Source organism: Micromonospora carbonacea (assembly GCF_014205165.1).
Classification (GTDB): domain Bacteria; phylum Actinomycetota; class Actinomycetes; order Mycobacteriales; family Micromonosporaceae; genus Micromonospora; species Micromonospora carbonacea.
Genome location: NZ_JACHMZ010000001.1, coordinates 2,821,791 through 2,879,461, shown reverse-complemented (window position 1 = coordinate 2,879,461; position 57,671 = coordinate 2,821,791). Strand labels below are relative to the sequence as shown.

52 protein-coding genes (1 of these 52 only partly in view) are annotated in these 57,671 nt (G+C 73.7%); 20 read left to right on the top strand and 32 right to left on the bottom strand.

The features are described 5' to 3' along the window. Positions 1-230: 230 nt before the first annotated feature. The 4 genes from HDA31_RS12490 to HDA31_RS12475 all read left to right on the top strand — a co-directional run bounded on the left by HDA31_RS12490 (position 231) and on the right by HDA31_RS12475 (position 6,955). Positions 231-1,238: a LacI family DNA-binding transcriptional regulator gene (locus tag HDA31_RS12490; RefSeq protein ID WP_074477185.1), complete on the top strand. Its 1,008-nt coding sequence runs from the start codon at positions 231-233 to the stop codon at positions 1,236-1,238. A gap of 349 nt (positions 1,239-1,587) precedes the next feature. Further along, entirely contained in the window at positions 1,588-3,921 is a 2,334-nt protein-coding gene (locus HDA31_RS12485) for a beta-L-arabinofuranosidase domain-containing protein (RefSeq protein ID WP_178065186.1), read from the top strand. Between the two features lie 286 nt (positions 3,922-4,207). Then, complete coding sequence (locus tag HDA31_RS12480) at positions 4,208-5,911, top strand: pectinesterase family protein (RefSeq protein ID WP_178065185.1); 1,704 nt, start codon at positions 4,208-4,210, stop codon at positions 5,909-5,911. Positions 5,912-5,977: 66 nt separating this feature from the next. Then, positions 5,978-6,955, top strand: coding sequence for a DUF2804 domain-containing protein (locus HDA31_RS12475; protein ID WP_178065184.1), 978 nt, complete (start codon positions 5,978-5,980; stop codon positions 6,953-6,955). A gap of 45 nt (positions 6,956-7,000) precedes the next feature. Here the strand turns inward: HDA31_RS12475 and HDA31_RS12470 are convergent, their stop codons facing one another. Continuing rightward, entirely contained in the window at positions 7,001-7,942 is a 942-nt protein-coding gene (locus HDA31_RS12470) for a diacylglycerol/lipid kinase family protein (RefSeq protein WP_178067504.1), read from the bottom strand. Between the two features lie 152 nt (positions 7,943-8,094). Between HDA31_RS12470 and HDA31_RS12465 the strand changes: the two genes are divergently transcribed. The 3 genes from HDA31_RS12465 (at position 8,095) to HDA31_RS12455 (ending at position 10,524) form a co-directional block, all read left to right on the top strand. Beyond that, positions 8,095-8,823, top strand: a complete 729-nt coding sequence (locus HDA31_RS12465) for a hypothetical protein (protein ID WP_178065183.1) — start codon at positions 8,095-8,097, stop codon at positions 8,821-8,823. Positions 8,824-9,362: 539 nt separating this feature from the next. Beyond that, positions 9,363-9,875, top strand: a complete 513-nt coding sequence (locus tag HDA31_RS12460; protein WP_246384693.1) for a DUF6529 family protein — start codon at positions 9,363-9,365, stop codon at positions 9,873-9,875. A 109-nt stretch (positions 9,876-9,984) separates the two neighbouring features. Continuing rightward, a complete protein-coding gene (locus tag HDA31_RS12455) occupies positions 9,985-10,524 on the top strand; it encodes a Rieske (2Fe-2S) protein (protein ID WP_178065182.1) in 540 nt (179 codons plus the stop codon). 104 nt (positions 10,525-10,628) lie between these two features. Here HDA31_RS12455 and tatC read toward each other — a convergent pair whose 3' ends face one another. From tatC to HDA31_RS12430, 5 genes are all read right to left on the bottom strand, one after another. Then, the gene (gene tatC / locus HDA31_RS12450) at positions 10,629-11,582 is read right to left on the bottom strand and encodes a twin-arginine translocase subunit TatC (RefSeq protein ID WP_178065181.1); all 954 of its coding nucleotides are present in this window, start codon (positions 11,580-11,582) and stop codon (positions 10,629-10,631) included. 18 nt (positions 11,583-11,600) lie between these two features. Next, complete coding sequence (gene tatA / locus HDA31_RS12445) at positions 11,601-11,936, bottom strand: Sec-independent protein translocase subunit TatA (protein WP_178065180.1); 336 nt, start codon at positions 11,934-11,936, stop codon at positions 11,601-11,603. A gap of 219 nt (positions 11,937-12,155) precedes the next feature. Continuing rightward, positions 12,156-12,404: a hypothetical protein gene (locus HDA31_RS12440; protein ID WP_178065179.1), complete on the bottom strand. Its 249-nt coding sequence runs from the start codon at positions 12,402-12,404 to the stop codon at positions 12,156-12,158. Between the two features lie 10 nt (positions 12,405-12,414). Next, positions 12,415-13,464 (bottom strand): helix-turn-helix transcriptional regulator, encoded by a 1,050-nt coding sequence (locus tag HDA31_RS12435; RefSeq protein ID WP_178065178.1) that lies wholly within the window; start codon positions 13,462-13,464, stop codon positions 12,415-12,417. After that, positions 13,461-14,459 carry a helix-turn-helix transcriptional regulator gene (locus HDA31_RS12430; RefSeq protein ID WP_074477174.1) on the bottom strand — a complete coding sequence of 333 codons (999 nt, stop codon included), beginning with the start codon at positions 14,457-14,459 and terminating at the stop codon, positions 13,461-13,463. The genes HDA31_RS12435 and HDA31_RS12430 overlap by 4 nt, the downstream gene beginning before the upstream one ends. Before the next feature lie 134 nt (positions 14,460-14,593). Between HDA31_RS12430 and HDA31_RS12425 the strand changes: the two genes are divergently transcribed. Continuing rightward, on the top strand, positions 14,594-15,571 hold the full coding sequence (locus HDA31_RS12425) for a cation diffusion facilitator family transporter (protein ID WP_178065177.1): 978 nt from the start codon (positions 14,594-14,596) through the stop codon (positions 15,569-15,571). A gap of 45 nt (positions 15,572-15,616) precedes the next feature. Beyond that, positions 15,617-16,702, top strand: a complete 1,086-nt coding sequence (locus HDA31_RS12420) for a DUF3866 family protein (RefSeq protein WP_178065176.1) — start codon at positions 15,617-15,619, stop codon at positions 16,700-16,702. An 82-nt stretch (positions 16,703-16,784) separates the two neighbouring features. Here the strand turns inward: HDA31_RS12420 and HDA31_RS12415 are convergent, their stop codons facing one another. From HDA31_RS12415 to arc, 8 genes are all read right to left on the bottom strand, one after another. Further along, positions 16,785-16,973, bottom strand: a complete 189-nt coding sequence (locus HDA31_RS12415) for a hypothetical protein (RefSeq protein ID WP_178065175.1) — start codon at positions 16,971-16,973, stop codon at positions 16,785-16,787. Between the two features lie 68 nt (positions 16,974-17,041). Next, positions 17,042-18,400, bottom strand: coding sequence for a Pup--protein ligase (gene pafA / locus HDA31_RS12410; protein ID WP_074477170.1), 1,359 nt, complete (start codon positions 18,398-18,400; stop codon positions 17,042-17,044). A gap of 137 nt (positions 18,401-18,537) precedes the next feature. Then, a complete protein-coding gene (prcA, locus tag HDA31_RS12405; protein WP_178065174.1) occupies positions 18,538-19,350 on the bottom strand; it encodes a proteasome subunit alpha in 813 nt (270 codons plus the stop codon). 62 nt (positions 19,351-19,412) lie between these two features. Beyond that, the gene (prcB, locus tag HDA31_RS12400) at positions 19,413-20,252 is read right to left on the bottom strand and encodes a proteasome subunit beta (RefSeq protein ID WP_176734232.1); all 840 of its coding nucleotides are present in this window, start codon (positions 20,250-20,252) and stop codon (positions 19,413-19,415) included. Beyond that, on the bottom strand, positions 20,171-20,839 hold the full coding sequence (locus HDA31_RS12395; protein WP_178065173.1) for an endonuclease VII domain-containing protein: 669 nt from the start codon (positions 20,837-20,839) through the stop codon (positions 20,171-20,173). Before HDA31_RS12395 ends, prcB begins: the two co-directional genes overlap by 82 nt. Before the next feature lie 6 nt (positions 20,840-20,845). After that, entirely contained in the window at positions 20,846-21,061 is a 216-nt protein-coding gene (locus HDA31_RS12390) for a ubiquitin-like protein Pup (RefSeq protein WP_036375672.1), read from the bottom strand. Between the two features lie 107 nt (positions 21,062-21,168). Beyond that, positions 21,169-22,686, bottom strand: a complete 1,518-nt coding sequence (gene dop, locus HDA31_RS12385; protein WP_074477165.1) for a depupylase/deamidase Dop — start codon at positions 22,684-22,686, stop codon at positions 21,169-21,171. Between the two features lie 173 nt (positions 22,687-22,859). Further along, a complete protein-coding gene (arc, locus tag HDA31_RS12380; protein WP_074477164.1) occupies positions 22,860-24,641 on the bottom strand; it encodes a proteasome ATPase in 1,782 nt (593 codons plus the stop codon). Between the two features lie 176 nt (positions 24,642-24,817). Here arc and HDA31_RS12375 point away from each other — a divergent pair, with 176 nt between their 5' ends. Beyond that, positions 24,818-25,111 carry a ferredoxin gene (locus tag HDA31_RS12375; RefSeq protein WP_178065172.1) on the top strand — a complete coding sequence of 98 codons (294 nt, stop codon included), beginning with the start codon at positions 24,818-24,820 and terminating at the stop codon, positions 25,109-25,111. Positions 25,112-25,199: 88 nt separating this feature from the next. Here the strand turns inward: HDA31_RS12375 and HDA31_RS12370 are convergent, their stop codons facing one another. The 3 genes from HDA31_RS12370 to HDA31_RS12360 are packed head-to-tail and all read right to left on the bottom strand — an operon-like array spanning position 25,200 to position 27,984. After that, on the bottom strand, positions 25,200-25,772 hold the full coding sequence (locus HDA31_RS12370; RefSeq protein WP_043968814.1) for a hypothetical protein: 573 nt from the start codon (positions 25,770-25,772) through the stop codon (positions 25,200-25,202). Beyond that, the gene (locus HDA31_RS12365; RefSeq protein ID WP_376701380.1) at positions 25,769-26,830 is read right to left on the bottom strand and encodes a tRNA (adenine-N1)-methyltransferase; all 1,062 of its coding nucleotides are present in this window, start codon (positions 26,828-26,830) and stop codon (positions 25,769-25,771) included. The genes HDA31_RS12370 and HDA31_RS12365 overlap by 4 nt, the downstream gene beginning before the upstream one ends. Then, positions 26,827-27,984 (bottom strand): M50 family metallopeptidase, encoded by a 1,158-nt coding sequence (locus tag HDA31_RS12360; protein ID WP_178065171.1) that lies wholly within the window; start codon positions 27,982-27,984, stop codon positions 26,827-26,829. Before HDA31_RS12360 ends, HDA31_RS12365 begins: the two co-directional genes overlap by 4 nt. A gap of 87 nt (positions 27,985-28,071) precedes the next feature. Here HDA31_RS12360 and HDA31_RS12355 point away from each other — a divergent pair, with 87 nt between their 5' ends. From HDA31_RS12355 to HDA31_RS12335, 5 genes are all read left to right on the top strand, one after another. Further along, positions 28,072-28,989, top strand: coding sequence for a RecB family exonuclease (locus HDA31_RS12355; protein WP_178065170.1), 918 nt, complete (start codon positions 28,072-28,074; stop codon positions 28,987-28,989). 76 nt (positions 28,990-29,065) lie between these two features. Continuing rightward, positions 29,066-30,262, top strand: coding sequence for a sensor histidine kinase (locus HDA31_RS12350; RefSeq protein WP_178065169.1), 1,197 nt, complete (start codon positions 29,066-29,068; stop codon positions 30,260-30,262). Between the two features lie 52 nt (positions 30,263-30,314). Beyond that, on the top strand, positions 30,315-31,004 hold the full coding sequence (locus HDA31_RS12345; protein ID WP_178065168.1) for a response regulator: 690 nt from the start codon (positions 30,315-30,317) through the stop codon (positions 31,002-31,004). 194 nt (positions 31,005-31,198) lie between these two features. After that, on the top strand, positions 31,199-31,972 hold the full coding sequence (locus tag HDA31_RS12340; protein ID WP_074477159.1) for an ABC transporter ATP-binding protein: 774 nt from the start codon (positions 31,199-31,201) through the stop codon (positions 31,970-31,972). Continuing rightward, positions 31,972-34,530, top strand: a complete 2,559-nt coding sequence (locus tag HDA31_RS12335) for an ABC transporter permease (RefSeq protein WP_178065167.1) — start codon at positions 31,972-31,974, stop codon at positions 34,528-34,530. Before HDA31_RS12340 ends, HDA31_RS12335 begins: the two co-directional genes overlap by 1 nt. A gap of 182 nt (positions 34,531-34,712) precedes the next feature. Here HDA31_RS12335 and HDA31_RS12330 read toward each other — a convergent pair whose 3' ends face one another. The 4 genes from HDA31_RS12330 to HDA31_RS12315 all read right to left on the bottom strand — a co-directional run bounded on the left by HDA31_RS12330 (position 34,713) and on the right by HDA31_RS12315 (position 39,097). Continuing rightward, entirely contained in the window at positions 34,713-35,891 is a 1,179-nt protein-coding gene (locus HDA31_RS12330) for a Cmx/CmrA family chloramphenicol efflux MFS transporter (RefSeq protein WP_178065166.1), read from the bottom strand. Between the two features lie 363 nt (positions 35,892-36,254). Then, positions 36,255-36,902: an HAD family hydrolase gene (locus tag HDA31_RS12325; RefSeq protein ID WP_178065165.1), complete on the bottom strand. Its 648-nt coding sequence runs from the start codon at positions 36,900-36,902 to the stop codon at positions 36,255-36,257. A 175-nt stretch (positions 36,903-37,077) separates the two neighbouring features. Continuing rightward, positions 37,078-37,827 (bottom strand): neutral zinc metallopeptidase, encoded by a 750-nt coding sequence (locus HDA31_RS12320; RefSeq protein WP_178065164.1) that lies wholly within the window; start codon positions 37,825-37,827, stop codon positions 37,078-37,080. Positions 37,828-37,990: 163 nt separating this feature from the next. Further along, positions 37,991-39,097 (bottom strand): calcium:cation antiporter, encoded by a 1,107-nt coding sequence (locus HDA31_RS12315; protein WP_178065163.1) that lies wholly within the window; start codon positions 39,095-39,097, stop codon positions 37,991-37,993. A 252-nt stretch (positions 39,098-39,349) separates the two neighbouring features. On the opposite strand from HDA31_RS12315, the gene HDA31_RS12310 reads away from it, so the two are divergent. Then, positions 39,350-40,648 carry a glycosyltransferase gene (locus HDA31_RS12310; protein WP_178065162.1) on the top strand — a complete coding sequence of 433 codons (1,299 nt, stop codon included), beginning with the start codon at positions 39,350-39,352 and terminating at the stop codon, positions 40,646-40,648. Positions 40,649-40,724: 76 nt separating this feature from the next. Here HDA31_RS12310 and HDA31_RS12305 read toward each other — a convergent pair whose 3' ends face one another. From HDA31_RS12305 to HDA31_RS12285, 5 genes are all read right to left on the bottom strand, one after another. Continuing rightward, entirely contained in the window at positions 40,725-41,561 is an 837-nt protein-coding gene (locus HDA31_RS12305; protein ID WP_178065161.1) for a class I SAM-dependent methyltransferase, read from the bottom strand. Between the two features lie 40 nt (positions 41,562-41,601). Continuing rightward, positions 41,602-41,850: a hypothetical protein gene (locus HDA31_RS12300; protein ID WP_178065160.1), complete on the bottom strand. Its 249-nt coding sequence runs from the start codon at positions 41,848-41,850 to the stop codon at positions 41,602-41,604. After that, positions 41,847-43,046, bottom strand: a complete 1,200-nt coding sequence (locus HDA31_RS32945; protein ID WP_281370179.1) for a helix-turn-helix domain-containing protein — start codon at positions 43,044-43,046, stop codon at positions 41,847-41,849. The genes HDA31_RS12300 and HDA31_RS32945 overlap by 4 nt, the downstream gene beginning before the upstream one ends. A 324-nt stretch (positions 43,047-43,370) precedes the next feature. Then, positions 43,371-44,519, bottom strand: a complete 1,149-nt coding sequence (locus tag HDA31_RS12290) for a helix-turn-helix domain-containing protein (RefSeq protein WP_246384692.1) — start codon at positions 44,517-44,519, stop codon at positions 43,371-43,373. Positions 44,520-44,732: 213 nt separating this feature from the next. Then, the gene (locus HDA31_RS12285) at positions 44,733-45,308 is read right to left on the bottom strand and encodes a TetR/AcrR family transcriptional regulator (RefSeq protein WP_178065157.1); all 576 of its coding nucleotides are present in this window, start codon (positions 45,306-45,308) and stop codon (positions 44,733-44,735) included. 84 nt (positions 45,309-45,392) lie between these two features. On the opposite strand from HDA31_RS12285, the gene HDA31_RS12280 reads away from it, so the two are divergent. Continuing rightward, entirely contained in the window at positions 45,393-46,364 is a 972-nt protein-coding gene (locus tag HDA31_RS12280; RefSeq protein ID WP_178065156.1) for a ketopantoate reductase family protein, read from the top strand. Positions 46,365-46,421: 57 nt separating this feature from the next. On the opposite strand, the gene metH is transcribed toward HDA31_RS12280, so the two are convergent. Then, positions 46,422-49,937, bottom strand: coding sequence for a methionine synthase (gene metH / locus HDA31_RS12275; RefSeq protein ID WP_178065155.1), 3,516 nt, complete (start codon positions 49,935-49,937; stop codon positions 46,422-46,424). A 211-nt stretch (positions 49,938-50,148) separates the two neighbouring features. Here metH and HDA31_RS12270 point away from each other — a divergent pair, with 211 nt between their 5' ends. Then, entirely contained in the window at positions 50,149-51,018 is an 870-nt protein-coding gene (locus tag HDA31_RS12270; protein WP_043968784.1) for a PAC2 family protein, read from the top strand. A 119-nt stretch (positions 51,019-51,137) separates the two neighbouring features. Beyond that, positions 51,138-51,929: a GntR family transcriptional regulator gene (locus tag HDA31_RS12265; protein WP_178065154.1), complete on the top strand. Its 792-nt coding sequence runs from the start codon at positions 51,138-51,140 to the stop codon at positions 51,927-51,929. 156 nt (positions 51,930-52,085) lie between these two features. Here the strand turns inward: HDA31_RS12265 and mshC are convergent, their stop codons facing one another. From mshC to HDA31_RS12245, 4 genes are all read right to left on the bottom strand, one after another. Next, on the bottom strand, positions 52,086-53,324 hold the full coding sequence (gene mshC / locus HDA31_RS12260) for a cysteine--1-D-myo-inosityl 2-amino-2-deoxy-alpha-D-glucopyranoside ligase (protein ID WP_178065153.1): 1,239 nt from the start codon (positions 53,322-53,324) through the stop codon (positions 52,086-52,088). Positions 53,325-53,534: 210 nt separating this feature from the next. Then, the gene (locus HDA31_RS12255; RefSeq protein WP_178065152.1) at positions 53,535-54,353 is read right to left on the bottom strand and encodes an Rv2133c family protein; all 819 of its coding nucleotides are present in this window, start codon (positions 54,351-54,353) and stop codon (positions 53,535-53,537) included. Further along, positions 54,350-54,934, bottom strand: coding sequence for an Rv2134c family protein (locus tag HDA31_RS12250; RefSeq protein WP_074477145.1), 585 nt, complete (start codon positions 54,932-54,934; stop codon positions 54,350-54,352). Before HDA31_RS12250 ends, HDA31_RS12255 begins: the two co-directional genes overlap by 4 nt. Before the next feature lie 121 nt (positions 54,935-55,055). After that, the gene (locus HDA31_RS12245; RefSeq protein WP_178065151.1) at positions 55,056-55,769 is read right to left on the bottom strand and encodes a histidine phosphatase family protein; all 714 of its coding nucleotides are present in this window, start codon (positions 55,767-55,769) and stop codon (positions 55,056-55,058) included. Between the two features lie 688 nt (positions 55,770-56,457). Between HDA31_RS12245 and HDA31_RS12240 the strand changes: the two genes are divergently transcribed. After that, a complete protein-coding gene (locus tag HDA31_RS12240) occupies positions 56,458-57,066 on the top strand; it encodes a hypothetical protein (RefSeq protein ID WP_178065150.1) in 609 nt (202 codons plus the stop codon). Between the two features lie 137 nt (positions 57,067-57,203). Here the strand turns inward: HDA31_RS12240 and HDA31_RS12235 are convergent, their stop codons facing one another. Further along, positions 57,204-57,671, bottom strand: partial view of an undecaprenyl-diphosphate phosphatase gene (locus tag HDA31_RS12235; protein WP_178065149.1) — the 3' portion only. 369 nt of this gene lie beyond the right edge of the window; the window shows 468 of its 837 coding nt (coding positions 370-837); the start codon falls outside the window, past its right edge; its stop codon occupies positions 57,204-57,206.

Genomic DNA, 57,671 nt, shown 5'->3' with positions numbered 1-57,671 from the left:
CCGTCGTCTGCTCGCGCCCGTCCGCGAGCCGTGATGACGAACATCACGGTTTGCAGCCGCAGTACGGCCGCCTTCTCCAGCCCACCCGACACCACCGCCGCGTAGACTCTCGCTGATTTGGCGTTGTCCACGGCGGTGTGTCTGCGTGCCCCGAGGTCGATGCCCGGCGAAGCATCGGTCCGACCACCCGGCGTCAACGGGCCGGGAGGGCGCACGGAGAGGTGGGTGGGATGACCGCACGCGGTCCTGCGATGAGGGACGTGGCCCGCCTAGCCGGGGTGTCGCACCAGACCGTGTCGCGCGTCCTCAACGGGCACCCCAACGTCCGGGAACAGACCCGGCTGCGGGTGCAGGCCGCGATCAGCCAGCTCGGCTACCGCCCGAACCGCGCGGCCCGTGCGCTGGTCACCGGGCGGTCCCAGGTCCTCGGCGTGGTGGCGCTCAACACCACGCTCTACGGCCCGGCGTCCCTGCTGTCGGCGTTCGAGCTCGCCGCGGCCGAGGCGGGCTTCGCCGTCAGCGTGGGCAGCGTCCGCAACCTGGACCGCGACTCCATCACCGCCGTCGTCGAACGGCACCTGGCGCACCGCGTCGCCGGGATCGTGGTGATCGCGCCCGTGGAGTCCGCCGGCGAGGCGCTGGACTGCCTGCCCACCGACATTCCGCTGGTCACCGTCGACGGCGACCCCCGCCGACCGGAGCCCCTGGTCACCATCGACCAGGTGGAGGGCGGCCGGCTGGCCACCCAGCACCTGCTCGACGCGGGCCACCGGACGGTCTGGCACGTCTCCGGCCCGGGCGACTGGTTCGACAGCGCCGGCCGGATCGCGGGGTGGCGGGAGACGCTGCGGGCCGCGGGCGCGGAGGCTCCTCCCGTGTTGCAGGCGGACTGGTCGGCGGCGTCGGGATACCGCTGCGGGCAGATGCTGGCGCGCACGCCGGGGGTGACCGCGATCTTCACCGCCAACGACGACCTCGCCCTGGGCGTGCTGCACGCGCTGCACGAGCACGGCCGGCGGGTGCCGGAGGAGGTCAGCGTCGTCGGCTTCGACGACGTGCCCGACGCGGCCTACTTCATCCCGCCGCTGACCACCGTCCGCCCCGACTTCGACACCGTGGCGAAGGCCAGCCTCAGCCTGCTGCTGACCCAGATCGAGTCCGGCGTCGACCGCACGCTGCGGCAGACCGTGTCCCCGACGTTGATGACGCGCAGCAGCGTCGGCCCGCCGCCCGGGTGATCCCGCCGCCGGCACCGCCGCGCCGGCACCGCTCGACCGCCGGTTGATAGCGATAACATCCCGGCCCCCGCCCGCAAGCCCCGCCACGGCCCGCCCCGAGCCGGCCGACGAGCGCGCCCACCGCTGGGCCATCGGGCGGCTCACCGGCGCAAACATGCCCGCCTCCCAGTCGTAAGAAGCTCGATAGAATCACCTTCTTGAATCAATCGAGGCGTCGAACGTAACATGTCAGTCGTCGCATGTGAACGTTAACGCGACGCTTATCGGTCGAGCCCGGCGACCTACCGGCTCGACGACCTGCCCTCGGGCCGCAGTTCCCGTCCCTGGCCCGGCACCCCTTGGAGGTCCGATGCCCCTGCCCATCAACCGACGGCAGCTGTTGCAGGCCGCCGGCGCGACCGCGGTCGTCTCCGCGGCCGGCGCCACGTTCGCCGGCTCGCAGCCGGCCGCTGCGGCGTTGGCGGTCCCGCCGGCGCGACCGGACACCGGCGTCTCGGCGTACCCGTTCGAGCCGGGCCAGGTGCGGCTGACCGCCGGCCGCTGGCTGGACAACCAGAACCGCACGCTGAGCTACCTGCGCTTCGTCGACGTCGACCGGCTGCTCTACAACTTCCGCGCCAACCACCGCCTGTCCACCAACGGCGCCGCGTCCAACGGCGGCTGGGACGCCCCGTCGTTCCCGTTCCGCACCCACATGCAGGGGCACTTCCTGACCGCCTGGGCCCAGGCGTACGCGGCCCTCGGCGACACCACCTGCCGCGACAAGGCGAACTACATGGTCGCCGAGCTGGCCAAGTGCCAGGCGAACAACGGCGCGGCCGGGTTCACCGCGGGCTACCTGTCCGGGTTCCCCGAGTCGGACTTCGCGGCGCTGGAGGCGCGCACCCTGTCCAACGGCAACGTGCCCTACTACTGCATCCACAAGACCCTCATCGGGCTGCTGGACGTCTGGCGCTACATCGGCAACACCCAGGCCCGCACCGTGCTGCTGGCGCTGGCCGGCTGGGTCGACACCCGCACGTCCCGGCTGAGCTCCAGCCAGATGCAGAACATGCTGGGCACCGAGTTCGGCGGCATGAACGAGGCGCTGGCCGACCTCTACCAGTACACCGGCGACGGCCGCTGGCTCACCGTCGCCCAGCGCTTCGACCACGCGGCCGTGTTCAACCCGCTCGCCAGCAACTCCGACCAGCTCAACGGGCTGCACGCCAACACGCAGGTGCCCAAGTGGATCGGCGCGGCGCGTGAGTTCAAGGCGACCGGCACCACGCGGTACCGCGACATCGCCAGCAACGCGTGGAACATGACCGTCAACGCGCACACGTACGTCATCGGCGGCAACAGCCAGGCCGAGCACTTCCGCCCGCCCAACGCGATCGCCGGCTACCTCACCAACGACACGTGCGAGCACTGCAACACGGTCAACATGCTGAAGCTGACCCGGGAGCTGTGGCTGATCGACCCGAACCGGGCGGCGTACTTCGACTTCTTCGAGCGCGCCCTGGCCAACCACGTCATCGGCGCACAGAACCCGGCCGACGGCCACGGCCACGTCACCTACTTCACCCCGCTCAAGCCGGGCGGCCGACGGGGCGTCGGCCCCGCCTGGGGCGGCGGCACCTGGAGCACCGACTACAACTCGTTCTGGTGCTGCCAGGGCACCGGCCTGGAGGTCAACACCAGGCTGATGGACTCGATCTACTTCTACAACGGCACCACGCTCACCGTGAACCTGTTCGCGCCGTCGACGCTGAACTGGTCCCAGCGCGGCATCACGGTCACCCAGAGCACCAGCTACCCGGTCGGCGACACCACCACCCTCACCCTGTCCGGCACCATGAGCGGCTCGTGGAGCATCCGGGTGCGCATCCCGGCGTGGACCACCGGCGCGACGATCGCCGTCAACGGCACGACGCAGAGCGTGGACACCACGCCCGGCGGCTACGCCACGGTCACCCGCACCTGGGCCGCGGGCGACACCATCACCGTGCGGCTGCCGATGCGGGTCGTGCTCTCCCCCGCCAACGACAACGCGGCCGTCGCCGCCGTCACCTACGGCCCGATGGTGCTGGCCGGCAACTACGGCAACACCACCCTGAACGCCCTGCCCTCGCTCAACGCCACGTCGGTCACCCGGACCAGCACGAGCTCGCTCGCGTTCACCGCGTCCGCCAACGGCGCGACGGTCAACCTCGCGCCGTTCCAGGACGCGCACGGCTACAACTACACCGTCTACTGGAGCGTCAGCGGCGGCACCGGCACCACCACCCACAAGCTGATCAACGTCGGCAGCGGCCTGGTGCTCGGCATCCAGAACATGTCCACCGCCGACGGCGGGCTCGCCCTCCAGTGGGGCGACACCGGCACCGCCGACCACAACTGGGTCGTCGTGACCGACGGCGGCAACGTCAAGTTCCGCAACGTCAACAGCGGCAAGGTCCTCGGCGTCGAGAACATGTCCACCGCCGACAACGCCCGCGTCCTACAGTGGGCCGACAACGGCACCGCCGACCACCTGTGGACCCTGCTGAACCAGGGCGACGGCACCTACAAGATCCGCAACGTCAACAGCGGCAAGCTGCTCGGCATCCTCAACGGCTCCACCGCCCAGGGCGCGCAGGCCGTGCAGGACTCCGACAACGGCAGCGCCGACAACCGCTGGCGGCTCGTCGCCAACGGCTGAACGGCTAGGCCCCGCCCGCGACCGTGGACGGGCCACGCCGGTGACGCTGTCGCCGGCGTGGCCCGCTTCCGGGTCGGTGGGCGCTCGTGGTGACACGCGGGCACCCGTGGCTGGGGTGGTTCCGGCCCGGCCCGGCGGCTGCATCCCGCCCACGGTCCGCAGCAGGCCCGCCGCGCGGGGAGGCGATGCATTGACAGGCATGAGGACCGGGGCTACGGTGCGCCAGGAAAGCGCTTTCACGCCCCGTTGCCGGCCTCCTACCCCGTCCCCCGGAGGTTCCTCCACCATGCGCAGAAGCCGCCGACGGCCCCTGCTCGCCGTCGCCACCGCCGCCCTCACCGCCGCCGCGCTCGGCCTGACCCAGCTCGGCGGCGTCCAGTCCGCGTACGCCGCCACGCTGTTCAGCGACGACTTCACCGACGGGGACACCGCCGGCTGGTCGAAGTCCGGCGGGACCTGGTCGGTCGTCGCCGACGACAGCCCCGCCCTGCACCAGGCCAAGGCCGACACCGACAACGCGCGCCTGTTCGCCGGCACCTCGACCTGGACCGACTACACCGTCCAGGCCCGGGTCAAGGCCCTGACCCTGCCGGCCGACGGGGCCGTGGCCCTGCTGGCCCGGGCCTCCGGGTCGACCACCTACTACCGGCTCGCCCTGCTGCCCGGCAACCAGGTCCGGCTGGAGGCGGTCCGCAGCGGCGCGGCGACCACCCTGGGCACGCTGTCGCGCACCGTCGCCACCGGCGCCTGGTACACGCTGCGCATCGAGGCCGCCGGGTCGACCGTGCGCGGGTGGGTCGACGGCGTCCCGGTCGGCTCGGGCACCGGCAGCATCGCCACCGGGCGCATCGGCGTGCAGACCCGCCACGCCACCGCCCGCTACGACGACGTGACGGTCACCAGCGGCGCCACCACCCCCACCACGCCACCGACCGGCACTCCCCCGCCGACCACCACCCCCACCGCGACGCCGACGACCACGCCCCCCGCCTCGCCGACCCCGACGCCCACCGGCACCCCGCCGGCCGGCGACACGGTGGTCGTCGCGAAGGACGGCAGCGGCGCCTACACCAGCGTGCAGGCGGCGGTGGACGCCGTGCCCGCCGGCAACACCACCGGGCGCACCATCGTCATCCGGCCCGGCACCTACCGGGAACTGGTCACCATCCCCGCCGACAAGCCCCACGTCACCCTCGTCGGCTCCACCGGCGACGCCCGCGACGTGGTCATCACCTACGACAACGCCTCGGGCACCCCGAAGCCGGACGGTGGCACCTACGGCACCTCGGGCAGCGCCTCGGTGACCATCGACGGCAGCGACTTCACCGCCCGGCACCTGACCTTCGCCAACAGCTTCGACGAGGCCGCCCACGACTACAGCGCCGAGCAGGCCGTCGCCGTGCTCACCCGCGCCGACCGGCTGGTCTTCGACAACGTCCGGTTCCTCGGCAACCAGGACACCCTCTACCACAACAGCGCCAACAGCAGCGCCATCGGCCGCGCGTACTTCCGCGACTGCTACGTCGAGGGCGACGTCGACTTCATCTTCGGCCGGGGCACCGGCGTCTTCGACCGCTGCGAGATCAGGTCGCTCGACCGCGGTTCGTCGAGCAACAACGGGTACGTCACCGCGCCGTCCACGATGATCGGCAACCCGTACGGCCTCCTGTTCGTCGGCTGCACCCTGACCACCGACTCGGCCGCCGCCCAGAGCGTGCACCTCGGCCGGCCGTGGCACCCCAGCGGCGACGTCAACGCGATCGGCCAGGTCGTGTTCCGCGACAGCGTCCTCGGGGCGCACGTCAAGGACTCCCCGTGGACGGACATGTCCGGGTTCTCGTGGCGCGACGCCCGGTTCTTCGAGTACCGCAACAGCGGCCCCGGCGCGACGGTCACCGCCGACCGCCCGCAGCTCACCGACGCCCAGGCGCCCACCTACACGGCGCAGCAGTACCTGGCCGGTTCGGACGGCTGGAACCCGATCCACTGACCGACCCCGGTACGCGGGGCGGCGGGACCACACGCCGCCCCGCGTACCGGCGGGTAACCTCCCGCCATGACGCACGAACGCGAGATCACCGCCCCCGTCGACCTCTGCCTGCCCGACGGCCGGCTCGACCCGGCGGCGATCGGCTGGACCCGCCGCCCCCTGCACCGGGCCAACCTGCGGGGCTGGGGGCGGACCAAGCGCTGGGAGTACTGGGGCGTCGTCACCCCCGCCCACGTCATCGGGGTCGTCGTGTCGTCGCTGGACTACGCCGGCGTGCACAGCCTCTACGTGCTCGACCGCGCCACCGGCGAGGAGGTCGTCACCGAGGCGGTGGTGCCGCTGGCCCGCGGGGTGGAGCTGCCCGAGCGCAGCGGCGTCGGCCCCGTCACCGCGCGCGGGCCGGTGACCGTCGACGTCGACCAGCGCCCCGACGGCACCACCCTGCGCGCCACCGCCGGCGACGTCGAGGTCGACCTGGCCATGCCGCTGCCCGCCGGCCACGAGTCGCTCGGGGTGGTCGTGCCGTGGGGCCAGCGGCGGTTCCAGTACACCGTCAAGGACGTCGGGCGGCCCGTGCGCGGCCGGCTGCGCGTCGGGGGCGCGTGGCACGACGTCCCCGCCGACGGGTCGTTCGCCGTGCTCGACCACGGCCGGGGACGGTGGCCGTACTCGATCGCCTGGAACTGGGCGGCGGGCAGCGGGCCCGGCCGGGCCGTCCAGCTCGGCGGGAAGTGGACCGACGGCACCGGCAGCACCGAGAACGGGCTGTTCGTCGCCGGCCGGCTGCACAAGATCGGCGACGAGCTGCGCTGGACGTACGACCGGTCCGACTGGCTGCGCCCGTGGCGGATCGCCGGCGACCGGGTGGACGTGACGCTGCACCCCTTCCACGAGCGGGCCGCCCGCACCAACCTCGGCGTGGTGGCCAACGAGACGCACCAGTGCTTCGGGCACTTCACCGGCTGGGCGGCCACCGACGACGGCGAGCGGATCGACCTCGACGGGCTCGTCGGCTGGGCCGAGGAGGCCCGCAACCGCTGGTAGCCGCGCCGGGCAACGGCCTGTCGCCCGTCCGCGCCCGCGTCCCGGTCAGCGCAGCAGACGCACCGCGCCCGGCACGGCGGTCACCGTCACCGGCAGGTCGAGGCACCGCTCCCCGTCGGCGTACGTGGTGATGCCCTCGGCCGCCAGCTCCACCGTGCGGGCCCGGTGGCTGCTCACCAGCGGGTGCCGCACGTGGGTGCCCCGGTAGATGCGCGGCTTCACCCGGATCAGCGTGCGCCTGTCGAACCGGCCGCCGACCACCACGTCCAGCAGGCCATCCGTCGGGTCCGCGTCGGGGCAGATCCGCATGCCGCCGCCGTAGCTGGCGCAGTTGCCGACCGCCACCAGCACCGCGTCGCGCTCCAGTGGCTCGCCGTCGAGCCGCAGGGTGTAGCGGCGCGGGCGCAGCCGGGCAAGCTCCACCAGGATCGCCAGGTCGTAACGGCGGGGGCCACGCGGGCGGCGCATCCGGTTGGCCCGCTCGTTGACGATCGCGTCGAAGCCGGCGGCGAGCACCGCCCCGTACCACCGGGTGTCGCCGCCGGGGCCGGTCATCCGGGCCAGGTCCACCGGCCGGGTCCGGCCCTCGCGCAGCGCGGCGGCGACGGTCTCGACGGCGGCGATCGGGTCGGCGGGAAAGCCGGTGTCGGTGGCGAAGTCGTTGCCGGTGCCGGCCGGCACCGGAGCGAACGGCACCCCCGTGCCGGCCACCGCCTGCAGGCCCCGGTGCACCGTGCCGTCGCCGCCGACGGTGACCAACGCGGCGGCCCCGTCGGCGACGGCGGCCCGGCACGCCGCCTCGGCCTGCGCGCCCGTGCCCGCCTCCAGCAGCCGCACCGGGCGGCCCGCCGTCGCCAGCCGGTCGAGCAGGCGCGGCAGCAGGCCCCGGTGCCGCCCGCGCCCGGCCGTGGGGTTGGCGAGCACGGCGACGGGACCGTCGGGGCGCGGCCCGGGGGCGGGGTGGTCGGCTGCGGTCACGGCGAGCACCGTACCGCCCGCCCGCACCGCCGTGGCACCGCCGACCGGCCCGCGCCGGACGGTCCCGACGCCGGTTGCGGGACTCGTCGCCGAAGCAATCTGCCGTCGCGTTGAACGACCGGCGGGCCAACCCCGTACGTTCCGGTGAAGGGAGCTGCCCCATGAAGCGCATGACCCCGCTGCTGACGCTGGTGACCGGAGCCGGAATGGCGGCCGTACTGTTCGCGATGAGCGCGCAGGCGGCACCGACGGCCGCGCCGCCGAAGGTGGACGCCGCGCCCCCGGCCAGCGCCGCCGACGCGCCGCCGGCGCCGTCCGGGAGCCAACCGCCCGAGCTGTCCCCGGGTGCCTCGGCGCCCCCGTCGGCGGCCCCCGGCGCGACGGACGTCCCGGCCGCCGGCACGCCCGAACAGAAGGTGGACGCGAGCTGGACCGGCCGCCTGAACAACGGCGCCAGCATCGCCATCACCTCCCGCGACGGCGCCGCCGAGGCGTACGTGTGCGACGGCAAGGACATGGAGCTGTGGCTGCGCGGCACGGCCGCCGACGGAAAGCTCGCACTCGACGGCAAGAACGCGAAGCTCACCGGGACGTTCGACGGCTCCGAGGCGACCGGCAAGCTGACCATCGGCGGCGACACGACCACGTTCACCGCGAAGGCCACGGCGGGAACCGCCCCCGTGGTCTACCGGGCGACCCCGCAGCTACGGGACGCCGGGGTCGACGGCGGCTGGATCCTGCGGCCCGACGGCACCCAGATCGGCGTGCTCACCTGGAACGGTCGGCCGATCCCGGCGCCGCCGCTGGACCCTGCGTTCGGCACCACGATCGTCGAGGGACTGACCGTCACCGCCCGGCCGGTGATCCCCGCGCCGGAGCCCGGCCGGTGACCAGCGGCGACTGGCGCGCCGGCACGGACGTCGCCCCGGCCGGCGACGACTGGGACAGCGGCACGAAGGCCCCGCCCCGCGTCGACTGGGACACCCCGCCCGAGGTCGACGTGTGGGGCGGCGACGCGGACAGCGCGCCCCGGGCCGCCGCCTGGGACGGCGGGGACGACGGCCCGCGGGCCGGCGGGTGGATCGGCGACAGCGGTGACGCGCCGCGCGCCGGCAGGCCGGGCCGTGGCAGCGACGACCTGCCCCGCGCCGGGGCGTGGGGCGACGGCCCGGACACCGGGCCCGAGGTCGACGTATGGGCCACCGGGACGGGTGCCCGCCCCGGTGGCGACCGGTGGGACGCCGGGCGCAAGAAGGCGCGGCCCGAGGTCGACACCTGGCCCACCGGCCGCGCCGGCGGGCCGGACGCCGACCGGTCCCGCGACGACCGGGGCCCCGGCGACGACGATCGGGGCCTGCGGGTGCTGCCCGACCCCGCCGCGTTCGCGGCGCGGCTCGCCGCCGAGACCGAGCCGGCCCGCACGGCCTCGCTGCTGCTGCCGGTGCTCGCCGGCGCGGCGGTCGCCGTGGCCACCGGCGTCTACGCGAAACTGCACCAGCCCACCGGCATCGCCGTCAACGTCGCCGGCTTCACCGGGCCGATGCAGGTGAAGGTGTGGCTGGGCAGCGGCGCGATGGCCCTCGCCGTGGTGCAGGTGCTGTCGGCGCTGGCGATGTGGGGGCGGCTCGGCGGCTTCCGCCCCTCCTGGGCGGGCGTCGCCCACCGCTGGTCCGGCCGGGTGGCGTTCCTGCTCGCCGTGCCCGTGGCCGTGCACTGCCTGTACGCCCTCGGCTTCGCCGCCTACGACCTGCGTACCCTGGCGCACTCCCTGTTCGGCTGCTTCTTCTTCGGCGTGTTCACCACGAAGATGCTGGCCCTGCCGAAGCCGGGGCTGGCCGGCTGGGTGCTGCCCGTCACCGGCGGGGCGGTCTTCGTCGCCCTCACGGCGATCTGGCTGACCTCGTCGCTGTGGTACTTCACCACCTTCGGGATCACCCGGTGACGGCGCCCGGCGCCGCCGGCAGGACACCGGCCGCACCGACCACGCCCCGGAGGGCGGCACCGGCCACGGGCCGCCCGTCGACGCCGACCGCAGCGAGGAGGACCACCCGATGACCGAGGAGCACCGGCCCTGCCCGTCCCGGCGGGCCGTCCTGTGCGCCACCGGGGCGGCGGGCGTCACCGCCCTGCTGGCCGGCTGTCAGACGTACGGGCAGCCCGTCGCCGCGCCGGTGGCGGCCGATCCGCCCGGCGGCGACGCGCCGGCCAGCGGTGACCCGGTGGCCGAGCCCGCCGGCAGCGGCGACCCGGCCGACGCCGACGCCCCCGGCGAGGCTCCCGACGACGCCCCCGCCGGCGGGCAGGCGGCGGCGCTGGCCGCCGTGGCCGACCTGCCCGTCGGCGGCGGCCGGATCCTCGCCGACCGGGGCGTGGTGCTGACCCGGCCGACGCAGGAGACCGTCAAGGCGTACTCCGCCACCTGCACCCACGCCGGCTGCACCGTCACCCGCGTCGATGGCGGCACCATCGTCTGCGGCTGCCACAACAGCACGTTCGACATCGCCGACGGGTCGGTACGCGGCGGGCCGGCCGGCTCGCCGCTGCCGTCGGTCGCGGTGTCGGTGCGCGACGGTCAGGTCCTGCTCGCCTGACGGCGGCCCCCACGACGCCACCGCCGGCCCGACGGGCCGCACCCCCGGCACGACGAAGGCCCGCCCCGAACTTCTCGGGGCGGGCCTTCACGTCGTCAGCCTCGTCAGGTCATGTCGTCGTAGCGCCGGTCGATCGGCGCCGGCGCGGCCACCGGCTCCGGGACGCCGATCGGGTCGACGGCCTCGATCCGCTGGCCGGGCGGCACCCGGTCGTCGTTGAGCTCCAACGGCGACACCTCGTCGTCGGCGATCCCAGCGTAGATCTCCTTGCCCCGCCCGCGCCGCCTGTCGTTGAGGAACGCGACACCCACGGCGGCGAAGTACAGGGCGGACAGGCAGACTGCCAGAGCCGTCATACCGAACGGATCCGGCGTCGGGGTGACCACCGCCGAGAAGGCGAAGAACACGAAGATCGCGACCCGCCACCAGCTGAGCAGCCGCTTCGCGCTGGCCAGCCCCACGAAGTTGAGCATCAGCACGATCAGCGGGAACTCGAACGCCACCCCGAATAACAGGATCAGGTTGGTGACGAACGAGATGTAGCGGGTCACCTCGAGGTTGGTCGAGATGTCGTCACCGGAGACGTTGAGCAGGAACTCCAGCCCCTTGGTGGTGACGAAGAAGGCCAGTACCGCGCCTGCGGCGAAAAGCGGCGCCGCCAGCGATGTGAAGACGTAGGCGTACCGCCGCTCGTGCCGGTGCAGACCCGGCGCGATGAACGCCCACAGCTGGTAGAGCCAGACCGGGGCGGCGATGACCAACCCGACCCAGAGGCCGATCTTCAGGTTGAGCAGGAAGACGTCGGCGACACCGAGCTGGACGAAGTTGCATTTGCCCGTGTCGGGGTCGATCGAGGCCGGCAGGTCGCAGTACGGCTTCGACAACAGCAGCCGCACCGGAGTCGCCAGCCAGATACCGAAGCCGAAGCCGACCATGATCGCCAGCGACGCCCGGAACAACCGGGAGCGCAGCTCACGGATGTGGTCCATCAGCGTCATGGAGCCGTCGGCGGCCTGCTCAAACTTGCTCGGTCCGCGTTTACGAAGGGCGAAGGCCACGGTGGTCGGGCCCCTCGGTCAGTGGTCGCGGACGCGCTGCACCGGGTCGATGACCGGCTGCTGCGGAGCCTGCGGCGGGGCGTACGGCTGCTGCTGCGGCTGCGCGTACGGCTGCTGCGCATACTGCTGCTGCTGCGGCTGCGCGGCGTTCGGCTGCAGCGGCTGGTAGCCCGCCTGGGCGTCGGCCTTCTCGGCCAGATCGCGGTCGTCGTCGTGCAGGCTCTTCGTCTCGGCCTTGATGATCCGCAGCGAACGGCCCAGCGAGCGGGCCGCGTCGGGGAGCCGCTTCGCGCCGAAGAGCAGGATCATCACGACCACGAGTACGGCGATGTGCCACGGCTTGAGGGCACCCATGGGAAGCTCCAGTCGCTCTGTGTCGTCGTGGGGGTGTTTCCGGAGCCCATCGTACGTCCGTCGAGGGCCGTTGCCACCCGCCGGACGCTGGTGGTTTCGACCGGCCGGTGAAGTGTTGACCAACTTCGCGCGTCCCGTCAACCATTCGAACCGGGATCCCACCTGCGGGTACCCGCCCCGCGCCGGCCGCCGGGCCCGCGCGCAGCGGCCCGGGTCGATCTAGTGGCCGCGCTTCGCCTTGATCACGGCCAGACGGCGCTGGGTGAGCTCCACCTGCCCCTGCATCGCCTCCGCGCGCTCCTGCAACGCCTCGGCCGACACCCGCAGCGCCTCCGCCTCCGCCTGGCGGCCCTGCAACGCCATCGCCGCCCGCCGCAGGCGGGGCAGCCGGGTCAGCACCGGCCGCACGGCCAGCGCCAGCACCACGAACGCGAACAGCACCACCGCGACCACGATCCACTTCACCACGGCGGCCAGCCTACCGGGGCGACGCGGCCCCCGCCGGATCACCCGACGGCGCGCCGTCCGGGCTGGCGTACGCCTCCAGCGCGGCGACCGCCTGCGCCCGCACCTGCTCGGCCAGCTCCGCCGGGGCGACCACGGCCACCCCCGGGCCCAGCCCCAGCACGAACCGGCGAGCCCAGCCCAGGTCGGTCACCCGCAGCGACACCAGCCACTGGTCGCCGTCGCCGCGCTCGACCCGCTCGCACGGATAGTATTCCGTGATCCACCGCTCGCCCCGGCCGATCCGCAACGTGATCAACGGCAGGTCCGGCGACGGCCGGAACACCCCCTCGGTGAGGTCGTGCGGGCGGGCCTGCGGCGGCACCGCCGCCGGCTCGTCCAGCTCGACGACCGCGTCGATCCGGTCGGCCCGGAACAGCCGGACCTCCTCCGCGCGGCGGCACCACGCCTCCACGTACGCCCGGCCGCCCACCATCAGCATCCGCAGCGGGTCGATGACCCGCTCGGTCGTCTCGTCCCGGGCCGGCGTGTAGTAGGTGATCCGCAGCGCCCGCCCCCGCCCCACGGCGGCCCGCAGCTGCTCCACCCGCCGGCCGTCCGCCTGCAGGCGCACCTCCACCGGGGCGCCGACCAGGTCGCCCGCCGCGTTCTCGATCTTCGCGAGGGCCCGCTCCACCGCCTCCCGGTTGGCCACCCCCGGCGTCTCGGCGAGCATCCGCAGCGCCACCACCAGCGCCAGCGCCTCGTCGGGGGTCAACCGCAGCGGCCGGTCGATGCCCGCGTCGTAGGTGATGGTCACCCGGTCGCCGTCGAACGCCATGTCGATCAGGTCGCCCGGGCCGTAACCGGGCAGCCCGCACACCCACAGCAGCTCCAGGTCCTCCCGGAGCTGCCGCTCGGTCACCCCCAGGTCACCGGCCGCCTCGGCGATCTCGATCCCCGGCCGGGCCAGCAGGTAGGGCACCAGGTTGAGCAGCCGGGCCAGCCGGTCGGCCGACGCCCGGTTGCCGGCGGCGCGCGGGCCGGTCGGGCGGGCGGCGGGACGGGTCGCCGGGCGGGTCATCGGGCACCTCCGGTCACGGTCAGCTCGTCGTGCCGGGCGGCGATCTCCTTGAGCCGCTGGATCACCGCCTCGCGCACCTCCGGCGGGTCGAGCACCCGCACGTCCGGGCCGTACCCCACCAGCTTTGCGGCCAGCGACTCCGCGTCGGCGTACGGCAGGACCAGCCGGTCCCCCGTGGGCCCGGAGCCGCTGTCCACCGCCCAGCGGCGCAGCCCCGCCGCGCGGCCCGGACGGACCAGGACCGTCGCCCGGCCCGTGCGCTCCACCGGCCCCGACCAGCGCGCCACGTGGCTGATCAGATCCTGCCCCGGCGGCGGCTCGTAGCCGCCCGGGGCCCCGACCACCCGGACCGCGCCCACCACCCGCGACAGCCGGAAACAGCGGGTCGCCGCCCGGTCCAGGTCGTGCCCCACCACATACCACCGGCCCCGCCAGCAGACCACGCCCCACGGCTGGACCCGGCGGCGGGTCGGATCGTCGCGGTCGGGCACGCGGTAGTCGAAGCTCACCTCGCGGCGGTCCCGGGCGGCGGCCGTCAACGGCGCGAACGCCGGGTCGACCGTCACCATCGGCTCCAGTCCCAGCGTGGCCTGCGGGTCCACGTCCACCCCGGCGGCCCGCAGCTTCGCCAGCCCCGACGACGCGGCGGCCGCCAACCCGGCGTGCTGCCACAACCGGGCCGCGATGCCGACCGCCGCCGCCTCGTCCGGCTCCAGCGGGATGTCCGGCAGCGCGTATTCCCGGTGGGCGATCCGGTAGCCCGGCTCCGAGTCGAAGACGCTCGCCGTCCCCGTCTCCAGCGGCACCCCCAGCTCACGCAGCTCCGCCTTGTCCCGCTCGAACTTGCGCTGGAACGCTTCGTGATCCTTCGCGTCGTCCGGATCGTGCTCGTAACCGGGCACGGTCGCGGCGATCTGCGCGGCGGTCAGGAACCGTCGCGTCGACAACAGGCAGATCACCAGGTTGACCAGGCGTTCGGTGCGGGTCCGCGACACGTGTGCACGCTAGCAGCCCGCGCCGCGCGGGCGCGCACCCAATCCGGGCGCGTCGCGGCAACGCCACAACACTCACCCTGGGTGACCACAAGGGCACCGCAGCGGGCCGCGCCCGGCGGCCATAGGGTGACCCCATGCCCGAAGCGGACGTCAAGACCGAGAGCGTGGGCACCGTCGTCGTGGCCGGCGCGGCGAACCTCGCCATCGCCGTGGCCAAGCTCGTCGCCGGGCTGATCTCCGGCTCCGCGGCGATGCTCTCCGAGGCCGCGCACTCCGTCGCCGACACCACCACCGAGGCGCTGCTCTACCTCGCGCTGCGCCGCGGCGCACGACCCGCCGACGTCCGCCACCCCTTCGGGTACGGCAAGGAGAGCTACGTCTGGGCGTTCCTCGCCGCGCTGTTCACCTTCGTCGCCGGGGCCGGCTTCGCCATCACCCACGGCGTCACCACCATCCTCGTGCACGAACACAGCGGCGACTACCTCGTCGCGTACGTCGTGCTGGCCGTGTCGTTCGCCGTCGAGTCGGTCTCCCTGGCCCGGGCGACCCGGCAGGTCCGCGCCGAGTCGCGCCGCTGGAACACCACGCCGAGACGGTTCCTGAAGCTCACCGCCGACACCACCATCAAGGCCGTCTTCCTGGAGGACAGCGCCGCCCTGATCGGCCTGCTGCTCGCCGCCGTCGGCCTCGGCCTGTCCCACCTCACCGGCGACGAGCTCTACGACGGCCTCGCCTCCATCGCCATCGGCCTGCTGCTGCTGGTCGTCGCGATCACCCTCGCCAAGGCCAACATCTCGCTGCTCGTCGGGCGCTCCGTGCCCGAACGGCTGCGCCACGAGATCGCGGCCGAACTCGACGGGCTGCCCGCCGTCGAACGCATCGACACCCTGCTCACCATGCAGCTCGGCCCCGAGGACATGCTCGTCGCCGCCAAGGTCGACTTCCGCGACGACGCCACCGGCGCCGACATCGAGGCCGCCGCCGACGAGGCCGAGCGCCGCCTCACCGCCCGCTACCCCGAGATCGGGTACGTCTTCCTCGACCCCACCCCGTCGCGCCCCGAGACCCGCAACCGGCGCACCCGACACATCCAGGACGAGCCGCCGCGCTGACCCCGCCGCCGCGCCCCGCCCCCGGCAACCGCTAGCGTGCACCGCATGGTGCGATGGCGGGCGGGAACCGTGACGGCGCTACGGCGCGAGTGGACCGGCGCGATCGAACTCGACGTCACACTCGCCGACGGCACCACCATGCGGGCCCTGGCCTACCCGCACCTCGTCGGCCGCCCCGCCCCCGGCGACCGGGTGCTGCTCAACGCCGGGGCGCTGCTCATGGGCCTCGGCACCGGCGGATACGCCCTCGTCGTGGCCCTGCCCGACCGGCTGCCGCCCGACCCGCCACAGGCCGGCGACACCCGCGACGCCGGGCACCTCGTCAAGGCCCGCTACACGCCCCTGCAACCCATCCTGCTCGGCGTCGACGAGGAGGCCAGCCCGCACCACGCGACGCTCGCCGCCGCCGAGGACGTCGCCGGCCTGCCCGTCGTCACCGCCGACCTGCACTCCGCCCTGCCCGCCATCCTCGCCGGCATCCACGCCGACGCCCCCGACACCCGCGTCGCCTACCTGCTCACCGACGGCGGCGCGCTGCCCGCCTGGTTCTCCCGCGCCCTCGACGGGCTGCGCGGCCGGCTCGCCGGCACGATCAGCGTCGGGCAGGCGTTCGGCGGCGACCTGGAAGCCACCACCGTGCACAGCGGCCTGCTCGCCGCCCGGCACGTGCTCGACGCCGACGTGGTCATCTGCGCCCAGGGCCCCGGCAACCTCGGCACCGGCACCCGGTGGGGCTACTCCGGCGTCGCCGTCGGCGAGGCCGTCAACGCCGTCGCCGCCCTCGGCGGGAAACCCGTCGGCTCCCTGCGCATCTCCGACGCCGACCCCCGTCCCCGGCACCGGGGCGTGTCCCACCACAGCCTCACCGCGTACGGCCGCGTCGCCCTCGCCCCCGCCGACCTCGTCGTGCCCGCCGGCCTGCCCGCCGCGCTGGCCGGCGACGTCGACGCCGCGCTCGCCCCCCTCGCCGGGCGACACCGCATCGTCCGGGTCCCCACCGACGGGCTCGACGCCGCGCTGCGCGCCAGTCCCGTGCCCCTGTCCACCATGGGCCGCGGCCTCGACGCCGACCACGCCTACTTCCTCGCCGCCGCGGCCGCCGGCCGGCACGCCGCCGCCCTGGCCCGCTGACCCCGCCGCGAATCCGGTTCGGGCGGGGCGGCGGTCAGGCGGTCTGCGGCCACGGCCGGGCGGCGGTGCGCGGCGGACGCCCTCAGGCCAGGAAGATCAATGCCAGCCAGCCGCCGACGAGCACCACCAGCGCCACGGCCAACACCCACGTCGGCACCGTGTACTCGCCGCGCCGGTTCCGCTCCACCTCCGCGCGGATCTTCTCCCGGCGGCGGTCGATCCAGTTCAACTTCTCGGCGCCGCGCTCGCGCCCCGGAGGTTCAGACATCATGGCAGCGCCAGCCTACCCGGACGGCCCCCTCCCGCCGCGACCAGCGCCGCACGAGGGGGCCCACCGGATCACATGCTGGCGATCAACCGCTCCACCCGCTCGTCGTACGCCCGGAACGGGTCCTTGCACAACACGGTGCGCTGCGCCTGGTCGTTGAGCTTCAGGTGCACCCAGTCGACCGTGAAGTCACGCCGCTTCTCCTGCGCGTGCCGGATGAACTCCCCCCGCAGCCGCGCCCGCGTCGTCTGCGGCGGCGTCTCCTTCGCCTCGAAGATCTCCGGATCCGTCGCCACCCGGTCCACCTCCCCGCGCCGCTCCAGCAGCCCGTACAGGCCCCGCCCGCGCCGCAGGTCGTGATACGCCAGGTCCATCTGCGCCACCCGGGGATGCGACAACGGCAGGTCGTGCTTGCGCTGGTACCGCTCGATCAGCCGCAGCTTCGACACCCAGTCGATCTCCCGCGACACCGGCTCCAGGTCACCGGTCTCCACCGCCCGCAGCACCCGGCCCCACAGCTCCACCACCCGCTTGGCCGTCTGGTCCCCGCCCCGGCGCTCCACGAACTCCGTCGCCTTCGCCAGGTATTCCTGCTGGATCTCCAGCGCGCTGACCTCCTTGCCCGAGGCCAACCGCACCTTCCGCCGACCCGTGATGTCGTGCGACACCTCCCGGATCGCCCGGATCGGATTCTCCAGCGACAGGTCCCGCATCACCACCCCCGCCTCGATCATCCGCAGCACGATGTCCGCGGAACCGACCTTCAGCAGCGTGGTGACCTCGTTCATGTTCGAGTCACCCACGATGACGTGCAGCCGCCGGTACCGCTCCGCGTCCGCGTGCGGCTCGTCCCGGGTGTTGATGATCGGCCGGCTCCGGGTCGTCGCCGACGACACCCCCTCCCAGATGTGCTCCGCCCGCTGCGACAGGCAGTAGACCGCGCCCCGGGGCGTCTGCAACACCTTGCCCGCCCCGCAGATCAACTGCCGGGTCACCAGGAACGGAATCAGCACGTCCGCCAGCCGGCCGAACTCGCCGTGCCGGGAGACCAGATAGTTCTCGTGGCAGCCGTACGAGTTCCCCGCCGAGTCCGTGTTGTTCTTGAACAGGTAGATCTCACCCGCGATGCCCTCGTCGTGCAGCCGCTTCTCCGCGTCGACGAGCAGCCCCTCCAGGATCCGCTCCCCCGCCCGGTCGTGGGCCACCAGGTCCACCACGGAGTCGCACTCCGGCGTCGCATACTCCGGGTGGGACCCCACGTCCAGGTAGAGCCGGGCGCCGTTGCGCAGGAACACGTTGCTCGACCGGCCCCACGACACCACCCGACGGAACAGGTACCGCGCGACCTCGTCGGGGGACAGCCGCCGCTGACCACGGTAGGTGCAGGTGACGCCGTACTCGGTCTCAAGGCCGAAGATTCGCCGCTCCATGAGTTGACATTAGTCCTCTCCGGCCCCGAATGGGCAGGGCTGACCACCCGGACACACACGACCGGCCACCCATCTGGGTGGCCGGCCAGGTGATCACTGTCGTCGAACGGTCACGCCCCGGGCGTGTCGGACCCGCGCTACCCCTCCAGGTCCGCCGAGCCCGCCGACGTCGTCGGCTTCCCCGCCTCCTGCGTCGGCGTCGCCGGAGTCTCCGGACGCTCCTCGGTCGCCGGCTCCGTCGACTCCTCCGCCCCGGCGTCCAGCAACGCGGTCAGGGCCGCGCCGGTGATCCGCCGGAACGTCCGGCCCTTACGGTGCCGGTCCAGGACCGCCACCTCCAACTGGTGCGCCGCGATCGTCCGCGCCGCCCCACCCTCGCCGCCGACGCTGCCCAACGCCGCCACGGCCACCCGGACCGCCTCACCGAGCGACATGTCCGGCCGGTGCTGCGACTTGAGCACACCGGAGATCGCCTCGGCCTGCCCGCCCATCGCCATCCGGCCCGGCTCGTCGTTGACCGAACCGTCGTAGGTCAACCGGTAGAGCGCGTCGGCCTCCGGCGTCGCGCCCACCTCCGCCACGCAGATCTCCACCTCGAACGGCTTCGACTGCTCGGTGAAGATGGCGCCGAGGGTCTGCGCGTACGCGTTGGCCAACGCCAGACCCGTCACGTCCCGCCGGTCGTAGCTCAGGCCGTTGAGGTCGGCCATCCGGACCCCGGCGCGACGCAGATTCTCGAACTCGTTGTACCGGCCCACGGCGGCGAAGCCGATCCGGTCGTAGATCTCACTGACCTTGTGCAGGGTGCTGGAGAGGTTCTCCGCGACGAAGAGCACCCCGCCGGAGTAGCTCACGACCACCGCGCTGCGGCCCCGGGCGATGCCCTTGCGGGCCAGCTCGGAGCGGTCGCGCATGATCTGCTCGGGCGAGGCGTAGAACTGCATGGCCACGGCGGCGGTTCTCCTTTGGGCGCTGTGCTGACGACGACTGCTGACTGGGGCGGAGGCGGGGCTCAGCCGCCCGGGTTCTCCATCCGGCCGGCCACCACGGCCTCGGCGATCGCGGCCGTCTCGGCGTCGGTGAGCCGGTGCGTGCCCTCCGCCGTCGCCGTCATCACCACCGGGTAGATCCGGCGGGTCAGGTCCGGGCCGCCGGTGGCCGTGTCGTCGTCGGCCGCGTCGTAGAGCGCCTCCACCGCGAGCCGCACCGCGTCGTCGACCGACAGGCCCGCCCGGAACCGCTTCTTCAACGCCGACCGCGCGAAGATCGAACCGGAGCCGATCGCGTCGTAGCCGGTCTCCTCGTAGGGGCCGCCGGTGACGTCGAAGCTGAAGATCCGCCCGGCCCGCGCCGGGTCGGCGGCGGCCAGGTCGAACCCGGCGAACAGCGGGATCACCGCGAGGCCCTGCATGGCCGCGCCCAGGTTGCCCCGGATCATCGACGCCAGCCGGTTGGCCTTGCCGTCGAGGGAGAGCATCGCGCCCTCGATCTTCTCGTAGTGCTCCAGCTCCACCTGGAACAGTCGCATCAGCTCGATGCCGATGCCCGCGGTGCCCGCGATGCCGACCAGCGAGTACGCGTCGGCCGGGTGCACCTTCTCGATGTCCCGCTGGGCGATCAGGTTGCCCATGGTGGCCCGCCGGTCGCCCGCCATCACCACTCCACCGGCGGCCGAGATGGCCACGATGGTGGTCGCGTGCGGCGCCAGGTCGGCGGCCATGCCGGGCGGCAACGGCCGACGGCCGGGCAGCATCTCGGGGGCCACCCTGCTCAGGAAAGACGTGAAGGACGACGTCCCCGCGTTGGTGAACACATCTGGTAGACGCCCGGATGGATCAAAACCCGCTGCCACGTGGTTCCCTTCAGGTACGTGATCGCCCTGGCCAGCCTCGTAGGACTGTCACGGAACTGGCCAAGACCACCGTTGCAATTGAAGCAGAGTATCCCGCGCACCCAGCCGGTGCGATGATCGTGGTCCAGATGTTGCGGGTCCGCGCCACCACAGATCGCGCAGACCCCGCCCTGCTCGGCCAGGAGCTCGTCGAACTCCTTCTGCCCCACCCCGTAGCGGCGACGGAGGTGGTATTCGCGGGTGCCGCCGTAGAGCCGCTGCACCGTTTCCCTGCCACGGGCGTTGTGGCACGGTTTGCAGTACGTGTGCCGCCCGCCGGCCTTCCTGGTGCGCGGAAAGTCCTCAAGCGGCTTGATGTCTCCGCAGTCGGGACACCATTTCAGCCCGACGGGGACCGGAACCGGAGCCCTCTTCGGCGCGCTGATCCCGCGCTTGCGGCGGCTCGCCTCCGAGCGGGCCGCCGCGCAGCTCTTGCAATAGAAAGCCAGCCCGTCCGCGCGCCGCCGGTTGCGGTGGAACTCGGTCGTGGGCAGCAGGCGCTCACACTGGGGACACCTCCTGTCCGATGCGCTGGGCAAATTGGACATACAGTATCATTCACCCCCTTTCTGGACGTATCCCCTCACGAACTCTTCTGCGTTCTCCTCCAGGACGGAGTCGATCTCGTCGAGCAGGTCGTCAACGTCCTCGGTGATCTCGGCGTGCCGCTCGGCTACCTCCGGGTTCGCCTCGGTGGTGACGTCCTCGATCTCCTCGCCCTGCCGGGCCTTGCCCGACTGCGACTGCCCGCCGCTGTCACGAGTGGCCATTGCTGCCTCCTCCACGATCGTCTCCGACGAACTTACCTCGCGGAGGCGACGAAAAGCCCGCCGCGCGCCGGCTTGGCGCGGGGCGGGCTTTCGGGCCCTCGGCAGGGTCAGCCGCCGGTCAGCGTCTCCAGCAGGTCCTTCGCGCTGACGCACCGGTCGAACAGCGCGCCGACGTGCTTTCGGGTGCCCCGCTCCGGCTCCATCATCGGCACCCGCACCAGCGACTCCCGGCCCACGTCGAAGATCACCGAGTCCCAGCTCGCGGCGACCACCTCCGAGGCGTACTGGGCCAGGCAGCGGCCCCGGAAGTAGGCCCGGGTGTCCTCCGGCGGCTCGGTCATCGCCGTGCGGGTCTGCTCGTCGGTCAGCAGCGTCTTCATCGACCCGCGCTGCACGAGCCGGTGGTAGAGGCCCTTCTCCGGCCGCACGTCGGAGTACTGGAGGTCGACCAGTTGGAGCTTGTGCGAGCCCCAGCCGAGTTTCTCCCGCTCCCGGTAGCCCTCCAGCACCCGCAGCTTCGCCACCCAGTCCAGCTCGTCGGCGCACTCGAACGCGTCGCGGCCGAGCCGGTCGAGCACGCTCTCCCAGCGGTCGAGCACGTCGGCGGTCTGCTCGTCGACGTCGGCGCCGTACCGGTCGTCCACGAAGGAGCTGACCCGCTCGAAGTAGGCCCACTGCACGTCCAGGGCGGTCAGTCGCCGCCCGTCGCGCAGCCGCATCAGGTGCTTCAGCGACGGGTCGTGGCTGACGGCGCGCAGCTCGCCCACCGGGTCGGCGATGCCCAGGTCCGGCCCGAGCGCCTTCTCCTCGATCATGGTGAGGATCAGGGCGGTGGTGCCGACCTTGAGGTACGTGGAGATCTCCGACAGGTTGGCGTCGCCGATGATGACGTGCAGCCGGCGGTATTTGTCGGCGTCGGCGTGCGGCTCGTCGCGGGTGTTGATGATGGGCCGCTTGAGCGTCGTCTCCAGGCCGACCTCGACCTCGAAGAAGTCGGCGCGCTGGGAGATCTGGAAGCCGCTGGCGCCGCCGTCCTGGCCGATGCCGACGCGGCCGGCGCCGCAGACGATCTGGCGGGTGACGAAGAACGGCGTCAGGTACGCGACGATGTCGGCGAACGGCGTCTGCCGGCGCATCAGGTAGTTCTCGTGGGCGCCGTAGCTGGCGCCCTTGTTGTCGGTGTTGTTCTTGTAGAGGTGGATGGGCTGGGTGCCCGGGATGGTGGCGGCCCGGCGGGCCGCCTCGGCCATCACCCGTTCGCCGGCCTTGTCCCACCGGACCACGTCGAGGGGGTTGGTGACCTCGGGGGTGGAGTATTCGGGGTGGGCGTGGTCGACGTAGAGGCGGGCGCCGTTGGTGAGTATGACGTTGGCCAGCCCGAGGTCCTCGTCGGCGAGCGCCTCGGCGGGGTCGTACGCGGCGCCGGAGTAGGTGAAGCCGCGGGCGTCGCGCAGCGGCGACTCCTCTTCGTAGTCCCAGCGGGCCCGGCCGCCCCGGTTGAGTTCGGGGCGCGCCCCGTAGGCGTTGACCACCTGGGAGGAGGTGACCATCGGGTTGGCCCCCGCCTGGCCGGGCACGGAGATGCCGTACTCGACCTCGGTGCCCATGATCCGTCTTACGCTCATCAACCTACCCGCTTCGCTCGCCGACCCGGTCCCCCGTCACGTCGAGCGTAGTCCGCGCCGCGCGGTGCGGGGGTGCGGCGGGCGGCCACGTCGGGGCGGTGTCGTGCCGGGCACGGGTACGCGACGGGGCCCGCGACGTCGGTGTCGCGGGCCCCGGGCGTGTCGTCGGGGGTTTACAGGTATTGGCCGGTGTTGCTGGCGGTCTCGATCGACCGGCCGGCCTCGGTGCCCTTGCCGCCGGAGACGAGCGTGCGGATGTAGACGATCCGTTCGCCCTTCTTGCCGGAGATGCGGGCCCAGTCGTCGGGGTTGGTGGTGTTGGGCAGGTCCTCGTTCTCACGGAACTCGTCGACGCAGGCGTCGAGGAGGTGCTGCAGGCGCAGGCCCTTGCGGCCGGAGGTGAGGAACTCCTTGATCGCCATCTTCTTGCCCCGGTCGACGATGTTCTGGATCATCGCGCCGGAGTTGAAGTCCTTGAAGTAGAGGACTTCCTTGTCGCCGTTGGCGTAGGTCACCTCGAGGAAGCGGTTCTCCTCGGTCTCGGAGTACATCCGCAGGACCACCGCGTCGATCATGGCGGCGACGGTGGCCTGGGCGTCGCCGCCGTGTTCGGCCAGGTCGTCCGGGTGCAGCGGCAGCCCGGCGAGGATGTACTTGGAGAAGATGTCCTTGGCCGCCTCGGCGTCCGGCCGCTCGATCTTGATCTTCACGTCGAGCCGGCCGGGGCGCAGGATGGCCGGGTCGATCATGTCCTCCCGGTTGGAGGCGCCGATGACGATGACGTTCTCCAGCCCCTCCACGCCGTCGATCTCGCTGAGCAGCTGGGGGACGATCGTGTTCTCCACGTCGGAGGAGACGCCGGAGCCGCGGGTGCGGAAGATGGAGTCCATCTCGTCGAAGAACACGATGACCGGCGTGCCCTCGCCGGCCTTCTCCCGGGCCCGCTGGAAGATCAGCCGGATGTGCCGCTCGGTCTCGCCGACGTACTTGTTGAGCAGCTCCGGGCCCTTGATGTTGAGGAAGAAGCTGGTGTGCCTCTCCTTGCCGAGCCGCTCGGCGATCTTCTTGGCCAGCGAGTTCGCCACCGCCTTGGCGATGAGCGTCTTGCCGCAGCCGGGCGGGCCGTAGAGCAGGATGCCCTTGGGCGGGCGGAGCTGGTGCTCACGGAACAGGTCCGCGTGCAGGAAGGGCAGCTCCACCGCGTCGCGGATCTGCTCGATCTGCGACTGGAGGCCACCGATGTCGGTGTAGTCGACGTCGGGCACCTCCTCCAGGACCAGCTCCTCGACCTCGCTCTTCGGGATCCGCTCGTACGCGTACGCCGAGCGGGGCTCGATCATGAGCGAGTCGCCGGCCCGGATCGGCGAGCCGATCAGGGTCTCGGCGAGGTGCACGATGCGCTCCTCGTCGGAGTGCGAGACCACCAGCGCCCGGTCGCCCGGAGCGCCGTCGGGGCCCGCGAGGATCTCCTTGAGCATCACCACCTCGCCGACCCGCTCGAACCCGAACGCGTCGACGATGTTGAGCGCGTCGTTGAGCAGGACCTCCTGGCCACGTCGCAGCTCCGCGACGTCCAGCGAGGGAGAGACGGCCACCCGGAGCTTGCGCCCCCCGGTGAACACGTCCACCGTGCCGTCCTCGTGCGCTGCCAGGAAGACACCGTAGCCACTCGGCGGTTGCGCGAGGCGGTCGATCTCCTCCTTGAGCGTCACGATCTGCGCTCGGGCCTCCTTGAGAGTGCTCACGAGCCGTTCGTTGTTCTCGGTCAGCCGCGCCAACTGTGCCTGGGTGGCCGCCAGCCGCTCTTCGAGCTGCCGGACGTGTCGGGGGCTTTCGGTCAACTTGCGCCGCACCAGAGCGAGTTCCTCTTGAAGGAACGCGACCTGCGTGGAGAGATCGTGGGCCTCCTTCTCCCACCGTGCGGCGCGCGAGTCCGCGTCGTCGCTGCGTGCCACGTCCCACCTCCCCGGGGGGCTTGAACGTTCTGCCCTAACACTAGCCGCTATGAGGCCGATTCGGTCCCACGCAACGCCCTCGTCACTGAACCTTGATCGCCAGGGTGGCCGCAGGGGCAGGTCGGAGCGTTCGGGTACCGTCGTGTCGTGGGACGGGAGAACATGGGGGTACGCCGGTGAGCGAGGTCGCGACCGACCAGTTGCAGGTCTGGGTTGACCAGGACCTCTGCACGGGTGACGGCCTGTGCGTGCAGTACGCGCCGGAGGTCTTCGAGTTCGACGTCGACGGGCTGGCCTACGTCAAGGGCGCCGACGGCGAGCTGAAGCTCGCCCCGGGCAGCCGGGTGGGGGTGCCCGGGCACCTGCGCCTCGAGGTGATCGACTCGGCGAAGGAGTGCCCGGGCGAGTGCATCCACGTGGTGCGGGGCGACGGCGTCGAGGTCGCCGGCCCGGACGCCGAGGACGACTGAGCCCGGCCGCCGCGGACGACCGACGACCGCCCGCCCGGGCCGCCCCGGGCGGGGCGACCCGGGCGGCGACGCCCGGCGCGGGCCGGGCTCAGAGCAGCGGGCGGCCCACCACGGCGGCGACCGTCCGGGCGAACTCCTCCAGCCGGGCGATCTGCCCGGCCCCGCCGTCGTCGAGGGTCTTGCCGAAGCGCAGCGCGTCGTGCCGCGGCACCCCGCCGATCTCGTCGCCGGGCGGGGCCTCGTCGAGCGAGGTGAGCAGCAGGTAGACGTCGATGCTGTCGACCCGGATCCGGCCGTCGTCGGTGCGGGTGAGCCGCCGCCGGCAGCCGACCTCGGTGACGGTGGAGACCGGCACCACCCGCAGCGACGAGGTCATCGACCCGGGCGGCCCCTCCCCCGGCGGCACGTCCTCGCCGTGCCAGAGCACGAGGCGGCTGCCGTCGCAGACCACGACCTCCTGCCACACCCCGTTGACCTCGTTGACGAACCGTTCGAGGGTGAAGCCGAGCACGGAGGCGCCGCGCAGCACCCCGCCCAGGGCCTCCAGGGCGACGTCCGGGTCCCGCAGGTAGGCCCGCGCCGCCGATTCGAGGTCGGGGTAGGGCGACCAGTCGGGGAAGACCGCCGGCACGTCCTGGCCGCCGAAGCCCGGCTGGCTCATCCGGCCACCCCACGCTCCTCCGCCGTGTCGGGCAGCGCCCCGGCGGCCTGGGCGGCGGCGGCCTGCCGGGCCTCGGCGGCCGCGCGCAGCGCCTGCTTGCGTTCGGCGTACGCCTCGGCGCCCTTGCTGGGTTTGCGCCGCCGGGGCGGGGCGGTGACGCCGGGGGCGAGCCGGCGGGCGGAGACGAGGAACGCGGTGTGCGCGATCATCCGGTGGTCGGGGCGCACGGCCAGCCCCTCGGCGTGCCAGTCGCGCACCAGGGACTCCCAGGCGCGCGGCTCGGTCCAGCCGCCGCGCTCGCGCAGCGCCTCGACCAGCTCCGAGAGCTGGGGCGTGGTGGCGACGTAGCCGATGAACACCCCGCCGGGCACGAGCGCCCGCTCGACCATGTCGAGGGCCTCCCAGGGGGTGAGCATGTCCAGGATGATCCGGTCGAAGCCGGTCTCCGCGCACGCGGCGACGTCGCCGACGTGCAGCCGCCACGCCGGGTGCGGGCCGTGGAAGAACGCCTCGACGTTGCGGCGGGCGATCTGGGCGAAGTCGTCGCGCAGCTCGTAGGAGTGCAGTTCGCCGGTGGTGCCGACGGCCCGCAGCAGGGAGCAGCTCAGCGCGCCGGAGCCGGCGCCGGCCTCGAGGACCTTCGCGCCGGGGAAGATGTCGCCCATGGCGACGATCTGCGCCGAGTCCTTCGGGTAGATCACCTGGGCGCCGCGCGGCATGGACAGGACGTAGTCCGACAGCAGCGGGCGCAGCGCGAGGAACGCGGTGCCGCCGCCGGAGGTGGTGACCACGCTGCCGTCGGGCAGCCCGACGAGCGCGTCGTGGGCGAGGATCCCGCGGTGGGTGTGGAACTCCTTGCCGGGCTCCAGGGTGACCGTGTGCATCCGCCCCTTCGGGTCGGTCAGCTGCACCCGGTCGCCGGGGCGGAAGGGCCCCCTGGCGTGGCGGAGGCCCGGCGCGTCGCTGCCGTGGGCCGCCGGCACGGGCGGCGACGCCGGGCTGTCGGCGGACGCCGGCGCGTCGGGTTCGGCCGGGAGGGTGGGGGGATGTGCGGTCACGTGTTCATCTTCCGTTTGGGTTCCAGGAGCTGCGCCAGGTCCGCGATGTGCAGAACGCCGACGACATCTTCGCCTGCCGTCACGACGTACTGTGCGCCCGGGTGGGTCCGCACGGCCTCCATCACCCGTTCCCCGTCGAGGCCGGCCGGCAGGACGGGCAGCCCGGCCAGAGCGCGGGCGACGGCGTCGACGGCGATCCAGGGCCGGCGGGCCGGCGGCACGGCGTCGGCGGCGACGGGGTCGACGAGCGCGACCGGCCGGCCCGCGCCGTCGGTGACGGCGAGCGCGGCGTCGGGGCGGTCGCCCTCGGCGCGGCGGCGCTGCGCCTCGGCCAGCGGCGTGCCGGTGGGCACGGCGAGGACGGGGCGGGCCAGCCGGCGCAGGTCGATCAGCGGGAACCGGCGGCTGATCCGGGCCAGCCGGATGGACTGCCCCGCCCCGCGCCACAGGGTGACCGCGACGAGCAGCATCAGCGGCAGGGCCAGGGGCGCCAGCAGCCCGGTGACGGTCAGCGCGAGCGTCGCCGCGACGGTGCCGACGGCGACGGCCCGGCCGACCCAGCCGGCGACCTCGGTGCCGGTGTGCCGGTCGCGGGTGAGCGCCCACACGGCGGCCCGCAGGGCCCGGCCGCCGTCGAGCGGCAGCCCGGGCAGCAGGTTGAACAGCGCGACGATGACGTTGCTGACCGCGAGCTGGAAGGCGAGCTGGTTGGTCAGGGTGCCGTCGGGCAACGCCAGGGTGGCGGCGACGGCGGCGACGCCGAGCACCGCGGAGACGGCCGGGCCGGCCAGCGACACCAGCAGGTCGACGCGGGGGCTGGGGGCGTCGCGGTCCATCTCCGTGTATCCGCCGAGCAGTTCCAGGGTGATGCCTCGCACGCCGATGCCGTGGCGGCGGGCGGTGAGGGCGTGGCCGAGCTCGTGCAGCAGCACCGAGCCGAGCAGCGACACGACGAACCCGACGCCGATCAGGTACGCGCCGAGCTGGGACAGGTCGAGCTGGCGGCGGGCGAACTCGGCGTAGGTCACGGTGACCAGCAGGGCCAGCAGCAGCATCGACCCGTTGAGGTGCAGCGGCACGCCGAAGACCCGGCCGACGGTGAGGCCGGTGCGGGTGGGACGGCGCGGCGGTCGGTCGCTCTGCGGCTGCTCCATCGCCCCGATGCTACGGACCCGACGCCGACGGCGACCCGGCGGAGCGGCGCGGCAGGCTTGTCGGACCGGTGGCCTAACCTTCCGGACATGACGGCGGAACCGGTGATCGACCAGCAGCAGGCGCGGGCCACGGCGGAGGTGCCGGCGACGGTCCGGGCGTCGCTGTCGCCGTCGCGGGCGGCCGACTTCAAGACGTGTCCGCTGCTCTACCGGTTCCGCAGCATCGACCGGCTGCCCGAGCGGCCGAGCGTGGAGCAGGCCCGGGGCACGCTGGTGCACGCGGTGCTGGAGCGGCTGTTCGACCTGCCGGCGGCGGGGCGCACCCCGGAGGCGGCCGGTGACCTGGTGGCCCCGCAGTGGGACCGGCTGGTCACCGAGCAGCCGGAGCTGGCCGCCCTGTTCGACGCCGCCGATCCCGATGGCACGGCCGAGTTCCTGCGGTCGGCGTCCGGGCTGCTGGGGGGCTACTTCGCGGTGGAGGATCCGCGCCGGTTGGAGCCGGCCGAGCGGGAGGCGTTGATCTCGGCGGTGGTCGACGACGAGCTGCTGATCCGGGGCTATCTGGACCGCCTGGACGTGGCCCCCGACGGGGCGCTGCGGGTGGTCGACTACAAGACCGGCGGCGCTCCCCGGGAGGCGTTCGAGGCGCGGGCGTTGTTCCAGCTCAAGTTCTACGCGCTGGTGCTGTGGCGCACGCGTGGGGTGGTGCCGCGGGTGCTGCGGCTGCTCTACCTCAAGGACGCGGAGGTCTGCGACTACGCCCCCGACGCGGAGGAGCTGGCGCGGTTCGAGCGCACCGTGGTGGCGTTGTGGCAGGCGATCGAGGCGGCGACGGCCCGGCAGGACTTCCGGCCCCGGCCGAGCCGGTTGTGCGACTGGTGCAACCACCAGGCGCTGTGCCCGAGCTTCGGCGGCACCCCGCCGCCGTTCCCGGCGGCGGCCGCCTCGGCGGACCCGCTGGTCGACGCCCGGTCCCGGCCCAGCCCGCCCGGCGCGGACGAGTGAGGCTCCTCCCTGAGGAGGAGGCCGGGTTCACCGTCGGCGACGACCGATCGCGTGCGGCGGCGGCTAGCGTTCCCCTATGACCGCAGGGTTGAGGGCGTGGCTGCGCGGCCGCCCGCTGGCCTCCGACGCGCTGCTCGCCGTCGCCGTGGTGCTGGTGGACGCCCTCTTCGTCCTGCTCACCCCGGTCGACTTCCGGCCCGGCCCGCTGCCGGCGGCGCTGGGCTGGAGCGTGCTGTGCGCCGCCCCGGTGGCGCTGCGCCGGGCGGCGCCGTGGCCGGCGGTGGCCGCCGCCGTGGCGAGCCTCGCGGTGCCGGTGCTGTTCGGGCACGCCCCGAACACGCAGAACCTCGCCTTCGTGGTGTTGACGTACACGATGGCGGCGCACCACCGGGCCCGCCCGGCGGCGCTGGCCACCGTGGCGCTGTGGACGCCGGTGGCGGCGGTCAACGTCCTCGACCCGATCGACGACACGGTCTTCGAGGTGGGCCCGGCCTACCTGGTGCTCAACAACGTGCTCGTCGCCGTGGTGGCGTACGCGGTGGGCCGGGCGGTGCACGCCCGCCGCGCCTCCACGGAGGCGCTGCGGGAGCGGGCCCGGGTGGCCGAGCAGAACCAGCGGTCCCTGGCCGAGCAGGCGGTCGCCGACGAGCGGCGGCGCATCGCCCGGGAGCTGCACGACGTGGTGGCCCACCACGTGAGCGTGATGGGGGTCCTCGCCACCGGGGCGCGGCGGGTGCTGCGCCGCGACCCGGACGCCGCCGACGAGGCGATCGCCACGATCGAGGACACCGGCCGGGCGACGCTGCGGGAGCTGCGCCGGCTGCTGGACGTGCTGCGCACCGACGCGGAGCCGGCGGCCGACCTGGCCCCGCAGCCGGGGCTGGCGGGCATCGGGCCGCTAGTGGAGCAGGTGCGCGAGGCGGGGCTGCCGGTGACGTTGCGGGTCGAGGGCGAGCCGGGGCCGTTGGAGGAGGGGGTGGCGTTGACGGTCTACCGGATCGTGCAGGAGGCGCTGACCAACGCCCTCAAGCACGCCGGGGAGGCGACGGCGGTGGTGCGGTTGACGTTCGGCGCGGCGTACCTGGCGGTGGAGGTCACCGACACCGGTCGGGGGCCGACGCCGGGCGCGGTCCGGATCGGGCACGGGCTGGTGGGCATGCGGGAACGGGTCGGCCTCTACGGTGGGACGCTGCGCACCGGGGCCCGGCCCGGCGGCGGCTACCGGGTGTACGCGAGGATTCCGGTGGAGCAGCTCGGGGCGGTGCCGGTGTGACCGGGCCGCGTCACGACCAGCCGGCCGGGCCGGCGCGACGGGGGGACCCCAGATGACCGAAGAGGGCGCGCCGCCGCCGCGGCCGGTGCGGATCCTGCTCGCCGACGACCAGCCGCTGCTGCGCACCGGCTTCCGGATGGTGCTGGGCTCCGAGGAGGGGCTGGACATCGTGGCCGAGGCCGGCGACGGCGTGGAGGCGGTGGAGCTCTCGCGCCGGCTGCTGCCGGACGTGGTGCTGATGGACATCCGGATGCCCCGGATGGACGGGGTGGCCGCGACCCGGGCCATCGTCGAGGCCCGGCTGCCGGTGCGGGTGCTGATCCTGACGACGTTCGACCTCGACGAGTACGTGGTGGGGGCGCTGCGGGCCGGGGCCAGCGGTTTCCTGGCCAAGGACGTGCCGGCGGAGGACCTGGTGACGGCGATCCGCACGGTGGCCGCCGGGGAGGCGGTGGTCGCCCCGCGGATCCTCAAGCGGCTGCTGGACCGCTTCGCCGACTCGCTGCCCGATCCGACGGCGACCCCGCCGCGGGCGCTCAGCACGCTCACCGAGCGCGAGCGGGAGGTGCTGGTGCAGGTGGCGCGGGGGCTGTCCAACGCGGAGATCGCCCGCGAGTTGACGGTCAGCGAGACGACGGTGAAGACCCACGTCGGGCACGTGCTGACGAAGCTGGGGCTGCGCGACCGGGTGCAGGCCGTGGTGCTCGCGTACGAGTCGGGTCTGGTGCGGCCCCGGGGATAGCCGGCGGCGGCACGCGCCCGTAGCGGTCAGGGGCAACCCTGAGCCGGCATCCGGGCCCACCCGCAGCGGGATTTCCGCCGCAGGTCCGCCCGAAGTCGGAGGGTTCGGCGGCGGCGGGGGCCGAGGATGGGCTCATGCCCGCACCGGGCCAGCGGGGGCCGGTGCGGCCCAGCCCGACGGAAGAGGTAGATGACGTGACCGCGACGACAGGCCGGCAGGCGCAGGCCGCTGCCCGGGCCAGCGACGTGTGGAAGGTGTACGGCAGCGGCGAGGCGCAGGTCGTCGCGCTGCGGGGGGTGAGCGCCGAGTTCGAACGGGGCCGGTTCACCGCGATCATGGGCCCGTCGGGGTCGGGCAAGTCGACGCTGATGCACTGCCTGGCGGGCTTGGACGCGGTGACCCGGGGCACGGTGGCGATCGGCGACACGACGGTGACGGGGCTCGGCGACGCCGGGCTGACGAAGCTGCGCCGCGACAAGGTGGGCTTCATCTTCCAGCAGTTCAACCTGCTGCCGACGCTGACGGCGAAGGAGAACATCCTGCTGCCGTTGTCGATCGCCGGGCGCAAGCCCGACCCGGCCTGGTACGACGTGGTGATCGCGACGGTGGGGTTGCGCGACCGGCTCGACCACCGCCCGGCGCAGCTCTCCGGCGGGCAGCAGCAGCGGGTGGCGTGCGCGCGGGCGCTGGTCGCCCGCCCCGAGGTGATCTTCGCCGACGAGCCGACGGGCAACCTGGACTCCCGCTCCGGCGCGGAGGTGCTGAGCTTCCTGCGCAACTCGGTGCGCGAGCACGGCCAGACGATCGTCATGGTGACCCACGACCCGACGGCCGCCGCGTACGCCGACCGGGTGGTGTTCCTCGCCGACGGGGAGATCGTGTCGGAGCTGATCGAGCCGACGGCCGACACGGTGCTGGACACGATGAAGAAGCTCGACGTCCCCGCCGCGACCGAGGTGGGCAACTGATGTTCCGGGCGACCATGAAGAGCCTGCTGGCGCGCAAGGTGCGCCTGGTCCTGTCCGGCCTGGCGGTGGTGCTCGGCGTCATGTTCGTCTCCGGGGCGTTCGTGCTCACCGACACCCTCGGCCGGTCCTTCGACGCGATCTTCTCCGACGCGTACGCCGGCGTCGACGTCAACGTCGCCGCGAAGCCGAAGCTGGAGGTGGGCGAGGGCGAGGGCGAGCAGGTGTCCGCGCCGTTCCCCGCGGACGTGGTGGACCGGGTGCGGGCGGTGCCGGGGGTGGCGTCGGCCACGGGCCTGGTCAACGCCGACGGGGCCCGGCTGATCGGCAGCAACGGCAAGGTGGTCACCTCGTTCGGTCCGCCGCAGCTCGGCACGAACTGGACCGGCGAGTCCGACCTGGTGCGGCTGCGCGAGGGGCGCGGCCCGCAGGCCGACGACGAGATCGCGGTCAACGCGGCGCTGGCGAAGGCCGCGAAGGTGAAGGTGGGTGACCGGGTCGGCGCGCTGACCGCGTTCGAGTCGAAGCGGCGCGAGTTCACCCTGGTCGGGGTCTTCGGCTACAGCAACGGCCGGGACACCATCGGCGGGGCCAACGAGGTCGCGTTCACCACGCCCGCCGCCCAGCGGCTGATGCTCGGCAAGCCCGGCACGTTCAACAACGTCACCGTGCGGGTCGCCGACGGGGTGCGCGCCGAGACGGTGCGCGACGACGTGGCCCGCGCGCTGGGCACCGGCTACAACGTGAAGACCGGCGCGGAGCTCTCCGCCGCGTCGTCGGCCGACCTGAAGGAGGACCTGTCGTTCTTCAACAAGGTGCTGCTCGGCTTCGCCGCGGTGGCGCTGCTGGTGGGGACGTTCCTGATCCTCAACACGTTCTCGATCATCGTGGCGCAGCGGACCCGGGAGCTGGCGCTGATGCGGGCCATCGGCGCGAGCGGGCGGCAGATCATCGGTTCGGTGGTGCTGGAGGCCCTCGCGGTCGGCCTGATCGCCTCGGTCCTCGGGCTGGGCGCGGGCGTCGGGGTGGGCGCGCTGCTGGCCTGGGCGTTCGGCCGGTTCGCCGGCGGGCTGGAGCTGGCCGGGATCGGCGTGCCCCCGGTGGCGGTGGTCAGCGCGTTCGCCGTCGGCATGCTGATCACGGTGGTCGCGGCGCTGCTGCCGGCGCTGCGGGCGGCGCGCATCCCGCCGATCGCGGCGATGCAGGACGTGGCCACCCCGGACCGGCCGCTGACGAAGGTCACGGTGTCCGGGGCGGTCGTCACCGCCCTCGGCGGCGGGCTGCTGGCGGTGGGCCTGACCGGCAACGCGGGCGGGGCCACGCTGACGGTGATCCTGGCCGGGGTGCTGTTCACGTTCATCGGGGTGGCGCTGCTGACCCCGCTGATCAGCCGCCCGGTGGTGTCGCTGCTCGGGGCGTTGTTCGCCTGGTCGGTGCCGGGCCGGCTGGGTCGGCTGAACTCGGGGCGCAACCCGCGCCGCACGGCGATCACCGCCGCCGCGCTGATGGTCGGCATCGCCCTGGTGACCGGGGTGACGGTGATCCTGGACTCGGCGAAGTCGAGCATCTCCGCCTCGGCGGAACGCACCGTCGACGCGCAGCTGGTGATCTCCGGGGAGCAGACGGGGCCCCGGCCGCCCACGTTCGACGCGTCGGTGGTCGACAGGGCCGCCGCGCTGCCGGGGGTGGACGCGGTGCTGGGCGTCTACAACGACAACGCGATCGTCGACGGCGACCGGACGTACGTGGTGGCGCTGACCGACCTGGCCGCGATGGCCCGCATCTACGGCACCGTGCCGCAGTCGGGCACGGCCGCCACCCTCAAGCCGGACCAGGTGGCGCTGAGCGTGTCCGGCGCGAAGGAGCTGGGCAAGTCGGTCGGTGACCGGCTGACCGCGCAGTTCGCCCGGGGCGAGGGGTCGCACACGTACACGGTGGCGGCGGTGCTGCCCGACGAGCGGTCCATCGGGTCGATCATCCTGCCCCGGCAGGCGGGGCCAGAGTTCACCAACCCGGAGCCGTTCACGGCGCTGGTGCGGCTGACCCCGGGCACGCCGGTGTCGCAGGTGCAGCCGCAGCTCGACGCGCTGGTGGCCGACAACCCGGAGGTGTCGGTGGCCGACCGGGCCAGCTACATCGAGCAGCAGACCAGCGGCTTCGACACCCTGCTCACGATGATCCAGATCCTGTTGGCGCTGGCCATCGTGATCGCGGTGCTGGGCATCATCAACACCCTGGCGCTGTCGGTGCTGGAACGCACCCGGGAGCTGGGGCTGCTGCGGGCGATCGGGCTGCGCCGGGCGCAGACCATGCGGATGATCACCGTGGAGGCCGTGGTGATCTCCGTGTTCGGCGCGCTGCTCGGCGTCGCGGTCGGCACCGGCCTCGGTGCGGCGGTGGTCCGCGCGCTGAAGGACGAGGGGATCACCGACCTGGTGCTGCCGTGGTCGCAGATGGGCATCTTCCTCGGCCTGGCCGCGCTGATCGGGGTCGTCGCGGCGGCGCTGCCGGCGGTCCGCGCCGCCCGGATCAACGTCCTGGGCGCGATCGCCCACGACTGAGTCGCAAGGAAGGGCCCCCTGTTAACGCCTTCGGCATAGCAGGGGGCCCTTCTTAACGCCGAGCGCCGGGCCCGGTCGCCCACGGCGGGGCCGGGTCGGGTCGCCCACGGCGGGGCCGGGACCGGTCGCCCACGCCGCTCGCCCTGGCGGGGTCGCCCAGGGCGGGCGGCTGGTCGCGCGGACTACGACGGGATCGGCTGCCCGGGGGCGTCCGTTCGGTCCCGACCCCGGGCCGTCGGGGTCAGCCCCACCGTCAGGGCCAGCGCCACCAGCAGGGCGCTGACCCACAGCGGGGACCGGTAGCCCAGGCCCGCACCGATCGCGGCGCCGCCCAGCAGGGGGCCGATGGCCGCGCCCACGTTGAGGGCGACGGTGGCGAAGGAGCCGCCCAGCGACGGCGCGTCGGCGGCCCGATACAGCACCAGCGTGATCAGCGTGGCCCCGACGGCGAACGACAGCGTCCCCTGCACGAGGACGAGCAGGAACGCCACCGGGGCGATCGCTGCGGTCGCCGCGAACAGCAGCCAGCCGGCGAGCAGGGCCGGGCCGCCGGCCACCAGGACCGGCATCGGCCGGCTGTCGGAGAGCCGGCCGGCGACGGTGACGCCGGCGAACGATCCCAGGCCGAAGGCCGCCAGCAGCGCCGGCACCCACGCCCTGCCGTACCCGCTGACCTCGGTGACCAGCGGGACCAGGTAGGTGAAGGTGCAGAACGTCGCGCCGTTGACCAGCGCGGCCAGCAGCAGGGTCACGGCCAGTCGGGGACGGCGCAGGGCGCGCAGCTCCCGCCGCGCGTCGGGCACGGGCGTGCCCGGCGGCGTGGGCGGCACGGAACGCAGGATCGCGAGGGCGGCGGGCACGGAGACGGCGGCCACCGCCCAGTACGCCGAGCGCCAGCCCCACAGGTTTCCGAGCACGGCGCCGACGGGCACGCCCGCGACGCAGGCGAGGGTGACGCCCCCGAGCAGCACGGCGGCGGCCCGGCCCTTGGCGTGGGGCCCGGCCAGGCCGGTCGCCGTGGCGAGGCCCACGGCCAGGAACCCGGCGTTGGCCACGGCACCGACGACGCGGGTGGCCAACAGGATGCCGAAGCTGCCGGTGACGGCCCCGACGACGTGGACGGCGATGAAGACGGTCAGGAAGACCAGCAGCGCCGAACGGCGGGGCCAGCGGAGGCTGAGCACGGCCATCAGCGGTGCCCCGACGATCATTCCGGCGGCGAAGGTCGAGGTGAGCGTGCCGGCTGCCGGGACTGAGACCCGCAGGTCGGCGGCGATGTCCGGGATCAGGCCGGCCAGCATGAACTCGGATGTTCCCTGGGCGAAGACGGCGAGCCCGAGAATGTAGATCACAATTGGCATGACGACTCCACAACCGCGTCGTGGGTGGATGGCGGGAACGCGGCGGGCCACGGCGCGGCGGATCGGTCCAGCCGGGCGCACGGGCACCGCCGCGCGAGGCGACCGGGAGCGACGGCAGCACGGGCCCGATAGGTCAGGGCGGCGGCTACGGCATCCCGGGCAACAGCGGCGGCGTGGGTGACGGCACGGCGACGAGGCGCGCTGGCTCAGCCTGGGCCGAGCTGCACCGCGCCCTCGTCGGGGCCAGCCACCGCGCAGCGGTGGCTAGCGTCTGGATGCCTTGGGGCCGGACACGCAGCGGAGCGTAGTTGCCACGCCCAGCACCGTCAACAGAGATCGACATGGGCGCAGGGAGGCCGGCGGTCAGGCGGGCGGGTCGCCGAGCAGGGCGGCGAGCAGCTCCAGGTCCGCGCCGGTCAGGCTGTCGAGCTGGTGTACGCCGTCGGCCGGCGCGATCGGCACCTCCGCCGGCACCGCCAGCACGGCCGCGCCCGCGGCGAGGGCACTGGCCACCCCGGTCGGGGAGTCCTCGATCGCCACGCACCTGTCGATCGGCACGCCGAGCAGCCGGGCGGCCGTCAGGTACGGCTCGGGGTGCGGCTTTGCCGCGTCCACCTCGTCGCCGCAGACCACCGCGTCGAAGCTGTCCCGGCCCAGGGTGTCCAGCGCCACCTCCACCAGCGGCCGGCCGCTGGAGGTGACCAGGGCGGTGGGGATGCCGGCCGCGCGGACGGCCCGCAGCAGCGCCAGGGCGCCGGGCCGCCACCGCAGCCCGGTGCGGAACAGCTCCAGGATCCGGGCGTCGATCCACGCCGCGCTGGCCTGCGGGTCGCGGTGCGGCTGGCCGAGGTCGTCGTGCAGGATCCGCATCGCGTCGGCCATGCTGGTGCCGATCAGCGCCTTGCGCCCGGCGTCGGAGAGGGTGGCGCCGTACTCGGCGGCGAGCTCGCGCAGCGCGACGTCCCACAGCTTCTCGCTGTCGACCAGGGTGCCGTCCATGTCGAAGAGCACGGCGGCGGGGTAGTGGCTGCTCAGGGGGTCCTCCAGGCGTCGCGGGGTCGACCCGATCCTTGCAGCCGGCCCGCCCCGGCCGAGACCCGGTCCCCGCCCTGACCTGCGTCGGCCCGGTCGCCGCCGGGACCCGGTCCCCGCCGGGGACGCCGTCGGCCCGGCTCCCCGCCCGCCCTCAACCCAGGTTGCAGGCCGCGAGGCCCTGCTCGTAGCCCCGGAAGAAGTGGTCGGTGCGTTGCTCGGCGGTGCCGTGCGCGCCCTCGGCGAACCACGGCTGGTCGGGGTCGTCGCCGACGGCGAGCAGCCCCTCCCGGAACTCGTCGAGGTCGCCGTCCTCCAGCCGCAGCTCACCGGCCTCGATCGAGCCGCCGATGTACGCCCCGGCCAGGCAGTCGGCCTGCAACTCCTGCTGGATGGTGAACTGGGCACGGAGGCCGAGCCGCACCTGGATGCCGTGGGCGTACTCGTGGCCGAGCAGGTAGTAGAGGAACGCGTCGCCGACCTGCCGGAACGCCGCGACCGACCAGCGGACGTCGTAGGCGATGAAGTCGCCCGCCGAGCAGTACACGGCGTTGTTGCGGGGCAGGGCCTGCCCGGCGCAGGAGACCTCGCCCTCCCGCTGGTAGGGCACGACCCGCCGGACCGGCTGGAACCGTCGGCCCGACGCCCGGAACTGCGCGGTCCAGTAGATCTCGGCCTTGTCCACCGCGACGGCCATGTCCTCCTCGAACTCGGCCACGCTGGTGGTGCCGTCGGCGCGGGTCTGCTCCCCCTGGGGCGAGCTGGGCTGGCGGGTCGACCGGGGCAGGGGTTGCTGCGGCGCGCCCTCGTTCACCCCGCCGACCACGCAGCCGCTGGCCAGCACCAGCGCCGCCAGCAGACCGGCCAGCGGGCCGCCGGGTCGACGTCCCGACCGTGCCGTCACAGTGCCTCCCGGGCTCGTCCCACCGGTCCACTACCCCGGCTCCCTGTCGATCATGCCCGGCCGGCGACACGGTGACCATCCCCGATCGCGGTCGACCGGGGCCGCACCCGTGGGCCGGGCCGCGCCGGGCCGGCGCGCGGCCCGCAGGGGTGGCGGCGAGGAGTCAGGGACTGGCGGCGAGGAAGACGAACGCGGCCAGCAGGACCAGGTGCACGCCGCCCTGCAACAGGGTGGCCCGGCCCGGCACCACGGTCAGCACGCCGGTGACGACGGTCAGCGCCAGCAGGGTCAGCTGGGTGCCGCCGAGCCCGAGCAGCAGCGGCCCGTCGAGCCAGATCGAGGCGATGGCGATGGCGGGGATGGTCAGGCCGATGCTGGCCATGGCCGAACCGAGGGCCAGGTTGAGGCTGATCTGCACCCGGTCGCGGCGGGCGGCGCGGGCCGCCGCGAGGGTCTCGGGCAGCAGCACCAGCAGCGCGATCACCACACCGACGAACGCCTGCGGCAGGTTCGCCGCCGAGACCCCGGCCTCGATCGCCGGGGACACCATCTTCGCGAGGCCCACCACGGCGATCAGCGCCACCAGCAGCATGACCAGGCTGGCCAGGGCGGCGCCGGTCGACGGCGGGTCGGCGTGTCCGTCGCCGTCGGCGTCGGCGACGGTCCCGTCGGAGGTGACCGGCAGGAAGTAGTCGCGGTGCCGGCCGGTCTGCACCAGCACGAACAGCCCGTACAGGGCGAGCGACGCCACGGCGGCGAAGACGAGCTGCGGGGTGGAGAACTCGGGGCCGGGCCGGCTGGTGGTGAAGGTCGGCACGACCAGGCTGAGCGTGGCCAGGGTGGCCACGGTGGCCAGGGCCCCGCCGGTGCCCTCGGGGTTGAACACCGCCACCCGGCGGCGTAGCGCCCCGAGCAGCAGGGACAGGCCGAGGATGCCGTTGCAGGTGATCATGACGGCGGCGAAGACCGTGTCCCGGGCCAGCGACACCGTCTTGTCCCCGCCGCTGATCATCAGGGTGACGATCAGGGCCACCTCGATCACCGTGACCGCGACGGCGAGGACCAGCGAGCCGAAGGGCTCGCCCACCTTGTGGGCGACCACCTCCGCGTGGTGCACGGCGGCGAGCACCGCCCCGGCGAGGAACGTCGCGACCACCCCCACGACCAGCGGGGGCAGCTCCCTGCCCCAGGTCAGAGCCAGGATCACCACGGCCAGCACGGGCACGGTGAGGGTCCAGTCGGTGACACGGGAACGCAGGAGGGCCGGCATGGTGTCAACCCTGCCAGAAATCACGATCATCGCCCACAGTTCGGGACGCGCCCCGCTCCCGCGTCGGCTCGTCGCGGCTGGGCTGTTTCGGTCACGGCCGATACCCGACAATGATGCCCGACAATACGGGAATGTGACTCGGGTAAGGGCTTCCCGCGCTCCGTAAGCAGGAGATGAACAAGCCTCACGACTGATGCGCGACTCAGTCAACGGTCGATAGGTTGTGACGCCCCCGAGTACCGGAGTCACACCATGTCATCTGGCGCCGCAACGCCACTGATCTCCGTCATCGTCCCCACCTACAACCGTGCGCCCCTGCTGCGCGGCACCCTGACCGCGCTCGCCGGCCAACGGATGCCCGCCGAGCGGTACGAGGTCGTCGTCGCCGACGACGGCTCCACCGACGACACCCGGCAGACCGTCGACGCGTTCGCCGACCGGCTGCGCCTGCGCTACCACTTCCAGCCCGACCTCGGCTTCCGCGCCGCCGCCGCCCGCAACGCCGGCGCCCGGCTGGCCACCGGCGACGTCCTCGCGTTCGTCGACACCGGCGTGCTGCCCGGCCCCGACTTCCTCGCCGCCCACCTCGCCGCCCACGCCCGGCCCGGGCCGCCCCGCGCCGTCCTCGGCTACACCTTCGGCTACCAGCCCGGCGATCCGCTCCCCGGGCTGGAGGCCGCGACCCGCGACCGCAGCCCCGAGGAGATCGTCCGCGCGTTCGGCGCGCTGCCCTCCTTCCAGGACGGCCGGCACGCCACCTTCGCCAGCACCGCCTTCGACCTGTCCCGGGTGCCCCTGGCCTGGCAGCTGTTCTGGTCGCTCAACTGCTCCGTGCCGGCGGCGGGCTTCCACGCCGTCGGCGGCTTCGACGAGGACTTCCGCTCCTGGGGCGGCGAGGACATCGAACTCGGCCTGCGCCTGGACCGCCACGGACTCGCCTTCGAGGTCAGCCGCGAGGCGTGGGCGGTGGACAGCCCCCACCCCCGGGAGGCCACCGGCGACACCGGCGACAACCCCAGCAACGTCCTGACCATCCTGCGCAAGCACCCCGAGCCGGTGCTGGAGCTGCTCTGGGCCTGGTTCGCCCGGCACCTGCCCCAACTGGAGGACACCCGCGCCTGGCACCTGCGCCAGGAACTGCCCGCCATCCGCCGCGCCGTCAACCGGGTCCGCGCCCTCGACGTCACGGCCGAACTGGCCCGGCTGCGCGACACCGTGCCGCCCGGCGCCCGGATCGCCGTGTTCGGCTGCGGCGGCGAGCTGCCGCCCGGCTTCCCGCCCGCCCACCTGTTCGACTACGACGAGACGCTGCTCGCCAAGCTCCCCGACGACCCGGCGCGCCCGGCCCGCCACGCCCTCGGCATCCGCACCGTTCTGCCCGACGACGCCGTCGACGTCGTCTGGCTGACCTCCCGGATGACCCCGCTGTGGCGGCGCTGGCGCGCCCACCTCCTCGCCGAGACCCACCGCATCGGCGGCTCGGTGCAGGGCCCACTGGTGCAGGGGCCGCTGGTGCAGGTGGCCGCCGCCGCGTCCGTCGCGGCCGGCTGACCGGCCCGCCCCGCCGCGTGCCGCCGGCCGGCCCCCGTGCCGGCCGGCGGCACGCCACCCGGCCGGACCCCGCCACTCAGGCCCGGGGGGTACGCCAGATCCGCACCTCCGTGTCGGGCACCCGCTCGGCGAACCATCCGCCGGGCGACGACGCGAGGAGCAGGGCGCGCAGCTCGGCGTCGAACTCCGCCAGCCGCGTCCCGAACAGGTGCGGGGCCCCGTCCGACCGCGAGTGCACCCACGCCACGACGTCGTCGACCGACCGCCGCGCCACCACGCCGGAGGGCACCCGCAGCCGCGTCGGGCCCGCGAAGCCCGCCCCGGCCAGGACCTGCGCCTCGCCGCCCGGCGTCCCGCCCGGCAGGAACCCCCGACCGGCCCGCCGCACCGGCCCGAGCCAGCGGCGCACCAGGTCGGCGATCCCGTCGTACGGGGGCGTCGGATGCGGCAGCCCCTGCGTCGATGACGGCTCCGTGACCTCGCCGACGTGCACGAACGCCCCGCCCGGCGGCAGCATCCCCCGCACCGTGGCGGCGACGGCGTCCTGCACCGTCCAGTGGAACGACTGCGCGAACACCACCACCCGGAACACGCCCAGCCCGGCGGGCAGGTCCTCGGCCCGCGCCCGTACCCACCGGATGTTGCCCACGCCGTCGCGCGCGGCCCGCAGCCGCGCCCGGGCCAGCATCCCGGCGTCGGGGTCCACGCCCACCGCCTCGGCGAACCAGCCCGCCAGCGGCACGGTCACCGTCCCCGGGCCGCAGCCCACGTCCAGCAGCCGCCCCGACCCGTCGAGCCCCAGCTCGTCGGCCAGCGCCGCCACGAATCCCGCCGCGTAGGGCAGGCGGCCCCGCTCGTAGTGCGCGGAGGCGCCCGCGAACAAGGACTCGTCCCACGTCCACCCGTCCGTCACGGCCGCACCCTACCGGCCGCCGAGACACCCCGCGGCACGCTCACCCGCTCCGCAGCGGCCAGCCGGGATCGTTCCGATCGGGTGCGGTGGGCTGGGCTGTGGTACTCCACAGGCGCAGTTCCGTGGCGGCGCGCAGAACGTCGCGGGCGGCGGTCGCCGCCGGGCAGCCCGCCGTGCGGCAGACCGGGCAGCGCCCGTCGAGCCCGGGGCGGTGGTCGCGCAGGACCCAGCGGGCGGTGAGGATCAGCCGGTTGCGGATCTGCGCCAGGGACAGGAACGGCGCGGTCATCGGATCAGGCCGATCACCGTGGCCAGGTGCGCGACGCCGGCCGGCGCCGGGCCGCCCCGAGCCACCTCGGCGATCACCGTACGCGCCGACGGCCGCACCCGGACCTCGGCCGGCGCGATCCGGTCCGCCTCGACCAGGGCGCGGCCCGCCCCCAGCAGGTCACCGACCTGGAGGTACGCCCGCGCGACGTCGACCAGGTAGGCGGCCCGGTGCTCGACAGGCAGCCGCCGCCATCCGTGCAGCCTGACCGTCTGCGCATGCTGGACGACCGCCCCGCCGCCGTCGCCGAGTTCGACGGCCGCCGCGACCCGCGCCACCCGCACCGCCGCCGCCCCGAAGCCGGTGCGGTGCTGGTCCTGGCCGTCGTCAACCCGCTCGGCGATGTCGGCGGCCTGGTCGAGTAGTTCCGTCACGCTGCGGTGGTCGGCGCAGGTGGCGGCGGCGAGAGCCGCCTCGACCAGCAGAGTGCCGCACACCGCCAGTTCCTGCGGCAGGGCGTCGTGCGGCACGCTCGGCGCGATCCGATGGGCGGCGACGGTCGTCGCTGCCACAGCCACCCGACCCTGCCCTGACGCACGCAACGCCTGACCGAGCGGCACCGCCGCCACCGCCGTCCACACCGGGTCGCCGGTGGACAGAGCCATCGCTCGGTCAGCCGCGAGCCACGCCATGTCCGGCTCACCAAGCTTTACCAGCAGCAAGGCGACAATCTGATAGACCTGCCTCAGCAGGCCCGCCACGTCGCCCTCGCCACCGGCGGCGTGCGCGGAACTGGCGTCGACGAGCAGGGCAGGCACCAGCCGCATCAACTGCGGGTAGTGCGCGTGCTGATATGTCAGCCACGCGTGCTCCACCCGCCGGTGCAACTCGCCCGTCGACCCTACCGGCCACACCTCAGGCCCGGTCGCACGGATGTCGTGGCAGGCGAGCGCCGCCCGGACTCCCTGCACGCCCTCGGTTCCGGCTGTCCCCGCCGGCCGCACGTCACCGCCCAGCAGCACCGCAGCGTCCACCCGCAGCACCTCGGCGACGTCCTGGATGACGGAGAACCTGTCCAAGGCGCGAACGCCACGTTCGACCTTGTCCACCCAGCTCTTGGACTTACCCAACCGGTCGGCGAGCATCTGCTGCGTCATCCGCCGCCGCGCCCGCCACTGCGCCACCCGGCGGCCTATGGGCGGTTCACCGTTGTCCACGACGCCACCGCCGATCCGGCACCGCTCGGGTCGTCTCCTCGACCGGTATCCGTTCGGCCTCGGCCTGTGCGAGGATCCGCTGTCTTGCCGCCTCCCGTTCGTCCGCTTCCGCCTGCTCGCCCCGGCTCGGCCCTGCATCGCGCTGCGTGCCGCCCATCTGCAACCCTTCGGGAAGGGGCGCGGCGGGGTTTCCGGGAAGGACCGCCACCGCCGCGCCGGCTCAAGGCCACGGCGGCAGTCAGATCGAAGCAGCCGCAGCCGTGATCAGAACGCTACGGACAGCACATGCGGTCGCTGGAACGCCTACGCACCACTACCGGACGGCTACTGCACGGTCATGCTCATCCGCTCACACAGGCCCCGCAGTTCCGGCGAGGCAGCGCCCCGGCGCAGCAACGCCCGGGCCGTCTCCCGCGCCGACGTCGACGAACGCGCGTGCTGCGGACCGACTCGTTCCGCCGCGAGCAGCATCCGCACCGCGTCCCGGCCCCGCCCGACCGCCTCTGCGGCCCGGCTCATGTCCAGCCAGAAGTACACCTGCCGTACCGCCGGCAGGCCGTTCACGTCCACACCGGCGACCGTCCGGATCGCCTCCTCCGGTCGGCCCGTGTCGAGCTGAAACGCCATCCGCCACAGCGCCACGTTGCGTGGGCCCCAGGCAAGATCCCAGCTCTCGGTCTCCCCCGTGTGCGCGGCGATCCGCGCCGCCTCGGCGAGGTGCTCCTCCGCGCCCGCCCGGTCACGCAGGCCGGCAAGGTGATGGGCCCGCGCGAGATGCAGGAATCCGAGCACGTCCAGGGCCCCGTCCGCCCCGCTGCCCGCCAGGTCGGCACCCGCCGCGTCGCACCACGCCCGCGCCGGCCCGTACGCGCCGGAGTAGGCCGAAACCCGCGCCCGATTGGCCGCCGCCACCCCTGCCGCCACCGGATCGTCCAGCAGTCCCGCCGCCTCCGCACAGCGTTCCGCCGCGAGCCACGCGTGAGCCGGATAGCCGACGTTGAGCAGGGAACCCATCGCAACCCCGTAGACCGGCACCATCTCCGCCAACGCCGCCCGCCGATCGGTCAGGCCATGCATCGCCGGCACCAAGTCGACAAGCCTGCGCAGGGCACCCGCGTAGTCACACCGCCCGTACAGGGCGCGCACGAGCCCTGCCTCCCGACGCACCTGCTCGACGGTGGCTGGCAGCTCCCGCCTGCCCGCCATCGGCGTGTCCATCATGATCCGCCACACCCGTTCGGCATCGATCCGCGCCGCATCGAGCTGCCGATCGGCCGGCGTGTACGCCTGCCCGGTCAGATCGACCACCGAGCACTCCAGCGCCGCAGCAAGGTCCACCACCATGTACCGATCGGTGCGCTGCTGGCCACGCTCGATCCGCGACCACGATGTATGGGAGATGCCGGCACGGCTGGCGGCATGCCGGATGCTCCAACCGCGCAGCTCGCGACGGATCCGGATGCGATCACCGATCGACGGATCGACGGGTATGGGACGACGGGGCATCAGCGACACTCCCAGGTCGAGGGCTGACCGGCATGCCCGCTGGCATCAACCAGCGGCCATTTCGGACGGTACACTCGAACGCACTGACCGCAGTGTTACCCGGCGGAGCTTCACGTCGGCGGCCAACCGCCACTGTCGCTCCCGTCGCGGTCAATCAGGGGCGGTGCCGGGCGGCGTCGCTCATGGCGCGGGCGCGGGGTGGCGGAGGCCCGCGAGGACGAGGGTGACGACCTGGTCCGCGTCGGCGCGGAAGTCCGGGTGGTCGTACGCCGCGCAGATGCCCTGGAGGGCGATCATGACGGCGCCGGCGCTCACGTCGGCGCGCATGGTTCCCGCCTCGACGGCGGAGGCCAGCAGGTCGGCGACGACCCGGTGCAGGGCCTGGGCGCCCTCGGCCATCGCCTCCGCGCGGGTGGCCATGAGCACCGCGAGGGTGCGGGCGAGGCCCTGATGGGCGTGCAGGTGGGCGACGAGCCCGCGCAGGAAGGACTCCAGCGCCTCGTCGGCCGGGACGGTGGCACGCAGGGTGCGGGCCCGGTCGCACAGGGCGGCGAGCTCCTCGCGGTAGACCGCCTCGGCGAGGGCTTCCCGGGTCGGGAAGTGGCGGTAGAGCGTGCCGGTGCCCACGCCGGCCAGCTTGGCGAAGTCGTCGAAGCGCAGGTCGAAGCCGTTGTCGGCGAAGAGTTCCCGCGCCTTGGCGAGCAGGGCGTCGCGGTTGCGGCGGGCGTCGGCGCGCAGCGGCTTGGCGTCGGTCACGTGCGGCCCCCCGTTGACAAGTGGAGACGGTCTCCATATTTTGGAAGTGGAGATGGTCTCCAATTGTAGCGTACGGAGTGACGCGTGAAGATCTTGATGTTCGGCCGGGGCGTCATCAGCGCCGTCTACGGGTGGGCCCTGGAACGGGCCGGGCACCAGGTCGAGTTCTACGTCCGGCCGGGGCGGGCGGCGGCGTACGGGGAGGCGATCGACCTTGATCTGCTCGACGCGCGACGCCTGCCGTGGGGCAAGCGGGTCACCGAGAAGTGGCCGGTGCGCTACCGCGAGTCCCTGGAGCCGGACCACGACTTCGACCTGATCGTGCTGAGCGTGCAGCACTACAACTTCGCGGAGGCCGCAGCCTTCCTCGGGCCACGCGTGGGCGGGGCCACGGTGCTCGTCTTCAACAACCTGTGGGTCGAGCCGCCGACCGCGATCGCGGCGCTCCCCGCGGAGCAGGTGGCCTGGGGCTTCCCCGGGGCCGGCGGCGGGTTCGGCGACGACGGGGTGCTGCGCGGAGCGCTGCTGCCCGTGGTCTTTCTCGGCACCCTCGGCCGACCGCCGACCGCGCGCGAGCAGGCCGTGCGCGAACTGTTGCGCGGGGCGGGGCTCCGGATCAAGGAGAATCCCGACTTCCGGGGCTGGCTGGCGATCCACTTCGTGCAGAACGCGGGCCTGCACACGCAGAGCCTGCGGCGCGGCTCGCTGTCCACGATGACGCGCCGCGACGTACACGAGGCGATCCTCGCCATCCGCGAGCTGCTGCCGCTGGTCGAGGCGCGCGGCGTCGAGCTGCGGCGGCACCGGGCCGAGCTGCTGCCGTTCACCGCGCCCCTCTGGCTGGCCGCCCCGGCGCTCGCCTGGCTGCTCGCCTGGTTCCCACCGATGCGCCGGGTCACGTCGGCCCACGCCAACCCTGAGGAGCTGCGCGCCATCTGCCGCGACACGCTGGCCGAAGCGCGCAGGCTCGGGGTGCGGACGCCCCGGCTGGAGGCGGCCGAACCCTACTTCACCGACGGGACCCCGGCCGGGGTCGCCGGGACGGACGCGGGGTAGGAAGGCCCCGGCGGCGCAGGACACTCCGGCCGCGCCCCGCCCCGACCCGCGACGCGATCACTTCGCGTTGAAGTAGTTCGCCTCCGGGTGGTGCACCACGATCGCGTCCGTCGCCTGCTCCGGCACGAGCTGGAACTCCTCCGACAACTCCACCCCGATCCGCTGGGCGCCCAGCAGGTCCACGATCTTCGCCCGGTCCTCCAGGTCCGGGCAGGCCGGGTAGCCGAACGCGTACCGGCAGCCCCGGTAGTCGGTGCGCAGCAGGCCCGCCAGGTCCGCCGGGTCGTCGTCGGCCACCGTACGGCCGCCCGGCAGCGTCAGCTCCGCACGGATCCGCCGGTGCCAGTACTCCGCCAGGGCCTCGGTGAGCTGCACCGACAGGCCGTGCACCTCCAGATAGTCCCGGTAGGAGTTGCCGGCGAACATCTTCGCCGTGTAGTCGCTGATCGGCTGCCCGACCGTCACCAACTGCAACGCCACCACGTCCGGGCCGTCGCCGCGCGGCCGGAAGAAGTCGGCCAGGCACAACCGCCGCTCCTGCCGCTGCCGGGGGAACGAGAACCGGGCCCGCTCGGTGCGCCCGTCCTCGCCGAGCACCACCAGGTCGTTGCCCTCCGAGTACGCCGGGAAGTAGCCGTACACCACGGCCGCCTCCAGGACCTTGTCGGCGGTCAGCCGGTCCAGCCAGTAGCGCAGCCGGGGCCGCCCCTCGGTCTCCACCAGCTCCTCGTACGACGGGCCCTTCCCGCCCCGCGCGCCCCGCAGCCCCCACTGCCCCAGGAACGTCGCCCGCTCGTCCAGCAACGCCGCATAGTCCGCCAGCGGCACGCCCCGCACCACCCGCGTGCCGAAGAACGGCGGCGTCGGCACCTCCACGTCGACCGCCACGTCGGAACGCACCGACGCGTCGTCCAACCCCGGCAGCACGTCACCGACCATCGTCCGCTGCCGCTCCCGGCGCTGCCGCCGCGCCGCCAGGGCCGCCTCCCGCTGCGGGTCCACCACCGGCGCGCCGCCCCGCCTGGCCGTCATCACCCGGTCCATCAGCGACAGCCCCTCGAACGCGTCCCGGGCGTAGTGCACCTGGCCGGGGAACGCCGCCCGCAGGTCGTCCTCCACGTACGCCCGGGTCAGCGCCGCCCCGCCGAGCAGCACCGGCCAGCGCTGCGCCACCCCGCGCTCGGCCATCTCGGCCAGGTTCTCCTTCATGACCACCGTGCTCTTGACCAGCAGCCCCGACATGCCGATCGCGTCGGCCCGGTGCTGCTCGGCCGCGTCGAGGATCGCCGAGATCGGCTGCTTGATGCCGATGTTGACCACCTCGTAGCCGTTGTTGGACAGGATGATGTCGACCAGGTTCTTGCCGATGTCGTGCACGTCGCCCTTGACCGTGGCCAGCACGATCCGGCCCTTGCCGCCGTCGTCGGCCTTCTCCATGTGCGGCTCCAGGTAGGCCACCGCCGTCTTCATCACCTCGGCCGACTGGAGCACGAACGGAAGCTGCATCTGGCCCGAGCCGAACAGCTCCCCGACCACCCGCATGCCGTCCAGCAACAGGTCGTTGATGATCGACAGCGGTGACCGGCCCTCCGCCATCGCCGCGTCGAGGTCGGCCTCCAGGCCGTTGCGTTCACCGTCGACGATCCGCCGCCGCAGCCGCTCGTCCAGCGGCAGCGCCGCCAGCTCCTCCGCCCGGGTGGCCCGCGCCGACGAGGCGTCCACCCCCTCGAAGACCTCGATGAACCGCTGCACCGGGTCGTGGCCGGCGCGCCGCCGGTCGTACACCAGGTCCAGGGCGGCCTCGCGCTGCTCGTCGGGGATCTTCGACATCGGCAGGATCTTGCTGGCGTGCACGATCGCCGACGTCAGCCCCGCCCGTACGCACTCGTGCAGGAAGACCGAGTTGAGCACCTGCCGGGCCGCCGGGTTCAGCCCGAACGACACGTTCGACACGCCGAGGGTGAAGTTGACCCCCGGCCAGCGCCGCGCGATCTCCCGGATCGCCTCGATCGTCTCGACGCCGTCGCGGCGGGTCTCCTCCTGACCGGTGGCGATCGGGAACGTCAACGCGTCGATCAGGATGTCGGACCGGCGCAGCCCCCACCGGCCGGTCAGGTCCTCGATCAGCCGCTGCGCGACCCGCACCTTCCACTCGGCCGTCCGGGCCTGCCCCTCCTCGTCGATGAGCAGCGCCACCACCGCCGCGCCGTGCTCGACGACCACCGGCATCACCCGGGCGTAGCGGGAACCCGGCCCGTCGCCGTCCTCGAAGTTGACCGAGTTGACCACGCACCGCCCGCCGAGCATCTCCAGCCCGGCCTCGATCACCGCCGGCTCGGTCGAGTCCAGCATGACCGGCAGCGTGGACGCGGTGGCGAACCGCCCCGCCAGCTCCCGCATGTCCCGGGTGCCGTCGCGGCCCACGTAGTCCACGCACAGGTCCAGCAGGTGCGAGCCGTCCCGGGCCTGGCTGCGGGCGATCTCCACGCACGCCTGCCAGTCGCCGGCCAGCATCGCCTCCCGGAACGCCCTCGACCCGTTGGCGTTGGTCCGCTCCCCCACCATCAGGACGCTGGCGTCCTGCGCGAACGGCACGTGGTGGTAGATCGAGGAGACGCCGGCCTCGGGGCGCGGCTCGCGGACGCTCGGCCGCGCCCCGCGCAGCCGCTCGGCGACCAGCCGGATGTGCTCCGGCGTCGTCCCGCAGCACCCGCCGACCAGCGACACCCCGTACTCGGCGACGAACCGCTCCAGCGCGTCGGCCAGCTCCACCGGGGTCAGCGGGTAGACCGCGCCGTCGGCGGTGAGCTGCGGCAGGCCGGCGTTCGGCATCACCGACAGCGGCACCCGGGCGTGCCGGGACAGGTAGCGCAGGTGCTCGGTCATCTCCGCCGGGCCCGTCGCGCAGTTCAGCCCGATCAGGTCGATGCCCAGCGGCTCCAGGGCTGTCAGCGCCGCGCCGATCTCGCTGCCCAGCAGCATCGTGCCGGTGGTCTCCACGGTCACGTGGCAGATCAGCGGCACGCGCCGCCCGGCCTCGGCCATCGCCCGCCGGGACCCGACGACGGCCGCCTTCACCTGGAGCAGGTCCTGGCAGGTCTCGACGATCAACGCGTCCACACCACCGGCGAGCAGGCCCGCCGCGTTCTGCTGGTACGCATCGCGCAGCGTCGCGTACGCGGCGTGCCCGAGGGTGGGCAGCTTCGTGCCGGGGCCGATCGCCCCGAGCACGAACCGGGGCCACCCGGCGGCGCCCCACGCGTCGGCGGCCTCCCGGGCGATCCGCGCGCCGGCCTCGGACAGCTCCCCGATCCGGTGCTGGAGGCCGTACTCGCTCAGGTTGGCGAGGTTCGCGCCGAAGGTGTTGGTCTCGACGCAGTCCGCGCCCGCCGCGAGGTAGGCGTCGTGCACCCCACGGATCACGTCCGGGCGGGTGACGTTGAGGATCTCGTTGCAACCCTCGTGCCCCTCGAAGTCGTCCAGGGTCAGCTCGGCCGCCTGGAGCATCGTCCCCATCGCGCCGTCGGCGACGAGGACCCGCTCCGCCAGCACGTCCAGCAGCGAAGTCCGCACGCCACTCAGGGTAGTGCGCGGATCCGGGGGCGGGGGCGGGCCGCCGCGCACCGGGGCCCACGGGCCGGACCGGCGCGGCCGACGGGCCGCATCCGGCCCCGACACGTAGGCTGACGGACGTGAAGGACATCAGGGACGTCACCGGGCCCGGCAGGCGGACGACCGGGCCGCAGCCCGGGACCGCCCGCCGACGACAGGGTGAGGTGACGGCATGACCGAGTTCGACGGACTGCCGGTGCTGCGGTCCCCCGTGGCCATCGCCGCGTTCGAGGGCTGGAACGACGCCGCGGACGCCTCCACCGCGGCAGTCGAGCACCTGGAGCAGGTCTGGCAGGCGCGGCAGGTCACCGAGCTGGACCCGGAGGACTTCTACGACTTCCAGGTCAGCCGGCCGACGATCACGATGGCCGACGGCGAGACCCGCCGGGTCGAGTGGCCCACCACCCGGTTCATGGTGGCCAGCCCGGAGGGCACCGAGCGGGACGTGGTGCTGATCCGGGGCATCGAGCCGAGCATGCGCTGGCGCACGTTCTGCGAACAGGTGCTGGAGATCTGCCACAGCCTGGAGGTCGAACGGGTGGTGCTGCTCGGCGCGCTGCTGGCCGACGTGCCGTACACCCGGCCCCTGCCGATCAGCGGCAGCGCCTCCGACGCGGAGGCCGCCCGCCGCTACCAGCTCACCCCCACCCGCTACGACGGCCCCACCGGCATCGTCGGGGTGCTGCACGACGCCTGCACCCGCGCCGAGGTCGACGCCGTGTCGTTCTGGGTGCACGTGCCGCACTACGCGAACAACCCGCCGTGCCCCAAGGCCACCCTCGCGCTGCTGCACCGAGTCGAGGAGGTGCTCGACCTGCCGGTGCCGATGGCCGACCTGGCGGAGGAGGCGGCGGAGTGGGAACAGCGGGTGCGCGGGGCCGCCGAGCAGGACGCCGAGCTCGGCGAGTACGTGCGTGAGCTGGAGGAACGCGTCGGCGACGCGGGTATCACCCCGCTGACCGGGGACGAGATCGCCCAGGAGTTCGAGAAGTACCTGCGCCGGCGCGGTGGTTCCGCCGGCCCGACCGCCGGCTCCTGGTAGCCGGATCCACTCCGAAAGCCCCCGGACCGCCTGGTCCGGGGGCTTTCGCGGGTTCGGGGTGGCGCGCTCACACCCCGTAGGGCATCCTAGGAACCTAGCTGTGATCTCCAGGAGGAGCCATGCAGATCAACCCGGGTGCCGCCGAGTTCCCGCACCGGCAGATCGCCGCGCAGCTCAAGGCCCAGGTGCGCCGCGGCGACTGGGGGCCGGGCGAGCGCCTCCCGTCCATCCCGGCCATCGCCGAGATGTTCGGCGTCGCCAAGCAGACCGTGCAGCGCGCCGTCGACCAGCTGCGGGTCGAGGGCATCCTGATCACCAAGCCCGGCTCCGGCACGTACGTCAGGGGCACCCGACGCCGGCTCAACCGCCTCTCCCGGGGCCGGTACGGCGGGTTCCGCGGCTACCACACGGACCTTGCCGCCCGGTACCGTCAGCAGCTCGTCTCCGTCGGCCGCGCCCCCGCCCCGCCCGAGGTGGCCGACGCGTTCGGCGTCGCCGACGGCACCGAGCTGCTCTGCCGCCGCCACCTCGTCCGCACCGAGGACTCCCCCGTCGAGGTGGGCGCCTCCTGGTTCCTCCCGGCCGACACCGCCGGCACCACCCTGGAACGGGGAGAGGCGTTCGGCCGGCCCCTCTACCAGGAGGCGGAGGAGGCCACCGGCCGGCAGTACGTCACCGCCACCGACACCATCACCGCCCGCCAGCCCAGCCGCGAGGAGGCGGAGACCCTCCAGATCCGCCCCGACACCCCCGTGCTGCACCTGCTGCACGTCGCCTACGACGCCCGGCGCAAGCCCATCGAGGTCGCCCAGGCCACCTGGCCCGGCCCGATGACGACGCTCACCGAGGAATACAAGATCCCGGCCCCCACCCCGACCCCCGACCCGGACCCGGGCCTGATCCTGGGCTAGCCCCCTGCCCCTCCCCTGCCCGATCCCCGCGCCTCCCCCTCCGGCCCCGCCCCGGTGATCAAGAGGTTTGCGGCACCGTGGAGATCGACTCTGACGCGTTTCTCTTGATCACCGGGGCAGGAGGGTGGGGCGACTGGGGGTGGCGGTTCGGGTGGGTTAGAGGCGGATGCCGAGGAGGGCGTCGACGGTCGCGGCGAAGAGGGCCGGGGCCTCGGGGTCCGTGCCCGTGCCGGCGAGGGCACGCTCCGCCCAGTCGTCGGCGAGCGCGAGCGCGCCCGGGGTGTCCAGGTCGTCGCCGAGGCGCTCGCGTACCCCCGCCAGGAAGTCCTCGCCGGACGGCCCGGACGGCGCGGCGGCGGCCCGCCGCCAGCGGGCCAGGCGCTCCTCGGCGGCGGCGAGCAGCCCGTCGGTCCAGGTGCGGTCGGCGCGGTAGTGGCCGGCCATCAGCCCGAGCCGGACCGCCATCGGGTCCACCAGGTCGGCCCGCAGCCGGGAGACGAAGACCAGGTTGCCCTTGGACTTCGACATCTTCTCGCCGTTCAGGCCGATCATGCCGGCGTGCACGTAGTGGGTCGCGAACGGCGACCGGCCGGTGAGCCGCTCGGCGTGCGCGGCGGAACACTCGTGGTGCGGGAAGAGCAGGTCGTTGCCGCCGCCCTGCACGTCGATCGACTCGCCGAGCAGGTTCAGCGCGATCACCGCGCACTCGATGTGCCAGCCGGGCCGGCCCGGGCCGAGGTCGCCGCCGGGCCAGGACGGCTCGCCCTCGCGGGCGCCCCGCCACAGCAGCGGGTCCAGGGGGTCGCGCTTGCCGGCCCGCTCCGGGTCACCCCCGCGCTCGGGGAAGATCTCCAGCATCTCGGCGCGGGACAGGTTGGACTCGTAGCCGAACTCCGGCGCGGCGGCGACGTCGAAGTAGACGTCCCCGGTGCCGTCGTCGAGCCGGTACGCGGCACCGTCCTTGAGCAGGGTGAGGACCTTGTCGGCGATGTCGGGGATCGACTCGACCGCGCCGACGTAGTGCGCCGGCGGGATCATCCGCAGCGCCTCCATGTCCTCGCGGAACAGCGCGGTCTCCCGCATCGCCAGGACCTTCCAGTCCTCGCCGTCGCGCTCGGCCCGCTCCAGCAGCGGATCGTCGATGTCGGTGACGTTCTGCACGTAGCGCACCGTCAGGCCCGCGTCGAGCCACATCCGCTGCACCAGATCGAAAGTGATCATGGTGGCGGCGTGGCCGAGGTGCGTGGCATCGTACGGGGTGATGCCGCAGACGTACATGGTGGCCACGTCGCCGGGCCGGCTGGGATGGGCACCGCGTCGCGCCGAGTCGAACAATGTCAGCGGGCCGCCCCTGCCGGGCAGCCGTGGCACCTCATGTCCCGTCCAAGACTCCATGACCGTCAGCCTAGCCAGCCGCCCCGCGCGCCGGACCCGCCCCACGGGTGACCAACGCGACAACCGCTCACGTCCCTGGTGGGCGGCGCGAGGCGCGCCACCGACGGCCGAGGGGCCCCGGAGGCGGACCGCCGGCCCACCCGGGCCGACCCACGGCTACTCGGCCGGCCAGGGGCCGACCCACGGCTGCCTCGGGCGGCCGGGCGACGGCTACATCGGCGGCCAGGGCATCGCCGGCCAGTCCTGCGGCGGCTGGGGGAACCGGCCGCCGTCGCGCAACCGTCCCACCCGTGCCGTCAGCTCGGCGACCTCGCGGATCGTCAGATGCTCGGCGAGCTCCTCACCCAGCTCCCCGCCGAGCCGGACCGCCAGGTCGGCGAGCATCTCCAGCGCGTCCGGCGGCAGCTCCCGGCCGGCCCAGCCCCAGAGCACGGTGCGCAGCTTGTCCTCCACGTGGAAGCTCACCCCGTGGTCGACGCCGTAGAGCCGGTCGTCCGCGCCGAGCAGCACGTGGCCGCCCTTGCGGTCCGCGTTGTTGATGACCGCGTCGAGCACCGCCAGCCGGGCCAGGCGCGGGTCGTCGGCGTGGGCCAGCGCGTACGCGGCGCCGTCGTCGTCCCGGGCCGCCGCGACCGGGAACCAGCGCGGCGGCACCGCCTCCGCCGGCACGAAGCCGACCAGCGGCTCGGCGTCGTCGGGCTCGTCGATCCACAGTTGACAGGAGCCCGGCCCGAACGGGCCGTCGCGCAGCACCGTCGGCGGGACCAGGTCCCAACCCGTGGCCCGGGAGACCAGGTACGCCGAGACCTCCCGGCCGGCGAGGGTGCCGTCCGGGAAGTCCCAGAGGGGACGCTCACCGCGCACCGGCTTGTAGACGCAGCGGGCACTCGCCCCGTCGAGCGTGAGCGCACCGAGCAGCGTCGCGTTCGACGCGTCGACCAGCCGGCCCTCGACGGTCAGCTCACCGTCACGGAGCAGCCGTAGCGTCGCCGCGTCGTCCTGTCGACGTTCGAGTTCCGACGAGGTCACCGGTGATAACCGTTGTGCCGCGGGCAGAGGTGCCCGGCGGGATCCAGCGGCTGGCCGCAGAGCGGGCAGGGCGGACGGCCGGCGTTGACCACCCGGCGGGCCCGCTCGATGAACTCGCGGGTCGCCTCGGGGGTCAACCGGACCCGCAACCGGTCCAGGTCCTCGTCCGGCTCCTCGTCGTCGTCCTCGTCGTCGTCTTCGTCCTCGTCGCCGCCCAGCTCGACCTCGGCCTCCGCCTCACCGGCGGCGATCGCCTCGATCACGACGGTCGCGGTGTCGACGTCGAAGGCCAGCCCGAGGGTGCCCACGCGGAACTCCTCGTCGACCGGCGTGTCCAGTGGATCGTTGTCACCCACGGAGGCCACCGCCTCGGGCAGCTGCACGCCGAAACGGCGCTGCGCCTCGGTGAGCAGCTCCTCCAGCTTCTCGGCGAGCAACGACACCTGGACCTTCTCCAGCGCGACGCTGACCAGCCGGCCTCCGCCGCGGGCCTGTAGGAAGAACGTCCGCTCCCCGGGCGGCCCGACGGTCCCGGCGACGAACCGCTCCGGCGGCTCGAAGGCGTGCACCTGGTGGGTCATACCCACGACCCTATCCGGCGCGCCACAGCGTCGCGCACCCCACCGACCCGGAATCGCGCGCCCGCGCCACGCCGGTCGCGCCACCCGGCCCGCCCGCCGGGGAGGACGCCCGTCGCCGGCCTCACCGCCCGGCCCCCGCTCCCCCGCCGACCGCGGCGTCCGACTCCGCCGGCCGCGCGGACCGCCGCCGTCGCTTGCGCGGCGGCGGCACCAGCCCGGCCAGGTCGCCGCCGGTATCGTTGAGCCGCAGCAGGAAGGGCCGCAGCGGCGTGTACCGGATCGCCGTGACCGACGCCGGGTCCGCGACGATGCGCTGAAAAAGATCCAGGTGTACGCCGAGCGCGTCCGCGACGATGGCCTTGATCACGTCGCCGTGGCTGCACGCCAGCCAGACCGCCTCGGGGCCGTGCTCGGCGGTGATCCGGGCGTCCCAGGAGCGCACCGTGGCCACGGCGCGGGCCGCCATCGCCGCCATGGCCTCCCCGTCGGGGAAGACGGCGGCGCTGGGGTGCTGCTGGACCACCGGCCAGAGCGGCTCCTTGGCGAGCTTCTTGAGCGGCTGCCCCTCCCAACTGCCGTACCCGCACTCGATCAGCCCCTCGTCCACCGTCGGCGCGGCCTGCGGCAGAGCCAGTTCCAGGGTCTGCCGGCACCGGATCAGCGGGCTGGTCACCACCGCCGCGAGGGGTAGCCCACGCAGCCGCTCACCCGCCGCCGTCGCCTGGGCCCGGCCCGTGTCGTCCAGCTCGACGGGCTGCCGCCCGGCCAGGCCGCCGTCGGCGTTCGCGGTGGTGCGGCCGTGCCGCAGGAGGAGAAGAGTCGCCACGCTGCCCACCCTAGGCGGCCGCGCGGACCGGAACAGGGCGAGGGGTTGCTCGACACTCCATCTCGGGCAGGTGGGGGCATCCCGCCCCGTTGATACCCCCACCTGCCCGACATCCCCTCACCCCGCCACCGGGATGGGCGGATTGTCTGACTCTGGCGGGGCAGTTCAGCCCGGCCCGTCGGCGGGGCTGGGTTGATCGACTTCATGTCGGGCAGGTGGCGGTATCCCGTCCCGTTGATGCCCCCATCTGCCCGGCATCCCGTCACGCCCCCACCGGGATGGGCGGATTGTCCGACTCGGTGGGGTGGGTGGGGTGGGCGGGGAGTGGGTGCGGGGCGTGGGCGTCGAGGCCGGCACCGGCCCGGGCCCCGGGGGTGGGGTGGCCGGCGGCACCCGGGGGCCGGAATCTCGGCGGGGTCGGGGGCGTTACACCTGACGCACGACCGAAGCAGCACCCGCCAGACCCCCGGCCCAGCAGCCCCCGCCCCCAGGGTGGTGGCCGGTCGCCGGGAATGGGTGTGGGTCGCCGGTCGTTACACCTGGACCCGGCGCGGTACCGCACGTGGCAGCCGGCCCGGTCCTTCCTCGTCTTTCCCCCTTTGTTCGTTGTTCGGGCGCCTCGACGTGGTGCTCGCACACCCCTGAGCCTTCCCCGGCGCAGGTGGGTGTGCCGACCCCCGGATTGGAGTCACCCCTCATGAACACGACCATCCTGCGTAAGAGCGTCCTCGGCATCGCCGGACTCGCGTTCGCCGGTGGCCTCGCCGCCGGCCCCCTGAACCACGCCACCACCGACACTGTTGACGCGCGGCCCGTCGCCGCCGTCCAGGCCGACAAGGCCGACAAGGCCGCTGGCGTGGACGCCGGGAAGCTCATCCCGCACGGTGTGCAGGGCGCGCAGTCGCGCATCGACCTCGACCCGGAGCAGACCGCCAACGTCAAGGCCGTCATCGCCGCCACGAAGAAGGCGGGCCTGGACGAGCGCGCCGCGGTGATCTCGATCGGCACGGCGTTGCAGGAGTCGAAGCTGGAGAACCTGGGCCACCTGGGTGACCGCAACGACCACGACTCCCTCGGCCTGTTCCAGCAGCGCCCCTCCAGCGGCTGGGGCACCCCGGAGCAGATCACCGACCCCCAGTACGCCACCACCGCGTTCCTCAAGGGCCTCCGACAGGTCGACGGCTGGCAGGACATGGCCCTGACCGACGCCGCCCAGACCGTCCAGGTCTCCGCCTACCCCGACGCCTACGCCCAGTGGGAACAGCAGGCCGCCGACCTCGTCACCCAGCACTGGAACAACAGCTGACACCAGCACGAACGCCACCGGCCGGGCCCCGATCACAGGGGCCCGGCCGGTGGCATCCCCGCCCCCAGACAGCCGAGGAACGTTAAGAAGGGGCCCCTCCACTACCGGAAGCGTTAACAAGGGGCCCTTCCTTGCACCTAGGTGGCGGCGATCGTGCCCGTCATCAGGAGGGCGAGCACGAGGGTGCCGAGGGCGACCCGGTACAGCACGAAGACGTACAGGGTGTGGTGGGCGACGTAGCGCAGCAGCCAGGCGATCGCCGCGTAGCCGATGACGAAGGCGATGAGCGTGGCCACCACCATCTGCGCCCCGCTCGGCGCGGACGTCCCCGGCGCGGACGGCTCGAAGACGTCGCCGACGCTGAAGATGCCGGACATCACGACCGCCGGGATGGCGAGCAGGAACGAGTACCGGGCCGCCGCCTCCCGGGTGAGGTTGAGCAGCAGGCCGGCGGTGAGCGTGCCGCCGGAGCGGGACACCCCGGGGATCAGCGCCATCGCCTGCGCGAAGCCCATCACGATGCCGTCGCGCATCCGGAAGTTCTCCAGGGTGCGGCTCTGCCGCCCCCAGTACTCGGCGAAGGCCAGCACGAACGCGAAGACGAT

Bases quoted from the DNA above. Each gene is read 5' to 3' on its own strand.
- HDA31_RS12350 (WP_178065169.1), top strand. From the start codon at position 29,066: ATGACCGCAGGGTTGAGGGCGTGGCTGCGCGGCCGCCCGCTGGCCTCC.
- HDA31_RS12465 (WP_178065183.1), top strand. From the start codon at position 8,095: ATGAAGCGCATGACCCCGCTGCTGACGCTGGTGACCGGAGCCGGAATG.
- HDA31_RS12335 (WP_178065167.1), top strand. From the start codon at position 31,972: ATGTTCCGGGCGACCATGAAGAGCCTGCTGGCGCGCAAGGTGCGCCTG.
- pafA (WP_074477170.1), bottom strand. From the start codon at position 18,400: ATGGAGCGGCGAATCTTCGGCCTTGAGACCGAGTACGGCGTCACCTGC.
- HDA31_RS12435 (WP_178065178.1), bottom strand. From the start codon at position 13,464: ATGACCCGCCCGGCGACCCGTCCCGCCGCCCGCCCGACCGGCCCGCGC.
- HDA31_RS12330 (WP_178065166.1), bottom strand. From the start codon at position 35,891: ATGCCAATTGTGATCTACATTCTCGGGCTCGCCGTCTTCGCCCAGGGA.
- HDA31_RS12420 (WP_178065176.1), top strand. From the start codon at position 15,617: ATGGTGCGATGGCGGGCGGGAACCGTGACGGCGCTACGGCGCGAGTGG.
- HDA31_RS12270 (WP_043968784.1), top strand. From the start codon at position 50,149: ATGACCGAGTTCGACGGACTGCCGGTGCTGCGGTCCCCCGTGGCCATC.
- HDA31_RS12265 (WP_178065154.1), top strand. From the start codon at position 51,138: ATGCAGATCAACCCGGGTGCCGCCGAGTTCCCGCACCGGCAGATCGCC.
- HDA31_RS12315 (WP_178065163.1), bottom strand. From the start codon at position 39,097: ATGCCGGCCCTCCTGCGTTCCCGTGTCACCGACTGGACCCTCACCGTG.
- HDA31_RS12480 (WP_178065185.1), top strand. From the start codon at position 4,208: ATGCGCAGAAGCCGCCGACGGCCCCTGCTCGCCGTCGCCACCGCCGCC.
- HDA31_RS12300 (WP_178065160.1), bottom strand. From the start codon at position 41,850: ATGACCGCGCCGTTCCTGTCCCTGGCGCAGATCCGCAACCGGCTGATC.
- HDA31_RS12345 (WP_178065168.1), top strand. From the start codon at position 30,315: ATGACCGAAGAGGGCGCGCCGCCGCCGCGGCCGGTGCGGATCCTGCTC.
- HDA31_RS12490 (WP_074477185.1), top strand. From the start codon at position 231: ATGACCGCACGCGGTCCTGCGATGAGGGACGTGGCCCGCCTAGCCGGG.
- HDA31_RS12425 (WP_178065177.1), top strand. From the start codon at position 14,594: ATGCCCGAAGCGGACGTCAAGACCGAGAGCGTGGGCACCGTCGTCGTG.
- HDA31_RS12395 (WP_178065173.1), bottom strand. From the start codon at position 20,839: ATGTCCAATTTGCCCAGCGCATCGGACAGGAGGTGTCCCCAGTGTGAG.
- HDA31_RS12355 (WP_178065170.1), top strand. From the start codon at position 28,072: ATGACGGCGGAACCGGTGATCGACCAGCAGCAGGCGCGGGCCACGGCG.
- HDA31_RS12250 (WP_074477145.1), bottom strand. From the start codon at position 54,934: ATGACCCACCAGGTGCACGCCTTCGAGCCGCCGGAGCGGTTCGTCGCC.
- dop (WP_074477165.1), bottom strand. From the start codon at position 22,686: ATGAGCGTAAGACGGATCATGGGCACCGAGGTCGAGTACGGCATCTCC.
- HDA31_RS12360 (WP_178065171.1), bottom strand. From the start codon at position 27,984: ATGGAGCAGCCGCAGAGCGACCGACCGCCGCGCCGTCCCACCCGCACC.
- HDA31_RS12415 (WP_178065175.1), bottom strand. From the start codon at position 16,973: ATGATGTCTGAACCTCCGGGGCGCGAGCGCGGCGCCGAGAAGTTGAAC.
- HDA31_RS12390 (WP_036375672.1), bottom strand. From the start codon at position 21,061: ATGGCCACTCGTGACAGCGGCGGGCAGTCGCAGTCGGGCAAGGCCCGG.
- HDA31_RS12240 (WP_178065150.1), top strand. From the start codon at position 56,458: ATGAACACGACCATCCTGCGTAAGAGCGTCCTCGGCATCGCCGGACTC.
- HDA31_RS12370 (WP_043968814.1), bottom strand. From the start codon at position 25,772: ATGAGCCAGCCGGGCTTCGGCGGCCAGGACGTGCCGGCGGTCTTCCCC.
- tatA (WP_178065180.1), bottom strand. From the start codon at position 11,936: ATGGGTGCCCTCAAGCCGTGGCACATCGCCGTACTCGTGGTCGTGATG.
- HDA31_RS12455 (WP_178065182.1), top strand. From the start codon at position 9,985: ATGACCGAGGAGCACCGGCCCTGCCCGTCCCGGCGGGCCGTCCTGTGC.
- mshC (WP_178065153.1), bottom strand. From the start codon at position 53,324: ATGGAGTCTTGGACGGGACATGAGGTGCCACGGCTGCCCGGCAGGGGC.
- HDA31_RS12310 (WP_178065162.1), top strand. From the start codon at position 39,350: ATGTCATCTGGCGCCGCAACGCCACTGATCTCCGTCATCGTCCCCACC.
- HDA31_RS12485 (WP_178065186.1), top strand. From the start codon at position 1,588: ATGCCCCTGCCCATCAACCGACGGCAGCTGTTGCAGGCCGCCGGCGCG.
- HDA31_RS12475 (WP_178065184.1), top strand. From the start codon at position 5,978: ATGACGCACGAACGCGAGATCACCGCCCCCGTCGACCTCTGCCTGCCC.